Annotated in this window: 47 protein-coding genes; 19 read left to right on the plus strand and 28 right to left on the minus strand. The window is 61.2% G+C overall.

Going from position 1 to position 48,042, the window contains the following annotated elements; genetic code table 11:
- On the plus strand, nt 1-224 hold a 224-nt coding region (locus INT12_RS24500), incomplete at its 5' end, for a type VI secretion IcmF C-terminal domain-containing protein (RefSeq protein ID WP_319017449.1).
- Nucleotides 225-256: 32 nt separating this feature from the next.
- On the opposite strand, the gene INT12_RS24505 is transcribed toward INT12_RS24500, so the two are convergent.
- Nucleotides 257-1,204, minus strand: coding sequence for a DUF1853 family protein (locus INT12_RS24505; RefSeq protein WP_079443633.1), 948 nt, complete (start codon nt 1,202-1,204; stop codon nt 257-259).
- Nucleotides 1,205-1,347: 143 nt separating this feature from the next.
- Here INT12_RS24505 and INT12_RS24510 point away from each other — a divergent pair, with 143 nt between their 5' ends.
- The 10 genes from INT12_RS24510 to INT12_RS24555 all read left to right on the plus strand — a co-directional run bounded on the left by INT12_RS24510 (nt 1,348) and on the right by INT12_RS24555 (nt 10,865).
- Nucleotides 1,348-2,238, plus strand: a complete 891-nt coding sequence (locus INT12_RS24510) for an NAD(+) kinase (RefSeq protein ID WP_003217892.1) — start codon at nt 1,348-1,350, stop codon at nt 2,236-2,238.
- Nucleotides 2,238-3,209 carry a metallophosphoesterase gene (locus INT12_RS24515; protein ID WP_193059055.1) on the plus strand — a complete coding sequence of 324 codons (972 nt, stop codon included), beginning with the start codon at nt 2,238-2,240 and terminating at the stop codon, nt 3,207-3,209. Before INT12_RS24510 ends, INT12_RS24515 begins: the two co-directional genes overlap by 1 nt.
- Nucleotides 3,206-4,078 (plus strand): rhomboid family intramembrane serine protease, encoded by an 873-nt coding sequence (locus INT12_RS24520; RefSeq protein WP_193059056.1) that lies wholly within the window; start codon nt 3,206-3,208, stop codon nt 4,076-4,078. Before INT12_RS24515 ends, INT12_RS24520 begins: the two co-directional genes overlap by 4 nt.
- Before the next feature lie 12 nt (nt 4,079-4,090).
- A complete protein-coding gene (locus tag INT12_RS24525; protein ID WP_017848373.1) occupies nt 4,091-4,351 on the plus strand; it encodes a YeaC family protein in 261 nt (86 codons plus the stop codon).
- Complete coding sequence (locus tag INT12_RS24530; protein ID WP_193040914.1) at nt 4,348-5,178, plus strand: DUF2797 domain-containing protein; 831 nt, start codon at nt 4,348-4,350, stop codon at nt 5,176-5,178. The genes INT12_RS24525 and INT12_RS24530 overlap by 4 nt, the downstream gene beginning before the upstream one ends.
- A gap of 13 nt (nt 5,179-5,191) precedes the next feature.
- Entirely contained in the window at nt 5,192-7,849 is a 2,658-nt protein-coding gene (gene pepN, locus INT12_RS24535) for an aminopeptidase N (RefSeq protein WP_057005227.1), read from the plus strand.
- A gap of 133 nt (nt 7,850-7,982) precedes the next feature.
- Entirely contained in the window at nt 7,983-8,699 is a 717-nt protein-coding gene (locus INT12_RS24540; RefSeq protein WP_026140198.1) for a helix-turn-helix transcriptional regulator, read from the plus strand.
- A 51-nt stretch (nt 8,700-8,750) separates the two neighbouring features.
- On the plus strand, nt 8,751-9,086 hold the full coding sequence (locus tag INT12_RS24545; RefSeq protein ID WP_017848377.1) for a nuclear transport factor 2 family protein: 336 nt from the start codon (nt 8,751-8,753) through the stop codon (nt 9,084-9,086).
- A gap of 15 nt (nt 9,087-9,101) precedes the next feature.
- Complete coding sequence (gene zapE, locus INT12_RS24550; protein ID WP_102618182.1) at nt 9,102-10,208, plus strand: cell division protein ZapE; 1,107 nt, start codon at nt 9,102-9,104, stop codon at nt 10,206-10,208.
- A gap of 165 nt (nt 10,209-10,373) precedes the next feature.
- The gene (locus tag INT12_RS24555) at nt 10,374-10,865 is read left to right on the plus strand and encodes a GNAT family N-acetyltransferase (RefSeq protein WP_193040916.1); all 492 of its coding nucleotides are present in this window, start codon (nt 10,374-10,376) and stop codon (nt 10,863-10,865) included.
- Nucleotides 10,866-10,965: 100 nt separating this feature from the next.
- Here INT12_RS24555 and INT12_RS24560 read toward each other — a convergent pair whose 3' ends face one another.
- The 4 genes from INT12_RS24560 to INT12_RS24575 all read right to left on the minus strand — a co-directional run bounded on the left by INT12_RS24560 (nt 10,966) and on the right by INT12_RS24575 (nt 15,768).
- Nucleotides 10,966-11,187, minus strand: a complete 222-nt coding sequence (locus INT12_RS24560) for a hypothetical protein (RefSeq protein ID WP_046483715.1) — start codon at nt 11,185-11,187, stop codon at nt 10,966-10,968.
- 143 nt (nt 11,188-11,330) lie between these two features.
- Complete coding sequence (locus tag INT12_RS24565; protein WP_108526580.1) at nt 11,331-13,568, minus strand: TonB-dependent siderophore receptor; 2,238 nt, start codon at nt 13,566-13,568, stop codon at nt 11,331-11,333.
- Between the two features lie 128 nt (nt 13,569-13,696).
- Nucleotides 13,697-15,439 (minus strand): phosphoethanolamine transferase CptA, encoded by a 1,743-nt coding sequence (locus INT12_RS24570; RefSeq protein WP_017848382.1) that lies wholly within the window; start codon nt 15,437-15,439, stop codon nt 13,697-13,699.
- A gap of 152 nt (nt 15,440-15,591) precedes the next feature.
- Nucleotides 15,592-15,768 (minus strand): DUF6026 family protein, encoded by a 177-nt coding sequence (locus INT12_RS24575; RefSeq protein ID WP_155678519.1) that lies wholly within the window; start codon nt 15,766-15,768, stop codon nt 15,592-15,594.
- 268 nt (nt 15,769-16,036) lie between these two features.
- On the opposite strand from INT12_RS24575, the gene gnd reads away from it, so the two are divergent.
- From gnd to INT12_RS24590, 3 genes are read left to right on the plus strand one after another with little or no spacing between them, the layout of a single operon-like run.
- Nucleotides 16,037-17,020 carry a phosphogluconate dehydrogenase (NAD(+)-dependent, decarboxylating) gene (gnd, locus tag INT12_RS24580; RefSeq protein WP_017848384.1) on the plus strand — a complete coding sequence of 328 codons (984 nt, stop codon included), beginning with the start codon at nt 16,037-16,039 and terminating at the stop codon, nt 17,018-17,020.
- Nucleotides 17,017-18,540, plus strand: coding sequence for a glucose-6-phosphate dehydrogenase (gene zwf, locus INT12_RS24585; RefSeq protein WP_017848385.1), 1,524 nt, complete (start codon nt 17,017-17,019; stop codon nt 18,538-18,540). Before gnd ends, zwf begins: the two co-directional genes overlap by 4 nt.
- Nucleotides 18,537-19,385, plus strand: a complete 849-nt coding sequence (locus INT12_RS24590) for a Cof-type HAD-IIB family hydrolase (protein ID WP_046483709.1) — start codon at nt 18,537-18,539, stop codon at nt 19,383-19,385. The genes zwf and INT12_RS24590 overlap by 4 nt, the downstream gene beginning before the upstream one ends.
- A 73-nt stretch (nt 19,386-19,458) precedes the next feature.
- Here the strand turns inward: INT12_RS24590 and INT12_RS24595 are convergent, their stop codons facing one another.
- A complete protein-coding gene (locus INT12_RS24595) occupies nt 19,459-19,719 on the minus strand; it encodes a hypothetical protein (RefSeq protein WP_017848387.1) in 261 nt (86 codons plus the stop codon).
- A 345-nt stretch (nt 19,720-20,064) separates the two neighbouring features.
- On the opposite strand from INT12_RS24595, the gene INT12_RS24600 reads away from it, so the two are divergent.
- Nucleotides 20,065-21,390 carry a sigma-54 dependent transcriptional regulator gene (locus INT12_RS24600; RefSeq protein ID WP_017848388.1) on the plus strand — a complete coding sequence of 442 codons (1,326 nt, stop codon included), beginning with the start codon at nt 20,065-20,067 and terminating at the stop codon, nt 21,388-21,390.
- Nucleotides 21,391-21,454: 64 nt separating this feature from the next.
- On the opposite strand, the gene INT12_RS24605 is transcribed toward INT12_RS24600, so the two are convergent.
- From INT12_RS24605 to INT12_RS24635, 7 genes are all read right to left on the minus strand, one after another.
- Nucleotides 21,455-22,756, minus strand: coding sequence for a hypothetical protein (locus INT12_RS24605; protein ID WP_026140201.1), 1,302 nt, complete (start codon nt 22,754-22,756; stop codon nt 21,455-21,457).
- Between the two features lie 50 nt (nt 22,757-22,806).
- The gene (locus INT12_RS24610; RefSeq protein WP_046483706.1) at nt 22,807-23,550 is read right to left on the minus strand and encodes a hypothetical protein; all 744 of its coding nucleotides are present in this window, start codon (nt 23,548-23,550) and stop codon (nt 22,807-22,809) included.
- Nucleotides 23,551-23,588: 38 nt separating this feature from the next.
- Entirely contained in the window at nt 23,589-24,269 is a 681-nt protein-coding gene (locus INT12_RS24615; protein ID WP_017848391.1) for a C39 family peptidase, read from the minus strand.
- Nucleotides 24,270-24,330: 61 nt separating this feature from the next.
- The gene (locus INT12_RS24620; RefSeq protein WP_046483704.1) at nt 24,331-25,086 is read right to left on the minus strand and encodes a hypothetical protein; all 756 of its coding nucleotides are present in this window, start codon (nt 25,084-25,086) and stop codon (nt 24,331-24,333) included.
- Nucleotides 25,087-25,154: 68 nt separating this feature from the next.
- Nucleotides 25,155-25,706 carry an adhesin gene (locus tag INT12_RS24625; RefSeq protein ID WP_079443640.1) on the minus strand — a complete coding sequence of 184 codons (552 nt, stop codon included), beginning with the start codon at nt 25,704-25,706 and terminating at the stop codon, nt 25,155-25,157.
- Nucleotides 25,706-26,158 (minus strand): hypothetical protein, encoded by a 453-nt coding sequence (locus INT12_RS24630; RefSeq protein ID WP_026140202.1) that lies wholly within the window; start codon nt 26,156-26,158, stop codon nt 25,706-25,708. The genes INT12_RS24625 and INT12_RS24630 overlap by 1 nt, the downstream gene beginning before the upstream one ends.
- 330 nt (nt 26,159-26,488) lie before the next feature.
- Nucleotides 26,489-27,478 carry a FecR family protein gene (locus INT12_RS24635; protein WP_102618174.1) on the minus strand — a complete coding sequence of 330 codons (990 nt, stop codon included), beginning with the start codon at nt 27,476-27,478 and terminating at the stop codon, nt 26,489-26,491.
- Between the two features lie 267 nt (nt 27,479-27,745).
- Between INT12_RS24635 and INT12_RS24640 the strand changes: the two genes are divergently transcribed.
- The gene (locus tag INT12_RS24640; RefSeq protein WP_017848396.1) at nt 27,746-28,780 is read left to right on the plus strand and encodes an Ldh family oxidoreductase; all 1,035 of its coding nucleotides are present in this window, start codon (nt 27,746-27,748) and stop codon (nt 28,778-28,780) included.
- Between the two features lie 59 nt (nt 28,781-28,839).
- Here the strand turns inward: INT12_RS24640 and INT12_RS24645 are convergent, their stop codons facing one another.
- The gene (locus INT12_RS24645; RefSeq protein ID WP_017848397.1) at nt 28,840-29,160 is read right to left on the minus strand and encodes a DUF883 family protein; all 321 of its coding nucleotides are present in this window, start codon (nt 29,158-29,160) and stop codon (nt 28,840-28,842) included.
- A gap of 162 nt (nt 29,161-29,322) precedes the next feature.
- On the opposite strand from INT12_RS24645, the gene INT12_RS24650 reads away from it, so the two are divergent.
- Nucleotides 29,323-29,577, plus strand: coding sequence for a hypothetical protein (locus INT12_RS24650; RefSeq protein WP_017848398.1), 255 nt, complete (start codon nt 29,323-29,325; stop codon nt 29,575-29,577).
- Here the strand turns inward: INT12_RS24650 and INT12_RS24655 are convergent.
- A complete protein-coding gene (locus tag INT12_RS24655; RefSeq protein ID WP_079443641.1) occupies nt 29,549-30,478 on the minus strand; it encodes a LysR family transcriptional regulator in 930 nt (309 codons plus the stop codon). The genes INT12_RS24650 and INT12_RS24655 overlap by 29 nt on opposite strands.
- Nucleotides 30,479-30,561: 83 nt before the next feature.
- Between INT12_RS24655 and INT12_RS24660 the strand changes: the two genes are divergently transcribed.
- Entirely contained in the window at nt 30,562-31,488 is a 927-nt protein-coding gene (locus tag INT12_RS24660) for a carbon-nitrogen hydrolase family protein (RefSeq protein ID WP_026140204.1), read from the plus strand.
- A 46-nt stretch (nt 31,489-31,534) separates the two neighbouring features.
- On the opposite strand, the gene INT12_RS24665 is transcribed toward INT12_RS24660, so the two are convergent.
- The 3 genes from INT12_RS24665 to INT12_RS24675 are packed head-to-tail and all read right to left on the minus strand — an operon-like array spanning nt 31,535 to nt 33,994.
- Entirely contained in the window at nt 31,535-32,086 is a 552-nt protein-coding gene (locus INT12_RS24665; protein WP_193040858.1) for a GNAT family N-acetyltransferase, read from the minus strand.
- Between the two features lie 6 nt (nt 32,087-32,092).
- Nucleotides 32,093-32,554 (minus strand): LEA type 2 family protein, encoded by a 462-nt coding sequence (locus INT12_RS24670; protein ID WP_017848402.1) that lies wholly within the window; start codon nt 32,552-32,554, stop codon nt 32,093-32,095.
- A gap of 12 nt (nt 32,555-32,566) precedes the next feature.
- Nucleotides 32,567-33,994 (minus strand): nucleobase:cation symporter-2 family protein, encoded by a 1,428-nt coding sequence (locus INT12_RS24675; protein ID WP_046383168.1) that lies wholly within the window; start codon nt 33,992-33,994, stop codon nt 32,567-32,569.
- A gap of 234 nt (nt 33,995-34,228) precedes the next feature.
- Here INT12_RS24675 and INT12_RS24680 point away from each other — a divergent pair, with 234 nt between their 5' ends.
- Nucleotides 34,229-35,854, plus strand: coding sequence for a methyl-accepting chemotaxis protein (locus tag INT12_RS24680; RefSeq protein WP_193059057.1), 1,626 nt, complete (start codon nt 34,229-34,231; stop codon nt 35,852-35,854).
- Between the two features lie 136 nt (nt 35,855-35,990).
- Here the strand turns inward: INT12_RS24680 and INT12_RS24685 are convergent, their stop codons facing one another.
- The 10 genes from INT12_RS24685 to INT12_RS24730 form a co-directional block, all read right to left on the minus strand.
- Nucleotides 35,991-36,968, minus strand: coding sequence for an NAD(P)-dependent oxidoreductase (locus INT12_RS24685; protein WP_193040848.1), 978 nt, complete (start codon nt 36,966-36,968; stop codon nt 35,991-35,993).
- Nucleotides 36,968-38,263, minus strand: a complete 1,296-nt coding sequence (locus INT12_RS24690; RefSeq protein ID WP_046383171.1) for an MFS transporter — start codon at nt 38,261-38,263, stop codon at nt 36,968-36,970. The genes INT12_RS24685 and INT12_RS24690 overlap by 1 nt, the downstream gene beginning before the upstream one ends.
- Before the next feature lie 45 nt (nt 38,264-38,308).
- Nucleotides 38,309-39,250, minus strand: coding sequence for a sugar kinase (locus tag INT12_RS24695; protein ID WP_017848407.1), 942 nt, complete (start codon nt 39,248-39,250; stop codon nt 38,309-38,311).
- Nucleotides 39,243-40,025, minus strand: a complete 783-nt coding sequence (locus INT12_RS24700; RefSeq protein ID WP_017848408.1) for a sugar phosphate isomerase/epimerase family protein — start codon at nt 40,023-40,025, stop codon at nt 39,243-39,245. Before INT12_RS24700 ends, INT12_RS24695 begins: the two co-directional genes overlap by 8 nt.
- A gap of 76 nt (nt 40,026-40,101) precedes the next feature.
- Complete coding sequence (locus INT12_RS24705; protein ID WP_156176532.1) at nt 40,102-41,118, minus strand: LacI family DNA-binding transcriptional regulator; 1,017 nt, start codon at nt 41,116-41,118, stop codon at nt 40,102-40,104.
- A 109-nt stretch (nt 41,119-41,227) separates the two neighbouring features.
- Nucleotides 41,228-41,827 (minus strand): LysE family translocator, encoded by a 600-nt coding sequence (locus tag INT12_RS24710; protein ID WP_017848410.1) that lies wholly within the window; start codon nt 41,825-41,827, stop codon nt 41,228-41,230.
- 54 nt (nt 41,828-41,881) lie between these two features.
- Entirely contained in the window at nt 41,882-42,721 is an 840-nt protein-coding gene (locus tag INT12_RS24715) for an AraC family transcriptional regulator (protein WP_017848411.1), read from the minus strand.
- Between the two features lie 75 nt (nt 42,722-42,796).
- Nucleotides 42,797-43,438, minus strand: a complete 642-nt coding sequence (locus tag INT12_RS24720) for a DUF1345 domain-containing protein (RefSeq protein ID WP_017848412.1) — start codon at nt 43,436-43,438, stop codon at nt 42,797-42,799.
- Between the two features lie 52 nt (nt 43,439-43,490).
- Nucleotides 43,491-46,580 carry an efflux RND transporter permease subunit gene (locus tag INT12_RS24725; protein WP_102618169.1) on the minus strand — a complete coding sequence of 1,030 codons (3,090 nt, stop codon included), beginning with the start codon at nt 46,578-46,580 and terminating at the stop codon, nt 43,491-43,493.
- A 12-nt stretch (nt 46,581-46,592) separates the two neighbouring features.
- Complete coding sequence (locus tag INT12_RS24730; protein WP_193040849.1) at nt 46,593-47,750, minus strand: efflux RND transporter periplasmic adaptor subunit; 1,158 nt, start codon at nt 47,748-47,750, stop codon at nt 46,593-46,595.
- Nucleotides 47,751-48,042 lie beyond the last annotated feature (292 nt).

Consider the following 48,042-nt stretch of genomic DNA (forward strand, 5'->3'; position numbering starts at 1 on the left):
TGTTTGGCGACTACCCCGGCACCTGGGGCCTGATCCGCCTGCTGGAAAACGCCCAGGTCACGCCACTGGACGACGGCAACAGCCGCTACCGCCTGGCCCTCAAGGCGCCCGACGGCCTGAGCCTGACATGGCACCTGCGCACCGAACTGGATGCGGGGCCGCTGGCGTTGCTCAAGCTGCGTGACTTCAGGTTGCCGCAACAGATATTTCTCAATGAGGGCTGAGCCTTCGAGTCGGTGAGACCGCTCCTTGCAGGTCAGGGAGTGCCCGGCACATTCGGCCAAAGATCCGCCACCAGAAACAACCGCTCGGCTTCCTCCCACTCCTCGCCGTTCTGAACCAGTCGCACCAGCAACTGAGCCGGTGCCATCGGTGCCAGGTCCGCCAGCCATTCCAGCATCTGTTCTTCGCTCCACACCGCTTCTGCCTGGTAATGCGCTGGCGCCAGCCACGCATGTCGGGGCAAGGGCTGCCAGCGGCCGGGCGCGCTGGCGCTGACAAAGTCCCGCCAATCACGCTGATGCAGCCAGCGCCCACGCAAATGCTGCGGGTGAGCGCCATAGGGCGGTTCAGCCTGGCCAGGCCAGGGGTAAAGCAAATAGCCGCCGAGCCACAAGTGGGCATCGAACTGCGCGATGCCCAGCGCGGCCAACACCTCGCGGCTCTCCGGTCGTGCCGAAATCGGCAACTGATGCTGGGCCAGGTGCGCCAGCTTGCGATCCAGCCGATCATGACAGCCCGGCCCCAGCCACTGCGCGGTGTCCTGGCCATTGCCGTCCTGCGGGCCGAGGTAGAGTTTGATCGCCAGTTCCAGGTGATGCACGCCCTCGCGGTCGCGCAGCAGCATGTCCAGTTCGCCCAGGGTATGCCCGGCGCGGCGGATCGGCAGGTTGGCTGCCAGCAGTTCCACGCCCGGCGCATGCTGCACGGCGAACTGCCACAGGCGTTCGTAGTAGAGGCCCAGGCGCCGGGTGCGTGCCAGGTTCAGCCAATGCTGCAGGGGGCTGCTGTCCTGGTCCAATTGCCGCAGCCAGTGTTCGAGACGGTCGGGCGCCTGTACCCAGTCGCTGCCGGCCAGCGGATGGCGTTGCGGCCACGGCGTTTGCGCGAGCATCGGCGGGGCGAGCATCACCCACGCCAGGTCGCGCACCTCGGGATGGCGCAGTTGGCGGGGCAGGTTGTGCAAGTCGGGGAACACGGTCATGGTCCGAGCATAGCCTTTTACACAGGGGAGGGTGGCTGAGAAGCGTTGTCATCAAGGCTTCACGGCGACAAAGGATTTTGCCTGACGCGGCCTTTCGCCCATAATCGTTCTTTTTTGCCACACCCCAATCCCGCAGGAGCCCCATGGAGCAATTTCGCAATATCGGCATTATCGGTCGCCTGGGCAGTACCCAGGTGTTGGACACCGTCCGCCGGCTGAAAAAGTTTTTGCTCGAGCGCCACCTGCATGTGATCCTCGAAGACACCATCGCCGAAATCCTCCCGGGCCATGGCCTGCAAACCTCGTCGCGCAAGATGCTCGGTGAAGTCTGTGACATGGTGATTGTGGTCGGCGGCGACGGCAGCCTGCTGGGCGCCGCACGGGCGCTGGCGCGGCATAACGTGCCGGTGCTGGGGATCAACCGTGGCAGCCTGGGGTTCCTGACCGATATTCGTCCCGATGAGCTGGAAGTCGAAGTGGCCAAGGTGCTCGACGGCCATTACCTGGTGGAGAACCGCTTCCTGCTGCAAGCTGAAGTGCGCCGCCACGGCGAAGCCATCGGCCAGGGCGACGCCCTCAACGATGTCGTGCTGCACCCCGGCAAATCCACGCGGATGATCGAATTCGAGTTGTATATCGACGGCCAATTCGTATGCAGTCAAAAGGCCGATGGCCTGATCGTCGCCACGCCCACCGGCTCCACCGCTTATGCGCTGTCGGCGGGCGGCCCGATCATGCACCCCAAGCTCGACGCCATTGTGATCGTGCCGATGTACCCCCATATGTTGTCCAGCCGGCCGATTGTGGTCGATGGCAACAGTGAGCTGAAAATCGTGGTTTCCAAAGACATGCAGATTTACCCGCAAGTCTCCTGCGACGGGCAGAACCATTTCACCTGCGCCCCCGGTGACACCATCACCGTGAGTAAAAAAGCGCAGAAGCTGCGGCTGATCCACCCGCTGGACCACAACTACTATGAAGTGTGCCGCACCAAGTTGGGCTGGGGCAGCCGCTTGGGGGGTGGAGGCGACTGATGCTCGATCCCGCGCGTAGCTACGACCTGATTGGTGATGTGCATGGTTGCGCCCACACCCTTGAGCACCTGCTCGACCAGTTGGGCTACCACAAGCACGCTGGTACCTGGCGCCACCCGTCGCGCATGGCGGTGTTCCTCGGCGATATCATCGACCGTGGCCCGCGGATTCGCGAGGCGCTGCACATTGTCCACGACATGACCGAGGCCGGGCAGGCGCTGTGCATCATGGGCAACCATGAGTTCAACGCCCTGGGCTGGGCCACGCCCGCGCCACCGGGCAGCGGCAAGCAGTTCGTGCGCGAGCACACCCCGCGGCATGAGCGCTTGATCCACGAGACCCTGACCCAGTTCGAGGATCACCCGGCCGATTGGCACGACTTCCTCGGCTGGTTCTATGACATGCCGCTGTTCGTCGACGCCGGGCGTTTTCGTGTGGTGCATGCGTGCTGGGATGACGGGTTTATCCAGCCGCTGCGCGCGACTTTTCCCGATGGCTGTATCGATCAGCATTTCCTGCAGGCCGCCGCCGTGCCGGGCAGCTTCGCCTGCAATGCCTTTGACCGCCTGTTGCGCGGCACCGACATGCGTCTGCCGGACGGTTTGACCCTGACCGGCGGCGACGGCCTGACACGCTCGTTCTTCCGCACCAAGTTCTGGGAAGAGGACCCGAAAACCTACGGCGACATCGTGTTCCAGCCCGACGCGTTGCCGGAGCCCGTGGCGCGCACACCGTTGTCGTCTTCTGAAAAAAACTCCCTGCTGCGCTACGGCGTCGACGAGCCTGTGCTGTTCGTCGGGCATTACTGGCGCAGCGGCAAACCGGCGCCGATCCGTCCGAACCGGGCCTGCCTGGACTACAGCGCGGTGCTGTACGGCAAGCTGGTGGCGTATCGATTGGATCAGGAAACCCGCCTCGATCCGCATAAATTCGTATGGGTCGACGTTGAGCGCCCCGAGGTGATTACATGAGTGCCGTGCCCGTATTACGCTTGCCGCTGAGCGTCGACCTGGGCGGTTTCGTCAAACTGCTGCAACGCATGCAGGTGCCCCATCGCGTCAGTGAAGAAGCGGGCGAGCAGGTGTTGTGGGTGCCCGAGACCATCAGCGACGACGTGCGCGTCTTGTATCAACGTTTTCCGGCCGGCGATCCGGACCAGCAACTGGATATTCCGGAGCAGGCGGCGGTCACGCGCCCGGGGTTTGTTCAGCAAGTGCGCCATAGCCCGGTGACAGCGCTGGTGCTGCTGGCGAGCCTAATCGTCGGCGCGGTGACCTTGCTCGGTGAAACCCTGCAAGCGATGAGCTGGCTGACCTTCCTGCCGTTCCGGGTGATGGGTGAGTACATCCAGTTCACGCCGCTGGCCGACACCTTGGCCTCGGGCCAGTGGTGGCGGCTGGTCACGCCGATGCTGATCCACTTCGGCATCCTGCACCTGGCCATGAATGGCATGTGGTACTGGGAGCTGGGGCGGCGTATTGAAGCGCGCCAGGGCAGTATCAACCTGCTGGGGCTGACGCTGTTGTTCAGCCTGGCCTCCAATTTCGCTCAATACCTGTATGGCGGCCCCGGCCTGTTTGGTGGCTTGTCCGGCGTCTTGTATGGGCTGCTGGGGCATTGCTGGATCTATCAACTCATCTCGCCCAACCCGGCTTATCGCCTGCCCCGTGGGGTGCTGGTGATGATGCTGGTGTGGTTGGTGCTGTGCCTGTCGGGGCTGGTCTCGATGATCGGTTTCGGCGAAATCGCCAATGCCGCCCATGTCGGTGGCCTGGCCATCGGTTGCCTGACCGGCTTGTTGGGCGGTTTATACAGTCGTCGCAAATCCACTATTCGTTAAGGAAGAGCCTGAATGTCCTCTTTTGCTGAAATGATCGAAAACATCACCCCGGACATCTACCGGAGCCTCAAGCTCGCCGTGGAAATCGGCAAATGGTCTGATGGCCGCAAGCTCACCGCCGAGCAGCGGGAGCTGTCGCTGCAAGCGATGATCGCCTGGGAGATCCAGAACCTGCCGGAAGACCAGCGCACCGGCTACATGGGAACGCAGGAGTGTGAATCGAAGTCGACCACGGTGCCGAACATCCTGTTCAAGTCGGACGCGATCCATTGATTGAAATCGGTCGCGGTGCAGTCAGCAAAATGTCGGCGCAACTCGGTGAGCCGACCGTTCAATATGCGTTTCGTCTGGGCGATACCGAGGTGCCGGTCAACCCGATGATCGGTACCCATGTGCGCCTGGAATACCTGGGTGCGATCCATTGCAGCCATTGCGGCCGCAAGACCAAGACCAGCTTCAGCCAGGGTTATTGCTACCCGTGCATGACCAAGCTGGCTCAGTGCGACCTGTGCATCATGAGTCCCGAGCGTTGTCATTACGCCGCCGGCACCTGCCGTGATCCGGCGTGGGGCGAGCAGTTCTGCATGACCGACCATGTGGTCTACCTGGCCAATTCGTCGGGCATCAAGGTCGGCATCACCCGCGCCACCCAATTGCCCACGCGTTGGCTCGACCAGGGCGCCAGCCAGGCGCTGCCGATCGTGCGGGTGTCCACGCGCCAGCAGTCCGGTTTCGTCGAAGACCTGTTCCGCAGCCAGGTCGCCGACAAGACCAACTGGCGTGCCTTGCTCAAGGGCGATGCGCAATCGGTTGACCTCAAGCAGGTGCGCGATGAGTTGTTCGCGTCTTGCGCCGAGGGCCTGGCGAGTTTGCAGGAACGCTTTGGCCTACAAGCCATCCAAACGATTGCCGACATTGAACCGATCGAAATCCGTTACCCGATCGAGCAGTATCCGACCAAGATCGTCAGCTTCAACCTGGACAAGAACCCGATTGCCGAAGGCACGCTGCTGGGGATCAAGGGCCAATACCTGATCTTCGACACCGGGGTCATCAATATTCGCAAGTACACGGCCTACCAGCTCGCCGTGCATCAGTAAAAGGATGCCACCCATGCGTACCGAACAACCGAAGATGATTTACCTGAAGGACTATCAGGCGCCGGACTACCTGATCGATGAGACGCACCTGACCTTCGAGTTGTTCGAGGACCACAGCCTGGTCCACGCGCAGCTGGTGATGCGCCGTAACCCCGCACGTGGCGCCGGCTTGCCGCCGCTGGTGCTGGACGGTCAGCAGCTCGAACTGTTGAGCGTGAACCTGGCTGACCGGGAATTGACGGACGCTGACTACCAGTTGACCGACAGCCACCTGACCGTGCAGCCCACGAGTGAGACCTTCACCCTCGACACCAGCGTCAAGATCCACCCCGAAACCAACACGGCCCTCGAAGGCTTGTACAAGTCCGGCGGCATGTTCTGCACTCAGTGCGAGGCCGAAGGGTTCCGCAAGATCACTTACTACCTCGACCGTCCGGATGTGATGAGTACCTTCACCACCACCGTGATCGCCGAGCAACACAGCTACCCGGTGCTGCTGTCCAACGGCAACCCGATTGCCAGCGGTCCTGGCGAAGACGGCCGCCACTGGGCGACCTGGGAAGACCCATTCAAGAAGCCGGCGTACCTGTTCGCGCTGGTGGCCGGTGATTTGTGGTGTGTCGAAGACCGCTTCACCACCATGACCAACCGTTCCGTGGCGCTGCGTATCTATGTCGAGCCGGAAAATATCGACAAGTGCCAGCACGCCATGACCAGCCTGAAAAAATCCATGCGCTGGGATGAAGAAACCTACGGCCGCGAGTACGACCTCGACATCTTCATGATCGTCGCAGTCAACGACTTCAACATGGGTGCCATGGAGAACAAGGGCCTCAACATCTTCAACTCCAGCGCCGTGCTGGCCCGCGCCGAAACCGCCACCGACGCCGCGCATCAGCGGGTCGAGGCTATCGTCGCGCATGAATACTTCCACAACTGGTCGGGCAACCGCGTGACCTGCCGCGACTGGTTCCAACTGTCGCTCAAGGAAGGCTTCACCGTGTTCCGCGACTCGGGCTTCTCTGCGGACATGAACTCGGCCACGGTCAAGCGCATTCAGGATGTGGCGTACCTGCGCACTCACCAGTTCGCCGAAGACGCCGGCCCGATGGCCCATGCCGTGCGCCCGGAAAGTTTTATCGAGATCTCCAACTTCTACACCCTGACCGTGTACGAAAAGGGCTCGGAAGTGGTCGGTATGATCCACACCTTGCTCGGCGCCGAAGGCTTCCGCAAAGGCAGCGACCTCTATTTCGAGCGTCATGACGGTCAGGCCGTGACCTGCGACGACTTCATCAAGGCCATGGAAGACGCCAACGGTGCCGACCTCAGCCAGTTCAAGCGCTGGTACAGCCAGGCCGGTACGCCGCGCTTGGCGGTGAGTGATTCCTACGATGCTGCGGCCAAAACCTACAGCCTGACTTTCCGCCAAAGCTGCCCGGAAACCCCGGACAAGGTGGAAAAGCTGCCGTTCGTGATTCCAGTGGCATTGGGCCTGCTGGACGGCAAGGGCGCCGCTGTCGCGTTGCGCCTGGCCGGTGAGGCAAGTGCTGCCGGCACGTCCCGCGTGATTTCGGTGACCGAGGCCGAGCAGACCTTTACCTTCGTCGATATCAACGAACAGCCGCTGCCTTCGCTGCTGCGCGGTTTCTCGGCGCCGGTGAAACTGAGCTTTGCGTACACCCGTGATCAGTTGATGTTCCTGATGCAGCACGACAGCGACGGGTTCAATCGCTGGGATGCCGGCCAGCAACTGTCGGTGCAGGTGTTGCAGGAGCTGATCGGCCAGTACCAGGCGGGCCAGCCGCTGAAGCTGGATCAGCGCCTGATCGACGCTCTGCGCACGGTATTGAGCGACGAAAGCCTGGACCAGGCGATGGTCGCCGAAATGCTCTCGTTGCCGGGTGAGGCCTACCTGACGGAAATCAGCGAAGTGGCCGACGTCGACGCCATTCATGCCGCCCGTGAATTCGCCCGCAAGCAACTGGCCGACCAGTTGTTCGACGGCTTGTGGCTGCGCTACCAGGCCAACCGCGAACTGTCCAAGCAAACCCCGTATGTAGCGGCTGCCGAGCACTTTGCCCGGCGTGCCTTGCAGAATATTGCGCTGTCGTACCTGATGCTCAGCGGCAAGCCGCAAGTGCTGGCGGCGACGTTGGACCAGTTCGACACCAGCGACAACATGACTGAACGCCTGACCGCGTTGGCGGTGTTGGTGAATTCGCCGTTCGAGGCGGAAAAAGCCAAGGCCTTGGCGGTGTTTGCCGAGAACTTCAAGGACAACCCGCTGGTCATGGACCAGTGGTTCAGCGTGCAGGCCGGCAGCGTGTTGCCGGGCGGGCTGGCGCGGGTCAAGGCGTTGATGGAACATCCGGCGTTCACCATCAAGAACCCGAACAAAGTGCGTGCACTGGTGGGCGCGTTTGCCGGGCAGAACCTGATCAACTTCCACGCCGCGGACGGCTCGGGCTATCGTTTCCTGGCGGACCTGGTGATTCAGTTGAACGGCTTCAACCCGCAGATCGCCTCGCGTCAATTGGCGCCGTTGACCCGCTGGCGCAAATACGACAGCGCGCGGCAGGCGCTGATGAAGGCGGAACTGGAGCGTATTCGAGCTTCCGGTGAGCTATCGAGCGATGTGTTCGAGGTGGTCAGCAAGAGCCTTGCGTAAACCACGCAATTAAAAAAACGGCCGACAGGCCGTTTTTTTTCGTCCCGGATAATCGGCGGCCGAGCGGCTGCTGACATTTTCTGACAGGGTGCTCTGCTAAGCTGTGCCACTTTCTTTTTTTGATGGGCTCAACGTGTCGCGTACCACTCGTCTACTGACTTTGCTCCAGGCTCTGCGGGGCAAGAAGCGTCCGGTGACCGCTGCCGTACTGGCGGCGCAGTTGGAGGTGTCCGAGCGCACGCTGTATCGCGACATCGCCGAATTGACCGCGCTGGGCGCACCGATTTTTGGCGAGGCCGGAGTTGGGTATGTGTTGCGCAGCGGGCTGTTTTTACCGCCCTTGATGCTCAATGCCGAGGAAACCGAAGCCATCGTGCTTGGTCTGCGCTATGTGGATCAGCGTGGCGACGATGTCTTGAGCCATGCGGCGGCCAACGCCTTGGCAAAAATTGCCGACGTGCTGGACCCCGCCGCCCAGGAAGCGTTACGCAACCCGACGCTGCTACCTGGCCCGCCAGGGTTCGGCTACCCGGAAAACCGCGTACCGCTCAATGTGTTTCGCGAAGCCATTCGCAACCAGGCCAAGCTGCACATCGATTACGCCGACGCGAGCCAGACCCAGAGCCAGCGGCTGATCTGGCCCCTGGCGCTGGGCTTTCTCAATGAGGTGCGGGTGATCGTGGCCTGGTGCGAACTGCGAGACGCGTATCGCACCTTTCGCACCGATCGCGTGGCTGCCGCCGAGTCCCGCGGCGAGCGCTATCCGGGGCGCCGCAGTGATTGGTTGCGGGGCTGGCGCAAGTTGATGGAGCAGCAGCATTCCTCGCCGTTCACTCCTGACAAAAACTGACACAGCCCTGGTTTAGCATGGCGTCATAACTCATCACAAAGGAGCTGTGCCATGTCCCACGCTGATCTGGCCCCGGCCATCGCCGCCTACATTGCGGCAACCAATGCCTGCGACACTTCGGCCGTCGCCCATTGTTTTGCTGACGACGCCAACGTGTTCGATGAGGGCGCGCATCAGGTCGGCACCGCCGCCATCGCACGCTGGATGGAAGACACCGCGCAGCGTTATCAGCCCAGGGTCGAAGTGCTCAACGTGCAGCATCGCACCGGCAAGGTATTGGTCAGCAATGTGGTTTCCGGCAACTTCCCCGGCAGCCCGCTCGAGCTGCGCTATACCTTTCGCTTGAACGAGCAGGGCAAGATTTCACGGCTGGATATCTCCTTGTAAGTCATAATGGCGCGCATGACTTTCGACTCGCCGCTCGCCGCTTATCAATACGCCACCACTCAACTGGGCTTCGTCGCCGACGATGCCCAGCGCCGTGCGGTGGATGCCCTGCAGACCTGCCACCAAGCCTTGCACCAGGGGCGCTCGCCGATTCTCGGGGTTTACCTCTGGGGCCCGGTGGGCCGGGGTAAAACCTGGCTGATGGACCAGTTTTACCTGAGTCTGCGCGTGCCTGCGCGGCGCCAGCATTTCCATCACTTCATGGGTTGGGTACACCAGCGTTCGTTCCAGCTCACCGGCACCCATGACCCGTTGCAAGCGCTGGCCCGTGAGCTGGCCCAAGAGGTGCGTGTGCTGTGTTTTGACGAGTTGTTCGTCAGTGACATCGGTGATGCAATTATCCTTGGCCGTTTGTTCCAGGTGATGTTCGAAGAAGGCGTGGTGATGGTCTGCACCTCCAATCAACCGCCCGAACAGCTCTACGCCGGTGGCTTCAATCGCGAGCGTTTCCTGCCGGGCATTGCGGCGATCAAGCAGTACATGCAAGTGGTGGCGGTGGACGGTGGCGAAGACCATCGCTTGCACCCGGGTGTCGGCGTGCAACGTTATTGGGTCGATCAGCCGGATGCGCTGGCGGCGGTGTTCGAGCAATTGAGCGAGGGCCAAGCGGTGCGCCATGGCCCGATCAGTGTCGGTCATCGCTGCATCGTGGCGGTGCAGGCCAGCGACACGGTGTTGTGGTGCCGGTATGCCGACCTGTGCGAGCAACCTTTGGCAGCGATGGATTTCATGCTGCTGTGTGATCGTTTCAAGGCGATCCTGTTGGGTGAGGTCCCCAACCTGAGCGCACAAAAGCGACCGGGACGGATTGCCCGAGGCACCGAGGACGGTGTCCAGCGAGTAGCGGCCGGTGATCGCGAATTGCCCGAGTTGTCAGTACACGATGACAGCGTGCGGCGCTTTATCGCCCTGGTGGATGAATGCTATGACCGCAAGGTGCCGCTGTTCATCGAGGCTAAAGTGCCGTTGGAAAGCCTCTACACCGAAGGCTATCTGGAATTCCCCTTCCGACGAACCTTGAGCCGCTTGCAGGAGATGCAATTGCAGCGCTTTGGGGGGTAGGAAAAAGCCTGGTGCAAGTCCTATGGCCGCTTTTGATGCGGGTAACCTTCGCGCCTTCCGGCAGCTATTTGTAGTTAATCTCCTTCATCTAGCGCCTGCTCCACGCTTACAATCGTCCTCCTCAAAGGGAACTGATTCCCTTGTTTGTCGTTATCGAGGACGGAAATGGATACCCCTGAAATCCTGGTGCTGCAAGCCAGCTACACCAATCCTGTGCATGCCGAGGCCATTGCCCTGCTGCTCAATCATTACGCTGAAGACCCAATGGGGGGCGGCCACAGCTTGCCCGCCGACCTGTTGCAACAACTGCCGGCTGAACTGGCCAAGCGCCCGCATGCGTTCAGTGTCCTGGCATTCGTGGGCGGCGAGCCTGCGGGATTGGTCAATTGCTTTGAAGGGTTTTCCACCTTCGCCTGTCGCCCGCTGGTCAATGTCCACGATGTCGCCGTGATGAATCGGTTCCGGGGCCTGGGGCTGAGCCAGAAAATGCTGCATAAGGTCGAGGAAATCGCCCGTCAGCGTGGCTGCTGCAAGATCACCCTGGAAGTGCTCGAGGGCAATGCTGTGGCGCAGTCGGCGTACCGCAAGTTCGGTTTTGACGACTCGGTATTTGATCCGGCCCATGGGCGTATGTTGTTCTGGAACAAACCACTGTAATAAGGCACAGGCAAAAAAAGGCGCCATTGAATGGCGCCAAGTTAACCTTTGCCAACAGAGCGGATTGGCACAGGGTGATGCGAGTTAAATAAAAGTTAACTTAACTTTTAGGTTGTGCCTCGGTGCTGGATTGATCAGCTGTGTCGCGCTTTAAAGTTTTACCGTCAGCGGAGGCAGTTTGTTCATTACTGCCGTGGAGTTTCTGCTGCGTGAAGGTGAAGTTATTGTAGAACTCCTTCGAGCGCTCCGAGCCGCCTTCTGCAAAAGCCGCCGCGGAAGTCAGGGTCAGCAGGCCGGCAAGCATCAAAATCGAGGGTTTCATCAAGGTGTTCCCATTCAGTGTGGTCGGTATCCGCTCGGTCCTTGATCAGATTCATGGGGCGATTGTGCGGGCAGCTTATTAAGTGGGTATTAACGTGGAGAACTCCCAAAGTTAACAATGTTGTTAACTTCGGCGGAGGGCGGTTAGAGTTTCCAGTCGAGAGCCAAGGTTATCGAGCGCGGGTCGCCCCAGTACACGCCATTATAAAAACCGACGCGTTCATAATATTTTTCATCGAATAGATTATTGACGTTAACCGAAGCCGAAACATGCTCGTCGAACTGGTAGCGCGACATCAGGTTGACCACGGTATAGGCCTGTTGGGTGATCTTGGTGGATTCGGTGAGCAGGTAACCCTCTTGGTCCCGGCCGCCGATCGGCCGCTCGGCGAAGTCGTAGAAGTCGCTCTGCCAGTTCACCGCGCCGCCCACCGTCAACCCGCGCCATTCGCCCGGTAAACGATAGGCTGTCGACACCTTCAGCATATTCATCGGCTGGCCAGTGTTGTTGCGTTGTTTATCGCCGTTGAGCGAATGGGTGTAGGTGTAGCCCGCCGTGAGGTTCCAGTCCGGCATGACTTCGCCGGACACCTCCACTTCAAAGCCCTGCACCTTGTTGCCCTTGCCACCGGATTTGTAGAACTGCTCGCGGGTGATCGGGTCCGGCGGGGCCGCATTGTCGAGTTCGGCGACGTTATCCTGGGTGCTCCAGAAATACGCGGTGGCCAGGTTCAAGCGTTCGTTGAGCAGGCTGCCCTTGAGGCCGATTTCGTAGTTACTGCCAACCACTGGTTCGAGGTATTGCTTGCTGGCGTTGCGCTCGTCCTGCGGGTTGAAGATGTCGGTGTAGCTGGCGTACACCGTGTATTCCGGTGTCAGGTCGTAGAGCAGGCCCGCGTAAGGTGTCCACATGTCTGTGTGGGTCTGGCTGGATTTGCTTGAGGCGGTCAATTGATTGTCGAGGTTGTACGTGGGCGAGGCGCTTTCGATTTCCCAGCTGCCATAGCGGCTGCCCAGTACCGCATGCAGCGTGTCGGTCAAGCTCAAGCGTGTGGCGAGGTAGCCGGCCTTTTGTTTTTTGCTGCTGTGTTCGCCCTTGAGGCCGGTGGTGCGGTCGGGGAATTTGCCGATGCCGCCCATGTGTTTCCAGTCTTCGATGGTCTCGTAGCCTTGGGGCGTTGCAAAACGTTGGAAGGGTGACGTATCGCGCTGCTCGGATTCGCCATAACCCAGCATCAACGCATGCTCGCGCCCCAACAGCGCGTAGGTGCCGGCCAGGTTGAAGTCGACCACATCCATTTTCGAGGTGCCGACCATCTGGTTGGTCCAGGCCGTCATGCCGCTGCCATCGGCATTCGGAAAACCGGCGCCGCCGTAATACACCTTGCCGTCGGTATCGCTTTGCCGATGGGTGTAGGCGGCTTTCAGGCGCCAGTCCGTCGCCAGTGTGTGATCGATGGAGGCGAAGGTGGTCTTGTCCTTCAGGGGCCAGGAGCTCCAGTCGGCCGCGAGGTTGGCCGAGCGCGACAGGCGGGCCTTGCTGCCGTCGCTGTTCCAGTAGGGCAGGGTGCCCCAGGAGCTGCCTTGCACGTGCTTGTTCTGGTAGTCGAAGCCGACGGCTACCACGGTGTCGTCCGTCAGGTCGGCCTCCAGAATGCCGTAGCCGACTTCCCGTTGCAGCGCGTAGTTGTCGCGAAAGGATTGGCTGTCACGGTAAGCCATCACCGTGCGCCCGCGCAGCCGTCCGTCAAAGGCCAGCGGGCCGCCCACATCCAGGTAGCTGTAGTAGTTGTCATGGCTGGCGCCGCTGACGCCGGTCTTGGCTTGCCATTGCGCGGTCGGGCGCTTGCGGATCATGTTGACGGTCGCCGAGGGGTCGCCGGCACCGGTTGTCAGGCCAGTGGCGCCGCGTACTACTTCGATACGGTCGTAGATGATGGTGTCCGAGTCGGACTTCATGCGCCCGAACGTATTGAGCATGCCGTCCACCTGGAAGTTATTGATCGAATAACCCCTGGAGGAATACCCGGCCCGGTCCGAATCCAGATGCTGGACCGTCACGCCGGTGGTCTGGCGCAAAGCGTCGGTCAGGGTATTGAGATTGAAATCGTCCATCTGTTGGCGGGTGACCACCGAAATGGATTGAGGCGTTTCCTTGATCGACAGGTTCAGCCGGGTGGCGGTACTCATCGAGCCGGTGGTATAGGCCCCGGTGTGCTCGGTATTGGCGCCCAGGCCTTCGGCGCTGATGTGGGTGCTGCCCAGCTCCAGCGCGGTGGCGGGTGTCTGTTCGGGGTCGGTTTCAGCCAGCAGTTCCGGGCTCAGCGCCAGGCTGAACAGGCCGAGGGTAACGGTCATGGAACGGGTAAAGGGCGCGAACATCGCGGAAGACTCCTTGTCGTCTTTGTGGCCTTCTCAGTAAGAAAAGGCCTTGGCTCAAAGACGAAAGGAGGCGTGGAACTTTAGGTGTAAACGAGAATGATTGTTATCGTTCTGTTACAAGGCGGTATTTACTTGAGTGCCACGCCGTCGTTTTCGGCCGTCTTCGGTTTGATCAGGCTAAAGTCGATCAGCGCTTTCTGCTGGCGCTCATAGGGGTTGCCGATCAACAACGGGCGCGGTTTGAAGCTGTCGCTGACCAGGCTTTTGCTGTGGTCCAGCTCATCGAAATTCAGGCCGGCCAAGTCGGCCCAGGTGTGGATCAGCTGCGAGCTGCTGTAGGGCCGTTGCAGGTCGCCGGCAAATTTCCAGTCGTGGGTTTCGCGCCATTTCGGTGAGGCGTAGGCCATGAACGGGATGGTGTACATCGGCGCCGTCGGCTTGCCTTCGTTGCGGCCCAGGGTGGTGTGGCCGGCGGAGTCGAATACGTCTTCACCGTGGTCCGACAGGTACAGCAGGAAACCGTTGGGGTCGGTCTTGGCGTAGTCCTTGATCAGGCTCGACACCACGAAGTCGTTGTACAGCACGGCGTTGTCGTAGCTGTTGTAGATCGGCAACTGGGCATCGGTGATAGCGTCCGGAACACCCTGGCGATCGGTGAACTTCTCGAAGGTTGGCGGATAGCGGTACTGGTAGCTCATGTGCGTGCCCAGCAGGTGGACCACGATGAGCTTGCGCTCGGCGGGGTCGGTCAGGGCCTTGGCGAATGGCGCCAGCACGTCACCGTCGTATTGGCGGGCGTTCTGGTTGCGGTTGTTGTTCAGGTAGACCTGCTCGTCGGCCTGTTCGGAAAAGGTCGTGAGCATGGTGTTGCGCTTGGTCATGGTCTGCTGGTTGGTGATCCAGAAGGTCTTGTAACCGGCCTGTTTCATCACGCTGACAATCGACGGCGTCTTGAGGTACAGGTCCGGGTTCTCTTCGTCGGCGAAGGTCAGCACCTGTTGCAGCGCTTCAATGGTGTAGGGGCGCGGGGTGATGACGTTGTCGAACACGGCCAACTGGTCACGCAGCTTGTCCAGCTCCGGCGTGGTATTGCGCGGGTAGCCATAGAGGCTCATGCGTTGGCGGTTGGTGGACTCGCCGATCACCAGCACCAGGGTCGAAGGCTGGCCGGCCATGCTGTCCTTGAGGTTTTTCAACGGCGGGATCTGGCTGGCGCTGGTCAGCATGCCTTGCATGTTGTCCAGTTGCTCGGTGTAGCGGCGGTAGGCGACGATCATCTGCCACGGCACAGCCGGCTCGATGCGGGTTTCAAAGCGGTCGATGGCCAGTTCCATGGTTTCGCTCGTGGCGATCTGCTTGACCAACGGGTAGCCGACGACGGCCAGCACAATGGCTACCGCTGCCAGTATCGACTGGCCGCGAGGCAGGTAAACCGGGCGCAAGCGCGTCCACAGGAAGATGGCGAAGGCGGTGTGGGCAATGAATGCCAGCACGATCCACCAGGCGAAATATTGGGTGGCGTATTCGCCCGCTTCAGAAATGTTCGACTCGAACATGATGAAGATGACGCTCTGGGAGAATTCCTGCTGATAGATGAAGAAATAACCCAGGCTGGCCATGGAGCAAGCCCACAGCACCACTCCGATCAAGGCGGCCAGCAGGCGAGTACGGCGCGGGAATAACAACATCGGCGCCAACCACAACGCACTCATGAAGAAGGCTTGGCGAAAGCCACTGAAACCGGAAGTGCCGGTCAGTTGAATCAGCAGTTGGGTAATACCCGAGAAGTACCAGAAGAACAGGAACAGCCAACCCAGGCCGGCCCAATCAAAACCTTTCGCAGACGTAGTGCTGCGTTTGAACATCGCCATCCAGCGCTCCAACCCGATAATTTTTCAGCTGACGCGCAGGGACGCACGCAGCAGAGGCCGCCCTTGTGTAAGGCGGCCCTTCGGGCGCGAGTATCGTGAAGGAGATGTGAAAACTTTGTGAGTTTTTTGTAGGAGTTACCTTACAAAACCGCTCAGCAGAGGGCGGGCTGTGTGCTGGAAGGCTGATCCAGTTGGCCTTGCAGGTGCGAGCGCAGGCGCAAGACTTCCTGTTGCAGTTGGTCGCGTTCGGCCTTCAATTGGCGCAACTCGTCGCGACGGATGCTGACGTAGAGGGTCTGTGGCGGGCGGGTCATCTGTGCTGTGCTCATTGCTTACCTCGCAAATAGCCGGTAGATCGCGGTGCCAGAACGCATGATTGGAGGTTCTGGGCATCAGTCGGAAGCAATTCTGAATTCTTTTATGTATCAAGGGAACTTTTTTATTTTTGGCGGTCGTGTGACTTTTGCGGCGGTAATGGTGAAATGCTGGCTACTTTTTCTCATGAAACTATACCGATCCGCTCTGAACTAACCCTCATTAGCCTCATTGCGCTATAAACTATGTCACACATTTTTTAGTAGTTAGGAGCATCAGCACATGCAACTGGGGATTATTGGACTAGGCCGCATGGGCGGTAATATTGCGCGGCGCCTGATGCTCAATGGGCATACCACCGTTGTTTACGACCGTAACGAAGCATTTGTCAAAGGCCTGAGCGAAGAGGGCGCCACCGGCGTTGCCGATTTGAAGGCGCTGGTCGCCGGGCTGCAGAAGCCTCGCGCCGTGTGGGTGATGTTGCCGGCAGGCGACCCCACCGAAAACACCATCAATGAACTGAGCGACCTGCTGGACCACGGTGACGTGATCATCGACGGCGGCAACACCAACTACAAGGACGACGTGCGTCGTGCCAAGGCCCTGTCGGAAAAAGGCCTGCACTACGTCGACGTCGGCACCTCGGGCGGCGTCTGGGGCCTGGAGCGTGGCTACTGCATGATGATCGGCGGCGACGCCGCGACCGTGCAGCGCCTTGATCCGATCTTCGCCAGCCTGGCGCCGGGCCTGGGTTCCATCCCGCGTACCAAGGACCGCTCGGCCGCCGCAGACCCCCGCGCCGAGCACGGTTACATTCATGCAGGCCCTGCAGGTTCGGGGCACTTCGTGAAGATGATTCACAACGGTATCGAGTACGGGATGATGCAGGCGTTTGCCGAAGGCTTTGACATCCTCAAGACCAAAAACTCGGAAAACCTCGCAGAAGACCAACGTTTCGACCTGAATGTTGCCGATATCGCCGAAGTCTGGCGTCGTGGCAGCGTGGTGTCGTCCTGGCTGCTGGACCTGACCGCCGACGCCCTGGCCACCGACCCGAAACTCGAGGGCTACTCCGGCTCGGTTGCCGACAGCGGCGAAGGCCGTTGGACCATCGAAGCCGCCATGGAACAAGCCGTGCCGGTGCCGGTGCTGTCCACGTCGTTGTTTGCGCGTTTCCGCTCGCGCCAACAGAGCACCTACGGTGACAAGATGTTGTCTGCCATGCGCTTTGGCTTCGGTGGTCACGTGGAGACGTCCAAAAAATGACCGCCAACGGCAAGAAACCCAAGGCCGAACCCGCTCCTCCCACTACGCTGTTTCTGTTTGGTGCCCACGGCGACCTGGTCAAGCGCCTGCTTATGCCGGCGCTGTACAACCTGAGTCGTGACGGGCTGCTGGGCAATGGCTTGCGCATTGTCGGCGTTGATCACAACGCCATCAGCGATGCTGACTTTGCCAAGAAACTCGAGGACTTCATTCGCACCGAAGCCGCGAGCAAGGTCAAGGGCAATGCCGACAACGCACTGGACCCACAGCTGTGGGCGCAGTTGGCCAAAGGTATCAGCTACGTCGAGGGTGATTTCCTCGACGACAGCACCTACGCGGACATCGCCGAAAAAATCGCCGACAGCGGCACCGGCAATGCGGTGTTCTACCTGGCCACCGCGCCGCGCTTCTTCAGTGACGTGGTGCAGCGCCTGGGCAGTGCCGGTTTGTTGACGGAGAGCGACGATCACTTCCGCCGCGTGGTGATCGAAAAGCCGTTCGGTTCCGACCTGGCCACCGCCGAAGCCTTGAACGCCTGTTTGCTCAAAGTGATGAGCGAGAAGCAGATCTATCGCATCGACCATTACCTGGGCAAGGAAACGGTACAGAACATCCTGATCAGCCGTTTCTCCAACGTGCTGTTCGAGGCGTTCTGGAACAACCATTACATCGACCACGTACAGATCACCGCCGCCGAAACCGTCGGCGTGGAAACCCGGGGCAATTTCTTCGAAAAAACCGGCACCCTGCGTGACATGGTGCCTAATCACCTGTTCCAGCTGTTGGCAATGGTCGCCATGGAACCGCCGGCGGCGTTTGGTGCCGACGCTGTGAGGGGTGAAAAGGCCAAGGTGATCGGTGCCGTGCGCCCTTGGTCCGCAGAGGATGCGCGGGCCAATTCGGTGCGTGGCCAGTACAGCGCCGGAGAGATTGGTGGCAAGCCGGTTCCCGGTTATCGCGACGAGGCCAACGTCGCGCCCGACAGCAGCACCGAAACGTTTGTCGCCCTGAAAGTGATGATCGACAACTGGCGCTGGGTGGGTGTGCCGTTCTATCTGCGCACCGGCAAACGCATGAGCATTCGCGATACCGAGATCGTGATCTGCTTCAAGCCGGCGCCTTATGCGCAGTTCCGCGACACCGAAGTGAATGAGCTGCGGCCCACGTTCCTCAAGATCCAGATCCAGCCCAACGAAGGCATGTGGTTCGACCTGCTGGCGAAAAGGCCTGGGCCGACCTTGGACATGGCCAACATTGAGTTGGGGTTTGCCTACGAAGACTTCTTCGAAATGCAGCCGTCGACGGGTTACGAAACCTTGATCTACGACTGCATGACCGGCGACCAGACCCTGTTCCAGCGCGCCGACAACATCGAAAACGGCTGGCGTGCGGTGCAGCCGTTTCTCGATGCGTGGAAGGAAGACGACGGGATCCAGGCCTACAAGGCCGGTGAAGATGGTCCGGCGGCGGCCGATGCGTTGCTGGCCCGCGATGGCCGTGCCTGGCACTCGCTCGGATGAGTGATACTGCGAAGCATCCCATCCGGTTTGTGTTGAGTGATATGGACGGCACTTTGTTGCGCCCGGATCACACCGCGACCCAACGCACCCTTTCAACGGTTCGTGCCTTGCGTGAAGCCGGCGTGTTATTCAGCCTGGCCAGCGGGCGTCCGCCCAAGGCCATGATGCATATGGTCGAAGCGTTTGGCATCGACGTGCCGGTGGCGGGCTTCAATGGTGGCACACTGGTCAACCCTGACGGCAGCGTGCTGGTCGCGCACCGGCTCCCGGCGGAGGCGGCGCTGGTGGCATTGGCGCTGTTTTCCGGCGAGCCGGACGTGGAAGTCTGGCTGTTTGCCGATGGTGAATGGCTGCGGCGCGATCCGCCTGGGCCCATGGTGGCAGTTGAAACCGCTGGCCTGGGTTATGGGCCGCTGGTGGTGGAGAGTTTTGAACCGTACCTGGATCGGGTCGACAAGATCGTCGCCGCCAGTCGCAACACGCAATTATTGATGGAGCTGGAAGCGCAATTGCAGCCCAAGGTGCAGGGCTTGGCCCAGGTCTCGCGTTCGCAACCGATCTACCTGGATGTGACCGCCATGAAAGCCAACAAAGGCGAGGCCTTGAAAGCCTTGGCCGCGCACCTCGGAGTGCCGTTGGCACAGACCGCAGTGATTGGCGATGGTGGCAACGACCCGGCAATGTTTCATGTGGCCGGATTGTCGATTGCCATGGGGCAGGCTGAAGAGCCCGTCAAGCGTCAGGCGGATGTGGTCACCGGCAGCAATCTCGAAGACGGTGCGGCGCAAGCGATTGAGCGGTTTATTCTCAAGGTGCCACACAAAGTGTTCGATACGCCAAGTTAGAACGTCGGCGTTTAATACTGAACTTGCGAGCCCTGTCTTTTACAATACAGTGCTCGCAAGTTGCAGTTTCGGATTACTTCGGCATGGCCCAGGACTGCAACTGGTAGCCATCTTTATCGAGCTCGGCGCGCGCCTGCAACAACAAATCTTCCAGTTGTGCCGGGTCGGTATACGCGCTCGACGACAGTTGTTTAGTGCCGATGCGGGTATTGGTGCGGTCGATGACGCTCAGGCTGAGGGCACCGTTGCCATCGTGCCAGGCCACGCACTGGAAGGGTTGGAAAGCACGGTCTGCGATCAAAAGAGCTTCGTTGATGCGGAGCGGGGCGTTCATGTGGGTCTTCTCTCTAAATGCCCAATCAAGTGAGTGCCGTCGGCTGGGCTGACCGTGCGGCGAGTTACTTGTACTGATGCGCGATGGCGGGGTACGGGTCACATGTTAGAGCAACAATTTTCAACTTTCTGTGATTGACGTCATGTAAGCGGCTGTTTTGAAAGCTGAATACGCGATTCGGCAGGTACAACTTTTTTGCTGGGATGTGACGGTCGAGTGGCTTTTTGCCAAGACATATAGCAAAACGATACAAGGCAACTGTCAAGATTTTGATACTGTAATTGCCGGGCGTCACAAACCTTTGTTTATAAATAACTTTAGCAATTCTGGCGCCAAGGAATAGTCATGATTGTTACACCTGTGCAGCGCCGCTTGCTCGTGGTCGACCCCTGTGATGACTGCTATGAGTTGTTACCGGGTTTGCGTGCGGCGGGGTGGGAGGTGGACAGTTGTACGTTGGCGGCCGTGGGGGAGCGATCCTGCGATGTCGGCTTGCTGCGCTTGCAGCCGTATCACCTGGAGCGGCCCGAAGCCGTCAAGGAACTGATCAGCCGCAGCGGCACCGAGTGGATCGCGGTGCTCACCCAAGAGGTGTTGCGCTTGCAGAATGTCGGCGATTTTGTCTGCGAATGGTTTTTTGACTTCCATACCTTGCCGTTCGATGTGTCCAGGGTGCAGGTCACCCTCGGCCGCGCCTTTGGCATGGCACGGCTGCGGGGCAAGGGCTACACCGCGGTGGACGAGCCTGAACATGAACTGCTGGGCGACAGCCGACCGATCCGCGAGCTGCGCAAGTTATTGTCCAAATTGGCGCCCACCGAGTCCCCGGTCCTGATCCGCGGCGACAGCGGCACCGGCAAAGAGCTGGTGGCCAAAACCCTGCACCGCCAATCCCAGCGCCATGCCAAGCCGTTTGTCGCGATCAACTGCGGCGCGATCCCGGAACACCTGATCCAATCCGAACTGTTTGGCCACGAAAAGGGCGCGTTTACCGGCGCCCACCAGCGTAAGATCGGGCGGATCGAAGCGGCCAATGGCGGCACGTTGTTTCTTGATGAGATCGGCGATTTGCCGATGGAGCTGCAGGCCAACCTGCTGCGATTCCTGCAGGAAAAACAGATCGAACGCGTCGGCGGCAGCCAGCCGATCCCGGTGGATGTGCGAGTGCTGGCGGCGACCCACGTCGACCTGGAAGCGGCCGTGGCGAAGGGTACGTTTCGTGAAGACTTGTATTACCGTTTGAATGTGCTGCAAGTAGTCACGGCGCCGTTGCGCGAGCGCCACGGTGACGTCGCCATGCTGGCCAACCACTTTGCGCGCTTCTACAGCCAGGAAACCGGGCGCCGCCCCCGCAGCTTCAGCGAAGACGCCCTGGTGGCCATGGGGCACCACCCTTGGCCGGGCAATGTGCGTGAGCTGGCCAACCGCGTGCGCCGAGGCCTGGTGCTGGCCGAAGGGCGGCAAATCGAAGCCGTTGATCTGGGTTTGCAGAGTCAGCAGGCAATTTCGTCGCCGATGGCTACACTGGAAGACTATAAACACCGCGCCGAACGCCAGGCGCTGTGCGATGTGCTCAACCGGCACAGCGACAACCTGAGTGTCGCGGCCCGTGTGCTGGGGATTTCCCGGCCGACGTTTTACCGGTTGTTGCACAAACACCAGATCCGCTAGGGCGGGTAAACCGAAAAGCCCCGCAACGACCCTTATCGTTGCGGGGCTTTTCCCTGTGCGCGGTTTAGAAGTAGTACGGGAATTTCAGGCTGAAGGTGAAGTCCGGCGCATCATCCGTCATGCCAATGGCCAGGTTCGGCACGATCGTCAGGTTATCCGACGCCGCGATGGTCATGCCCACGTTGAAGTAACCGGCGTTGGCGTCGCTGGAGACCACCGATTGCCAATCCCCGCCGTCTGGCTTGAGCTTGCTCTTGCGTTGGACCAGGTCGGAAACCGAGAACGACATACTCATCTTCTCGTTGAGGGCGAAGGCGACACCGACGCCGAACTGGAAGCTGTCACCCAGGCGGACTTTGCCGCCGACCTTCTGATTCACGTCACTGCTGATATCGTCAAATGAGTCCTCGAAGTTATGGGTATAGGAGAGCGAGCCAAACAACACCGCCGGGTCGAACGTCTTGACCAGGGAAATGCCCGGCGTGACCGACCAGACGCCATTGCCGGTGGGCAGGCTTTCCGGCACGTAGAGGTTGTCGTTGGTGGTTTGCTTGACCAGTTTGATGCCAAACGGCTCTTTACCCGTTGGCGCCTTGACCCGCACCGACACGACTGCATCCGGCAAGTTGGCGGTTTCGTCGAGGAACTTGTAAGCGACACCGAAGTTGACATCGCCGATGGTCGGGTCGCGGGTCACTGACGCTTCCGACGTGGCCTGGGCATTGTTGCCGGCACCGCCGGATTGGTAGGTGGACTCGCGGTAGACCACTGGCACGTTGACGTCGAATTGCCAGCGGTTATCGACGTTGTAGCGTCCGGTCAGGTCCAGCGTCCAGTTATCCGCCTTGATTCGGTCAAGGTTGATATTACCCAGGAAAATCGAGTCCAGAGCGAGGAAACCGTTGACGGTCAACTGACGGGCGTCGTAGCGCGCATAAGTTATGCCGGTTTCGAAGCTGAATTTGCCGTTGCCGAAGAAGCCGCTGGCTTCGTTGTAAAGGTTGCTGACGCTTTGCGCAGGCGCCGAGTCGTCCTTAAGCGACTGCCCATAGGAACTGCCGCCGCCACCCGCTCCCCCGGAGGCAGCTGCCGCGCCTGTACCTGCGACGGTGGTCCCACCTTTTTTGAAGTCCGACGGGGATTTTGCCAGACGTTTGGGCGCTGGAGTCGCCGGCTGGTCTTCGACCTGGCGCACCCGTTGTTCCAGCACCGCCAGGGCCTTTTGCTGCACGTCGTAACGCTGTTTGAGTTCCAAGAGTTCTTGTTTGAGCGTCTCGATATCGGCGTCCGGCGCGGCATACAACATGGACGCAGGTAAGAGCGTACTTAAACAAACAACCGCACGTAATGATAGCGATCGATGCATGAAATAAGCCGTCCTTTTTTAATGCGTAAAGTGTCGAGGCTCAGCGTAGTTCAATATCCGAGAGTGCGTAGGCCTTTGAGTTGGTCAAGATTGCAGTTCAGCGCGCCATTGTTCAGGCTGTTGCCCATGACAATGTTGAGCTGGGTCATATTGTTGACAAAATTCGTGTTGCCGGTAAGCACCGTACCTTGCAGTACATTGCCAGCACCGATCTGTTGAAGGCTGTTGCCCTGGTTGTTATTGGCCTGAATGGCCATTTGCAAGCCACCGTTCCTGGCCGAAACGGCAACATCGCCTGCCGCACTGCTGCCGGTGACCACGCCTCCGGCGACCAGCACCTGGCCTGATTGCACCAGGTTGCCCGGTGCGAGGCCGTTTTCGGTGACGTTGATGCCGACATTGTTGTAAGCGGTGTTGCCATCGCCGGCCGCACGCACGCTTTGGGTCACGCCTTGGCCGCTGCCCAGGCCCGCGCCGCCGACTACCGAACCGGTGCCTGTGGTCTGGTTGGTGCCCGTGCCTTTGACGCCGACGGTCTGTACGTAAAACTGCGGGGTGATGGTCGCCTTGTCGATCTGCATGCTGGCTTTGCCGGTGATCGAGTCACCCACCGAGTTGGTCCAGGTGCTGCTCATGACGATGCCGAAGCTGATGATCCGCCCCGGCATCACATAACGACCACGCAACTCGGCCATTTCCGAGTCTTTCAGTTCGATAGGCTTGAACCCCGATGAAGCATAAGCGGGCATTGAGGCTGCCAGACACAAGACCGTCAGCCAACGGGAAGTGTTCATCTCTCGCTCCTGGAGCTTCCTGCCCCTAATGGCGCTTCTTAGAAGAAGTCGCTTTGGATAAAACCGAAGTCCATCAGCTCGGCATCGCCCACGGGTCTGAATTCATTCAGTTTGTTCTTGGCACTGAGAGGGGTAGGCGGGTCAAGCAGGACATTGGCCTTGTCATAACCTTCGCCCAACACCGCAAATACGATGCCATTCCAACCCTTGACGAAATCGTCGCGCGAATAGCGTTTGTGGCCCAGCACCGGGTCGCCGATGTATACCCAGTCCTTGTCTGCGCGTTGCATCACCACGAAGTGCTTGTAGCCCCGGATTTCCAGCAGCACCACCACAGGGATCTTCACGGTCACCAGAGTGTCTGGTGCGATCTTGTAGCCCCGGGCACGCATGCCGATGCTTTCGAGATAGCGCTTCATGTCCAGCATGGAAAAACCCTGGGTGCGTACCAGGTTCTGGTCGGCGTTGACCAGCATGCCTTTGATGATGTGTTCTTCGTCGACGTCCAGCCAGTAGGCTTGGCGCAGGATGGTGGCAAGTGCCGCAGCACCGCAGCTGAAATCGGTTTTCTGTTCCACCAGGTTGGCGAACCGACGCTCACGGATACTCTCGACCTTTTTATAGATGACTGCACCGCCGGGCATGGCGGAGATCGCCATCGTGCCTGCCCATGTTGGGCCGGTGAGCAACATCAGGAGGGTGAGGGTCGCGAGGCGCATGATCGAATGACCTGTTGGACACTGGAATAAAAAAGGGCCTTGTTGCCAAGGCCCCGTTGGATCAGAAGCGAACGCCGCTGGCGCAGCTGCTGCAACCCTGACCGATGGACAGGCTGTTGCTGCTTTGGTTGCCCAAGCCCGACTGCAGGTTTACGCCTACGTTGCCGGAGTTGCTGTTAACCGAGCTGTCGAGGCTCGAGTTGTTGGACACATACTGAGGTTTGCCGCCATAGCCATAGCCATAACCGTGGCTGGTAGCAGCAGCGTTCAGGTAGCTGTTGCCGAGCGAGTTTTGCTCGGTGTTGGCCGCTGCCGCGATGTTATTGCCGTCAGCGGTAGTGATTGCCATGTTGTTTTTACCCTGGTTGCCTTGACCGGCCTGGCCGTTGTAACCCAGGTTGCCAGAGTTGCTGTTAAGCGATTTGTCCAGGGAGGCGTTGTTTTGCGTGCCTTTGTTGGAGTAGGTGTTCAGCAAGCTGTTTTGATTGACATCGACCACGGCGAATACCGACGCGAAGTCGCCTTTGGCGCTGGAGATGGCAGCAGAGTTGTCTGCTTGGTTGCCACTGCCAGCCTGGACGTTGACCCCAGTGTTACCACTGTTGCTGTTTACCGAGCCATCGGCCGAAGCGTTGTTTTCGGTTTTGGTGTCGTCGAACTTGTTGCCAGCGCTATTTTGTACGTCTGTCACAACAGCGGCCACAACCCCGGTGGGTTGAGGGGCCGGATGCCAGCCACCACCATTTGCTTGTGCAGCAGCAGCCATCAGCGCGGCCAGAGCGAAAACCATTGGTTTCAGAGCCATTTGAGGTTTCATGGTGTTTCTCCTTGCTTCTAATTTAGTTGGTTAAGTGTTGGTACGGTCTAGCGAGTACTACCAAGCATTTACTTGATAGTGATGCCCAGGGTGTTAGCCACTCGGTTCCCCACCCCTGCACTCTGGTTCACCTGAATCACTCCTCGGCTGCCTGTGAAGGCCTGGTCGCTTGTGACGACCTGGCGACTGCCAGTGGTAGGGGTGAACCCTGAGTCGGTTGCCAGCGTCGTCGTGTTCTGCTGCAACAGGACGCTGTCGTCGATGCTTTGCGGGCCAGGGTTGATGCTGACCCGCACGGCATTGATTGATTGGTTATTCGCCCCGGCTGTCTGGTTGATGCCCAGCATGCCGTTGCCATTGGTAAAAGAGGTTCCTGCGATCGCGGCCTTGGCGTTCAGCGACGGATCGACCTTGCCGTTCAGGTTTTGGATATTGACGGTGGTGGCTTGTCCACCCAGTGTGATGGCACGGTTGTTGGCCGTTTGCTGTTGGATGCCGGCCGACTGGTTGATCGAGAAGTTGCCGTTGTAGTTTTTTCCGCTGTTGTTGATCACCGCGGAGTCGTCTGCCCATGCAGTGGCGCTGCTCAGCAGGGCGAGGATCAGAAGAGTGCGATTCATTACTTGCCCCCCATCATGTTGCCAATGTTGTTCAGGGGGGCCATGCCGCGCTGGATCGAGTTGCTGATCTGGCCGCCCATGCTGCTGCCCGCGCCGTGGCCGGCCGTTGCACCGGTACCCAGTGTCGACATGCTGCTTTGCGTGGAGGTCACGCCAGACAAGTTCCCCGCAGTCTGTATGGAACGGGCGATGCTCGAGCCACTGCTGATGCCGCCGATATCCAAATCACTGAGTTCACTTGAGGTGGCACTGTTGATTTCTCTGCTGGGATTGGCGTTGGCAGTGGTGGGGTAGGGGTCTGGACCGAACGATGCGCGACCGTACATATGACCTTGCACTTCACGCCCGGTCACGATGACACCGTCGGCAGCAAAGCTCGGAACGCTGACGCCGATGCTGAGTACACAGCTGACCAGCAGTACATTCATCGAACCTTGAGTGAGTGTGATCACGGCGGCATTCCTTTTTCGTTGCGCTGACCCTAAACAGCGCTGTAAGGAATAGAGCAGAAGGCGTGCCGCTTTTGTTTTGTTGTTGTTAATCAGATAGATATGAAACATAGCAGGCTAAGTGATGGCCATGCTGTTTCAGCGCTGATACACCGCGCCGATGCCAGCCCGATGGCCGGCCCGCAGGTCATGCTTTCGGGAGGTTGTATCAGTGATGTAACACTGCGTATGACAAAACGATGAAGCCGCGCTGTCAGGGCCGCTCAGAGGAGGAGGGTGTTTCAGAAATGGACACTGCGGGCGCAATCAGGCTCGCAGGGACAGGCAGAAGCCTCAGCCCTTGGGCGCTTTACGTGGGATGGAGTTGAGGACGGGATTGCCATCCTGGTTCTGGGTCAGGTAGACCGGCAAAACCTTGGGCAGGGAGGGGACGAGGTTGTTGACCTCGCTGATGTTATAGATGCCGCCGATGCGGATCGTTCCGGTGCCGATATCGGCCAGCATCACGGGTTTGTTCAGGTAGCGGTTGATCAACGGTAACGCGTCGGCCAGGGCCAGGTTGTCCAGGACCAATTTGCCCTGGCGCCAGGCGAGGGCGCTGTCGTTGGGGTTGATCGGGCGCACGCGCGGGGTGGCATCGCCTGGTTGATAGCTGGCTTGCATGCCAGGGGTCAGCGGCACGCTGCCGTGCGCCGGGTCGCTGGAAATCTGCACCGAGCCTTCGAGCAGCATCACCCGCACCTGATTTTCGTATTTCCACACGTTGAATTGGGTGCCGGTCACGCGCACCTGTCCTTCACCGGCCTTGACGACAAACGGATGGGTGCTGTCATGGCTGACCTTGAAAAACGCCTCGCCCTTGCTCAGTGTGACCCGGCGCTGGTCCTTGTAATCGGCGTAGACCAGTTCGGTGCCCAGGTTGAGCTCAACCTGGCTGCCATCGGCCAGGGTGACCTGGCGCAGGCCATTGCTGGCCTCGAACCGTTCATAGGCAGTCGGCAACCAGCCCGCTTCCCAGCCGGTGAACGCCGCCAGGGGCAGCGCGGCCAAGCACACTGCGGCAGCCACCGCGTAATCGCGCAGCCGGCGACGCGGTCTGAACGGCGCTATGGGCGGCGCATTGCGTGGCAAGTGATCGGCCACGTCCCAGATTTCCAGCATCGCCGCGTATTCGAAGGCATGCAGCGGATGAGCATCGTGCCATTGTTGAAAGGCCTGTCGTTCGTCCGCCGTGCAATCACTTGCATGCAAGCGCATGCACCAATGCGCGGCGGCGTCGGTGATGGCGTCATATTCGGCTTCTAAAGCAGACTTTTCGGTCATTAATTCATCCTGATTTCCCACATTCTAACCTCCCGAGACCGGGGGCGAGAACAGCCTTCATGGCAATTGCGCATCAATTGAACTTTTATTCTCGTTGGGGCACGCCCAAACAGGCTGGTGATGGAGTCGCGACACACCGTAATGGACGGCGAAGCGCGTCAGGCAGTAGATAACTCAAGCGCCCGTTGACAGCAGGCACGGGAGGCGTTGTTTAATCGTCGGTCTGGATTCTTGTTGTCTCTTCCAATTACAAAATCGGAGCTACCGATGTCTGCCCAGTCCCCGAGAGTTGACAATTCTTCAGCGTTCATCGGTTTCAACGACCTGGTGGGGTTGCTGCACGCGGTGTTTGTGAAGCACGGCACGTCGCCGCAAGTGGCGCAGATCCTCGCGCACAATTGCGCCAGCGCCGAGCGCGACGGCGCCCACAGCCATGGCATCTTTCGGATGCCCGGATATATCAGCACGCTGGAGAGCGGCTGGGTCGATGGCAAGGCCACGCCGGTGGTCACGGATGTCGCTTCCGGCTTCGTGCGGGTCGACGCCGCGAATGGCTTCGCCCAACCGGCGTTGGCGGCGGCCCGTGCGTTGCTGGTGGACAAGGCCCGCAGCGCCGGTATCGCGTTGCTGGCGATACACAACTCCCATCACTTCGCCGCGCTGTGGCCGGATGTCGAACCTTTCGCCGAGCAAGGCCTGGTGGCGCTGAGCGTGGTCAACAGCATGACCTGCGTGGTGCCCCATGGCGCCGATCGCCCGCTGTTCGGCACCAACCCGATCGCGTTTGCCGCGCCACGGGCGGACGGCGCGCCGATTGTGTTCGACCTAGCCACCAGCGCCATCGCCCATGGTGACGTGCAGATTGCTGCGCGCAACGGCGAGCGCCTGCCGCCGGGCATGGGCGTCGACAGCCTGGGCCAGCCGACCCAGGACCCCAAGGCCATCCTCGAAGGCGGTGCGTTGTTGCCGTTCGGCGGGCACAAGGGCTCGGCGCTGTCGATGATGGTCGAGTTACTGGCCGCGGCCCTGACCGGCGGCAACTTCTCGTTTGAGTTCAACTGGGCCGATCACCCTGGCGCCCGCACGCCGTGGACCGGCCAGTTGTTGATCCTGATCGACCCGAGCAAAACCGCCGGGCAAAACTTCGCCGAGCGCAGCCAGGAACTGGTGCGGCAGATGCACGCGGTGGGGTTGCGGCGGTTGCCGGGGGATCGACGTCATCGCACGCGGGCGAAGTCGTTGGCGGCAGGCATTGAAGTGGACGCGCAGGCGTTGAATCAACTACGTGAGTGGGCCGTCTGAAAACCCGCGTAGCCGCTACCTCGCCAGGGTTCGGCAGTGGCTACGCAATGCCTACAGTATTAGTTGCGACGACCGAGCAGCAGGCCGACCACCAGGCCAAAGCCTGCCGAGATCGCCACGGTCTGCCACGGGTGACCGCCGATGTAGGTTTCGGTGGCATCCACCACCGGCTTGCTGCGCTCGCGCACATTGGACACCGAGTCGAGCGCTTGCTTGAGCTTGATAGCGACCTGCTCGCGCAGCGTTTCACCTTCTTCGCCGACCAGGGAAGCACTGTTTTTGAGCAGTTTGTCCGACTCTTCGATCAGTGCAGTCAGTTCGCTGAACGCTTGATCCTTGATTTGATCTTCGACGACTTGGGCGGCAGATTTACGGGCCATTGTGTGACTCCTTGCAGGTAAATGTGACAGTGAACAATGGAGTGTCGGGCGGCGGCAAAAGTTGCAGTTTTTTGCCGGCCGGCGTGGGTATGCGAAATCCGAATCAGGAAACTTAGACCTACAGTGTAAGATGTCACCTATTTGTGCAGCAGGAAATTCAACATGAGCTTCAATCTCGCCAACAAGACCCTCGCCGAACGCGCCGAGCTGGAAGATGAAAAGTCCCGTCTCTACGACCTGTGGCAAAGCAACCTGGGCAAGGCCAAGGGCGAAGCCGCGCGCCTGTTCGGCGAGCGCGCCAAACGCAAGGGCAAGTGGGCCGAATGGGTTCGCGCGGAACTCGACGGCATGTCGCCGCCGGAGTTCTCCAACATGGTGCGCAGCGAAGTCAACAAGCTGATGGCGGCGGCGAAGTAAAGCTGGCGACAATCGCCTCGCGCACTTTCAGCAACATCGGATCAAGCTGAGCCTGAGTGCGCCAGCCCAGTTCCACCGGGTAGCGCGGCAGCGCCAGCGGGCACGGCAGAACCTGCAAGCCGGTCATGCCGGCGATGGCTTCGGCGGCGTGCCCGGGAATGGTCGCCACCGCCTGGCTGCCCTTGAGCAGAAACGGCAACGCGGCGAAGTGGCTGGTGGAGGCACACACCTGGCGGCTCAGCCCTTGTGCCGCCAGCCCTTCATCGGTGATCCCGATAAACCCGCCGGATGACACCAGCACATGCTCGCGGCTAACGAACGCGTGCAGGTCGATGCATTGCTGGCCTGGCGCCAGGCTGTGCGGGTCGACCAGGCAGCGGTAATCACCTTCTCCCAGCACCTGCCGGCTTAGGCGGCGTTCGGCAAAGCCGCCGGCGGTAATCGCCAGGTCGAGGCTGCGGTCGAGCAGGGCGGCGGCGACGATCTGGCTGTGGGTCTGACGGAAAATCACACGCAATTTCGGCAACCGCTGGGCAATTTCCGCCATCAGGCGGCGGCCGTAGGCAATCTCGAAGTCGTCGGATAAACCCAGCACCACGGAGCGTCCCTGATACTGCTGGGTGTCCGGGTGGGTCATTGCCAGGCTCTGTCGGCAGCGGTCCAACGCCTCACTGATCACCGGCTTCAACTGGTTGGCCCGCAAGGTCGGCGCCAGGCCACGGCCGGTTCGCACGAACAGTTGGTCGCCATACACCTCGCGCAAACGCCGCAGGCCCGCGCTGATCGCCGATTGGGTGACGCCCAGGCGCAACGCTGCGCGGCTGGCGCTGGATTCGTCGTGCAGGGCTTCGAAGGTTTTCAGCAGGTTGAGGTCGACTTGGGTGATATTTATCTGGCTCATATCATTCAGCACTGAGGTGGGCTTTATTCATGATCCTGGCTGGCTGGAGAATGGGCAACCCCTCATTGTTCGGAGTGATCCTGATGCCTGTTTCTATTGTGGCCGCCTTGCAAATCGGTTCCTTGCCCGGCGGCAAGGCCGACACCCTGGCGCAAATCCTGGCGTATGAAGAGCCGATCCTGCGCAGTGGCGCGCAATTGGTGGTGATGCCCGAGGCGCTGCTGGGCGGTTATCCCAAAGGCGAAGGCTTCGGCACGCAACTCGGTTATCGCCTGCCCGAAGGTCGCGAAGCCTTTGCGCGATATTTTGCCAACGCCATCGACGTGCCCGGCGCCGAAACCGAAGCGTTGGCCGGTTTGTCGGCGCGCACCGGTGCCAGCCTGGTCCTGGGCGTGATCGAGCGCAGCGCCAGCACCTTGTATTGCACCATGCTGTACTTCGAGCCGGCGCACGGCCTGGTGGCCAAGCACCGCAAGCTGATGCCCACCGGCACCGAGCGGCTGATCTGGGGCAAGGGCGATGGTTCCACACTGCCGGTGATCGACGCGGCGGTCGGGCGCATCGGCGGCGCGGTGTGCTGGGAAAACATGATGCCCCTGCTGCGAACGGCGATGTACGCCAAGGGTGTGCAGGTATGGTGTGCGCCCACGGTGGATGAGCGCGAGATGTGGCAGGTGAGCATGCGCCACATTGCCCACGAGAGCCGCTGTTTTGTGGTCAGTGCGTGCCAGGTGCAGGCATCGCCCGCGGCGCTGGGCGTTGAGGTGGCCAACTGGCCTTCAGATCGTCCGTTGATTGCAGGCGGCAGTGTGATTGTCGGCCCCATGGGCGACATCCTGGCTGGGCCGCTGCTGGGTGAGGCCGGGCTCTTGAGCGCGCAGATCAATACCGACGATCTGGTGCGCGCACGGTATGACTATGACGTGGTGGGGCATTACGCCCGGCCGGATGTTTTCGAGCTGGTGGTCGATGAGCGGGCAAAGCCGGGCGTGCGCTATATCACGGACTGAGCGCGGTAAAACCGGTGGGAGTCAGCCCACTCCCACCGGTTGATGTCTATCGCTTGAAAGAGCGGCGATCCAGCCACTCTTCACGGGTCATTTCCCAGATGTCCCGTGGAAAAATACCCTCGACAAACTCACCTTCGTCTGTCCTGATCAGACGCATGCCCGTGCGTTCTGAAATTCGCCGCGACTTCAGGTTGGGCGCAGCTTTCGGCACGCGCAGCACGGGCCGCTCAAGCACCTCGAACCAATAGGCGGTCACCGCCTCGCTCGCTTCGGACATCAACCCCTGGCCCTGCCATCGCGGCCCCAACCAGAACCCACGGTTATTATCGGGTTCGTCCATCAGGCTGATATTGCCGATAAATTGCTCCGGCGCGCTTTTCAGGCGGATCGCCCAATGCCATTCCTCGCCCCGGGCCATGGTGGGCAACGCGATGTGTTCCAGGTAGTGACGCGCGCCGTCAGCCGGGTAGGGCCACGGCACCAGCGCATTGAGATAACGCACCACTTCCCAATGGGGGAACTGTTGCTGGATGCCCTCGGCATCGTCGAGTGTCAGCGGGCGCAGAATCAGGCGTTGGGTGACCAAGGTCGGTTGCATGGGGGGTTACCAAGTGGCGGTATTCGGCAGGTCCAGTGTTCCACGATCGACAAACCGCATGGTGCCGAACAGCCCGCCGGCCAATTTGCCGCGCAATACGTAGGGCAGGTTGTTCAAACTCTGGGTCTGGCTCAGGCCGAGGGTTTGCCGTAACACGGAAAATGCTGAAACGCTGACCGGCACCATCAGAACCGTCTCGGAAAAACGTGGGATGCTTCCGCGCTGATCACTCACCCCCGATGCCAGCGGCCGGCCATTGACCTCCAGGTCCAGGGCCACGCCGTTGTAGTCGATCGCCGTTTCATTGGGGTTCTGCACCCGCAGTTTCACGGCGAAGCGCACTTCCAGGTCCTGGCTTTGCAGCGGCTCGATGCCCACCACGTTGATAGTGACCGGGTCGCGATTGGGGAACAGGGCGCAAGCGCTCAAGGTCAGCAGCAGTATCGATAGAACCATGAGCTTGCGCATACGAAGGTGCTCCTAGTGCGTGACGTCCGGGTCTTGCATCACTTTGAGGGTTGAGGACTCCGGATCAAATTCATCTTCTTCCAGCTCTAAGAACTCTTCTGGCAGGAAAATGTTCAGCAGGATTGCACAGAACGCGCCTACGGTGATCGGCGATTCGAAGATGTTGTGCAGCGCCTTGGGCAGGTCGCGCAACACTTCCGGCACGGCGGCGACACCCAGGCCCATGCCCAGGGAGATCGCCACGATCAGCATATTGCGGCGGTGCAGGCCGGCTTCGGCGAGGATCTTGATCCCCGCCACGGCGACGGTGCCGAACATGATCAGCGTCGCGCCGCCCAATACCGGCTTGGGCATCAGTTGCAGCACCGCGCCGATCATCGGGAACAGCCCCAGCAGCACCAGCAGGCCGGCAATGAAGTACGCCACATAACGGCTGGCTACGCCGGTGAGTTGGATCACGCCGTTGTTCTGGGCGAACGTCACCATCGGCAGGCTGTTGAAGGTCGCGGCCATCGCCGAGTTGAGGCCGTCCGCCAGCAGGCCGGACTTGATGCGCTTGATGTACAGCGGGCCCTTGACCGGCTGTTGGGAAATCATCGAGTTGGCCGTCAGATCACCGGCGGCCTCCAGGGGCGAAATCAGGAAGATCACCGCCACCGGGATAAACGCCACCCAGTCGAACGAGAAGCCGTACTTGAACGGCACCGGCACGCTGATCAACGGCACCTGGGGCAAGGCCGCCATATCCACACGGCCCAGCCACCAGGCCACGATGAAGCCCAGGGTCAGGCCGATCACGATCGAACCCAGGCGCAGGAACGGGTTGTTGAAGCGGTTGAGTACCACGATGGTGAGCAGCACCAGCGCGGCCAGCCCCATATTGCTCGCGGCGCCGAGGTTGTCGGCGCCGAAGCCACCGGCCATGTCGGTGACCGCCACCTTGATCAGCGACAGGCCCATCAGGGTGATGATGGTGCCGGTCACCACCGGGGTGATCAGCTTGCGCAACTTGCCGATGAACTGGCTGAGCACGACTTCGATAAACGCCGCGAAAAAACAGATGCCGAAGATCGTCGAGAGAATCTCATCGGTGCCGCCACCCCGGGCCTTGACCATGAACCCGGCACTGAGAATCACGCTGATAAACGAAAAACTGGTGCCCTGCAGGCACAACAACCCCGAACCGATCGGGCCGAACGTGCGCGCCTGCACAAAAGTGCCGAGCCCCGACACGAACAAGGCCATGCTCACCAGGTACGGCACCTCGCTTTCCAGGCCCAGCACGCCGCCGACGATCAGCGTAGGGGTGATGATGCCGACAAAGCTCGCCAACACATGCTGCAAGGCGGCAAACATTGCGGCAGAGAAGTGCGGACGGTCTTCCAGGCCATAGATCAGGTCGGATTTATAGCGCGGGCGCGGGGCTTGAGCGTCAGACAAAATGCGGGCTCTGGACAGAAAATGGAGGCGCAGGATGCCAGAAACCGCTGATCGTCAGAAGTGTAAAAAAATATTTATGGAGGCCCTGCGAAAACCGCTGGGCCTGCCGATATCTTTCATAGGCCCACCCAACAATGACAACAAGTGGTGACCAAGGTCAGAGCAGCGTGTTGACGCCAGCTGATCATTCCGCTGCAGGGATGCGCGCAGACACTCCTTCTTGAGAATACCTCTATGTCTCTTCGTCATCTGAATATTGCCCCTCGAGCGTCTCTCGGTTTCGCATTCATTGCGTTGTTGGTGGTTGTATTGGGAGTGTTTGCAGTCAACCGCATGACGCTGATCCGTCAGGCGTCGGTGGATATGAGCAGCAACCAACTGCCCAGCGTGGCCTACTTGGGCAGCCTCACGGAAAACGTGTTGCGCATGCGTATCTTGTCGTTCCGCGTATTGGTCAACCGTGAACCGGCCGCGTTGCAAGAGGCGCAAACGCGCATCGCCGTACTGATCGACAAGGTCAGAGCCGCCCAGGCCGGTTACTCAGCGTTACCTTCCGTGCCTGAGGAAGCGGCCCTGTACAAGACGTTTGTCGGCACCTTGGACAACTACCTGACGGCCCAGGCCGAGATGCTGGCGCTGTCCCAGCAAAACAAGGTCGATGAGATGCGCGCCTTGATCAATACCCGGATCAAGAACGGCACCGATCAGATGGGCGAGCAGTTGAACAAGCTGATCGCCCTCAACTCCGCTGGCGCCAAGCAGGCCAACGAGCAGGCCGGACGCAGCTATGACAGCGCGATCAGCGGGATCGTCGTGGTGGCAGTGGCCGCCGCCTTGCTCACGGTGTTGCTGGCCTGGTTGCTGACCCGCAGCATCGTCACACCGCTGCGCAAAGCCGTGGAAGTGGCGCAAACCATTGCCGGCGGCGACTTGAGCAAAGTCATTGAAGACGATGGCAAGGATGAACCGGCGCGTTTGATCAGTGCGTTGTCGGCCATGCAAACCAACTGGCGCCAGACCATCCAGCACATCGCCGGTTCGGCCACGCAATTGGCCTCGGCGGCGGAAGAGTTGAGCGCCGTCACCGAAGAAGCCTCCAAAGGCTTGCAGCAACAAAACAACGAAATCGACCAGGCCGCCACGGCCGTCAATGAGATGACCGCTGCCGTGGAAGAGGTGGCGCGGAACGCCGTGTCCACCTCCGAAGCCTCCACGCAGTCCAACCAGGCGGCACGGGAAGGCCGCGACCGGGTGGTTGAGACCGTCGGCGCGATCCAGACCATGACCCAGGATGTGCAAAACACCTCGCTGCTGATCGAAGGTCTGGCCACTCAGGGGCGCGACATCGGCAAGGTCCTCGACGTGATCCGGGCGATTGCCGAGCAGACCAACCTGCTGGCGCTCAACGCGGCGATCGAAGCCGCCCGCGCCGGTGAAGCCGGACGCGGCTTCGCGGTGGTGGCCGACGAGGTGCGGGCCCTGGCCCATCGCACCGCGCAGTCGACCCAGGAAATCGAGAAAATGGTCGCCGGTATCCAGAACGGCACCGGTGAAGCCGTGCAATCCATGCAACAGAGCAACCAGCGCACCCATAACACCCTGGAAATGGCCCGCGCGGCCGGCGTGGCACTGGAGCAGATCACCCAGTCGATCAGCCTGATCAACGAGCGCAACCTGGTGATCGCCAGCGCCTCGGAAGAACAGGCCCAGGTGTCCCGTGAAGTAGACCGCAACCTGGTCAACATCCGCGACCTGGCGACCCAGTCGGCGGCGGGCGCCAACCAGACCAGCGCGGCCAGCCATGAGCTGTCGCGCCTGGCGGTGGATTTGAATGCGATGGTGGCCAGGTTCGTTATCTGAGCCACTTTGCAATGCAATCCCAATGTGGGAGGGGGCTTGCCCCCGATAGCAATGGGTCAGTCAACTCATCTACTGACTGATCCAGCGCCATCGGGAGCAAGCTCCCTCCCACATTTGCTCTATGTGGTGTCAGAAGCTATTGCATCCAGGCGCTTGGATTCACCAGGTTTTTCGGCTTCTGACCGGCGAGCGCCGCGAGCAGATTATCCACCGCGCACTCGGCCATCGCTTCCCGCGTCTCATGGGTCGCCGAGCCGATATGCGGCGTGGCCACCACATTGTTCAAGCGCAGCAACGGCGAGTCGTGGGGCAGCGGCTCGCGCTCGAACACATCCAGCCCCGCCGCGCGAATCGTGCACTGCTGCAAGGCCTCGACCAGCGCGGCTTCATCCACCACCTTGCCGCGGGAGATATTGATAAAGATCGTCTCCGGGCCCATCAGGGCGAATTCTTGCGCGCCGATCAACCGCTCGGTTTCGGCGGTGAGCGGCAGTGTCAGGCAGACGAAGTCTGCTTGTTGCAGCAAGTCGTTCAGGCGACGGTACTGCGCGCCGAACCGTTCTTCCACCTGTGGCTTGGGCGAGTGACTGTGGTAGAGCACCGGCATGCCGAAGCCGAAATGCCCGCGCTGGGCCAGCGCTTCACCAATGCGGCCCATGCCGATGATGCCCAGGGTCTTGCCATGCACGTCGCTGCCGAAATGCGCCGGGCCGATGTTCTTGTGCCACTGGCCGGCACGCACCATATCGGCCAGTTCGACCACCCGGCGTGCGGTGGCGAGGATCAGCGCGAAGCCGGTGTCGGCGGTGGTTTCGGTCAGCACATCGGGCGTGTTGCTGAGCAGGATGCCGCGCCGGGTCAGGTACTCGATGTCGTAGTTGTCGACGCCGACGGACACGCTGGCCACCGCCTCCAGTTGCGGTGCCAGGTCCAGCAACGCGGCGTCCAGGCGCAGGCTCGCGCCCAGCAACCCATGGGCGCCGGGGAGGGCGTCGCGCAGTTTGGTCAGGCCGGGCGGGTCGAGCGCGTCGATCAGCGTGACCTCGGCGTGCTCATGCAGCCGGGCCATCAGCGGCGCGGAGAGTTTTTTGTACAGAACGACAGACTTTTTCATCAGGTCTTCACCTTTAATTCGAGGGACTGCAACGGCGCGCGCTCGCGGTCGCTGGCGCCGGGCTTGAGGAAAATCGTCAGCACCACCGAGACCATCAACGCGCCGCTCATCAGCAGGTAAGAGGCGCCGGGGGAACCGGTGCTGCTATTGAGGTAACCCACCAGGTACGAACCGCCGAACGAACCGAGCGCGCCCATGCTGTTGATCAACGCCATGGCGCCGCCGGCGACGTTGGCCGGCAGGATCTCCGGGACAATCGCGAAAAACGGTCCATAGGGCGCGTACATGCACGCGCCGGCAATCACCAGCAGGGTGTAAGACCACCAGAAATGTTCGGCGCCGAGCACGTAGGACGCATAGAAAGCGATAGAGGCGATCAACAACGGCGGCCACACAAACCGCTTACGTTTTTGCAGCTTGTCCGAACCCCACGACACCACCAGCATGCCGATCACCGCCGCCAGGTACGGCAGCGCCGACAACCAGCCGGCCTCGACCATGTCCATCTGCAAGCCGGCCTTGAGGATCGACGGCAGCCACAGCACAAAGCCGTACACGCCGATGCTCCAGCAGAAGAACTGCAGCGCGAGGATGATCACCTTGGGCGAGCGAAACGCTTCGGCGTAGTTCTTCACCGCTTTGATCCCCACCTGTTCGGCGGCGAGGGCGGTTTCCAACTGGTGCTTTTCGCTGTCGCTCAACCACCGGGCATCCTTGGGCCGCTCATCGGCCAGGCGCCACCAGATAAACGCCCACAGCACCGCCGGCAGGCCTTCGACGATGAACATCCAACGCCAGCTGAAATGCTGCACCAGGTAGCCGGACACCACCGACATCCACAGCATGGTCACCGGGTTGCCGAGGATCAGGAACGTATTGGCCCGCGAGCGTTCGGCACGGGTGAACCAGTGGCACAGGTACACCAGCATCGCCGGCATCACCGCCGCTTCGACCACGCCGAGCATGAAGCGAATGGCGATCAGCATGTAGGCGTTGGACACCACGCCGGTCAGGGTGGCCAGGCCGCCCCAGAGGATCAGGCTGACGAAAATCAACTTCTTCACGCTGCGCTTTTGCGCGTAGATCGCGCCCGGCACTTGGAAGAAAAAGTAACCGAGGAAGAACAGTGCGCCGAGCAGGGACGACATGCCGGGTGTGATCATCAGGTCTTCAGCCATGCCGCTGGCGGCGGCGAAACCGTAGTTGGCGCGGTCCAGGTACGCCAGGCTGTAGGTGATAAAGACGATGGGCATGATGTACCACCAACGGCGGGTGGCGAGTTTCAAGGTATCCATGGGGTTGCTCCTGAGCTTGTTGTAGTTGTGGCAACAGGGAGTGGGTCAAGCAACGGATCGGGTCGGCAGCTCCGTGCGTGTGGGTAAGCCTTCCATATCGCCGCGGCTCTGCACGGCACGGCTGCCGATCCAGTTGCCGCGGTGTACCGCCTCGGGGAAGCTGAGGTTTTCCAGCAGGGCGCTGATCATGCCGACGGCAAAGCCATCACCGGCGCCGACGGTGTCGACCACTTTGTCCACGCTCACGGCGGCGACAAAGCCTTGGTCCAGTTGGGTGCGGTAATACGCGCCGTCCGGGCCGAGCTTGATGGCCACGGCTTCGGCGCCCTGGTCCAGGTAAAACGCGGCGATGTCCGCCGGGTCGTCGAAACCGGTAAGCAAGCGACCTTCGCTCAAGCCCGGCAAGACCCAATCTGCCAAGCCTGCGAGGGCGTTGATCTCGCGGATCATCTGCTGCTGGCTGGGCCACAGCGCCGGGCGCAGGTTCGGGTCGAACGACACGCTGCGCCCGGCCTTGCGCATTTGCGTCATCAGCTCGCGGGACAACTCGCCGGTGGCCTCGGACAAGGCCGGCGGGATGCCGGTGGCGTGCAGGTGGCGCGCCTGCAGCAGCGCCGGGCTGATGGCCGCGATGGATAAGTGGCTGGCCGCCGAGCCCTTGCGGAAGTACTCGACTTGGGGATCATCGCCGGCTTCTTCGCGGGACTTGAGCTGAAAACCGGTGGGGTGCAGCGGGTCGACCGCCACGTGCCGGCAATCCAGGCCTTGTTGCTTGAGTGTGTCGAGCACAAAGCGGCCCAGGGAGTCGTTGCCCACCCGGCTCAGCCAGGCGACGTTGAAGCCCAGGCGCGACAGGCCGATGGCGACATTGCTGTCGGCCCCGGCGATGCGTTTGTGGAAGTGGCCCACCTGGGCCAGGTCGCCGCTCTGTTCGGCGACAAACATCGCCATGGTTTCACCGAACGACAGGATATCGATCTCAGACATGGGCGTACTCCGCACGGGGTTGGCCAAGCAGGGCGAGGGTGGCGACCTGCCGGGCGGTGACTTCGACCAGGTCATCGCCTTGCAGCGGGAATTCCACCGCCCGGGTAATACCTTGAGTCATGTGGCCCAGCAGTTGTTCCCACAGATGCAGGTCGGTGGCGCCGGGCGGCAGCGCCACCAGCTTGCCGTCCGCACGACGCGCCACGGCCTTGCAGTGCAGGTAGTCGACATGCCGGCCGAGCAGGCGCGCGGCGGTGAGCGCGGACTGGTCCTGCCAGTGCCAGTTACCGATATCGAACGTCATCTTCACCGGCAGGCCAAGGCGCTCGACTTCGCTGAAGAAACGTTGCAGCGGTTCGATGCGGCCGCCATGCAGGGTCTGGTCGTTTTCCACCAGCAACTTGACCGGGTGGCGGTTGAGCAGGGCGTGCAGGCTGTGCAGGTCGTTGGTGTCGGTGAAGTAGCCGAGGGAGACTTTCAGCCAGCGCGCACCAAAGGCCTGGGCGCGATCAAGGGTCGCGGCGAGCTCGGCATTCGGCTGGGCGCGGCCGGCGACCCACAGTTCCAGCGGCGAAGAGAACACGCACTCCAGGCCTTGTTCGGCCGCCGCCCGTGCCAGTTGTGCGGGTTGTTCAATGGTCAGCAGCTCTTCGCGCCACTCGATGCGCCGGGCACCGGCCGCCGCCAGCAGGGCGACAAAACTCAATTGGCCCTGCTGGCGGACGAGGTCGGCGCCGTAGCTGGAAAGGCTGATGGAGACGGGGTATTCATGCATGATTGTGTACCTCTGAAACCGGTTTCATTTTTATGCGCAACCTATTGAATTGACGCCCGCGAGGGCTCGACAGCGGCTACGAGGTGGGTTGGGTGGAACCGCGAACGATCAGTTCGGGCAGGAAATCCAGGGTGCGGGCCGGCGCCGTATCGCCGCGCAGGCGCTTGAGCAGGCAGTCGAAGGCACTCGCGCCAATCGCCTGCGTCGGTTGGGCGAGGGCGGTGATGCCGGTGCCCACCAGCGGGTACCAGTCCAGGTCATCCAGGGCGATCAAGCCGACGTCCGCGAACAGGTCGCACTCCAGCGCCTTGAGCGCGCGGGTGCAGGCGAGGGCGGCGATGCCGTTGGCGCAGAACACGGCTTTGGCGCCGGGCTTGGCCAGGAAGCTGCGCAGGCGCTTTTCCAGCGCGCCGTCCAGTTCCAGCACCGTGCCACTCAACGCCGGGCGGCGGGCAATCTCGGCGGTGAAACTGTCAAGGCGCTCCAGGCGCGAACTGGTGCCATCGGTGGCCTCGCTGACCAGCACTATCTCGCGGTAGCCCTGTTGCTCAAGGTGTTCCAGCGCCATGCGTACCGCGGCCGGGTTATCCAAACCCACCAGGTCGCTGTGCAACGGTGCGACCTTGCGGTCCACCAGCACCAGGGGCATTTCCCGTTGCAGTTCCAGCAGTTGTTCGAGGTGGTGGCCGAGGGTGTTCACGATCAGCCCTTCGATGTTGTACGAACGCAGCGCCGCCAGGTGCTGGCGTTCCTGCTCGTCATCGCGGTCGGTGTTGCACACCACCAGGCTGTAGCCGTGCTGGCGGCAGGCGGTTTCGACACCGTGCATCACGGCAATGGAATAGGGGTTGCGGATATCGGCCACCAGCATACCGATCAGGCGCGTGCGCCCGCGTTTCAAGCCACGGGCCATCTGGTTGGGGCGGTAGCCGAGTTCGGCGATGGCGTGCTCGATGCGCAGGGCGATGGCGTCGGAGAGCAGGGCGCGGTCGTCGCCGATGAAGCGCGACACGCTGGCTTTGGACACGCCGGCGCGCTGGGCGACGTCGAGCATGGTCACGCGGCTGCGCTGGGCGGCAGAGAAACTGTTCACGGTCATCGACCTTCTATTTTTATTGGAATGACTGAAACCGGTTTCAGGAAACCACTAAAGTACGAAAGCCGTCAAGAAGTTGTAGGACAAAGCCAGATAGCCGGTGTGTTCAGGCCAGCACACTTAACCAAGCCGCCGCCAACAGCAGCACGGCCATACCGCGGTTGAAACGCTGCATGGCGCTGGTCGAACGCAACACCCGTGCGGACCCGGCACCCAACAGCGCCCAGGTGCCCAGGCAGGGGATCGATATCAGGAAAAACGCCAGGGAGAGGTACACCACCTGGCTTTGGCGCTCCGCACCATTGCCGGTAAAAACGCTGACTACCGCCAGTGCCATCATCCAGCTTTTCGGGTTGATCAATTGCAGGCTGGCGGCGCCGATCAGGCTCAGGGGTTTTTGGCGTGTATCCGCTTCGATGGCCCGGGTGGGGGCGCTGAAAATCTGCCAGGCCAGGTAATTCAGCCAGGCAATGCCGATCCATTGCATGGCGGTTTGCAGCTTGGGTAGCTGCACCAAGGACTGGCCAAACCCCGAGCCCACCACCAGCACGAGCAGCGCCGCGCCGGCGCAGGCGCCCAGGATGATTGGCAGCGTGGCCCTGAAACCGAAACGGGCGCTGTTGCTCAGTACCAGGATATTGGTCGGGCCGGGGGTAATTGAGGCGACGAAGGCAAACAGCATGAAAGGCAGCAGTGTGGACAGCATGGTGGACGACTCCGATAGACCCATTGATGGCGTCGATCTTCACAAGCCCGCGTATCACCTGTCTGGAAGGTTTGAGCAGCGCTTGCGGTAGGCCGCCGGCGTCAGGCCATAAGCGCGCACGAACCAGCGGCCCAGGTGGCTCTGATCGGCAAAACCCAGGGCGATCGCCACATCGGCCGGTTGTTCACCCTTGGCCAGCAAGTGCCGCGCGCGGGCCAGGCGCAGTTGCACCAGATAAGCATGGGGCGGCAGGCCAAACGCGCTCCTGAACGCACGGGTCAGGCGGAAGCGGTCGACGCCGCAGGCCAGCGCCAGGGCGTCCATGCCCACATCGTGATGCAGGTGGGCATGCAGGTATTCCCGGGCTTTGTGGGCGACCAGCGGCAGGCGTGGGTCGTCACGGTAACGGCTGCGCCAGTGGAGCTGGCCGGTGAGGCGTTCGAGCAACTGGTCCATGGCCCGTTGTCGCACGATGCGCAATTCGCCACTGTGCAGGGTGCGAAAGGCTTGGCTGGTGGCAAGGGCCAGGCGCGGGTCGTTGGTCAAGGTCGCGGCAAAACTCAGCTGGCTGTTGACGGGAGCCTCTTCGAAGACCGCGCTCACTTCCCGCGTCAACCACTGCGGGTCGAGGTAGAGCATGTGGTAGGTAAAGCCGTCGGCCGTGGGCGCATCGCCGTCATGCAACTCGCCGGGTTCCACCAGGAACACCTGGCCGGGCACGCTGTTGTGGCGCGTGCGGCGGCAGTTAAATTGCTGCACGCCTTGTTCGGTCACGCCGATCAGGTAGCTGTCGTGCCAATGGGGATCATAGGCGTGCCCCTCGAAATGCGCGCGCAGGGTCTCGATGCCGGTGTCGGCGTCCTGGGACAGATCGATCCAATTGTGCGCGGCCATCACAACACCGAGGCGGAATAGACGATGTTATCTAGCGCCCATCGAGCCGTGGGCGTCTAGAAGGTTTGTGCAGCGTCAATTGAACAGTCCCGCGGCAATATTGATCGAAAAGCCGAGGATCGCCGTGTTGAACAGAAACCCGATCAGCGATTGTCCCAGTACCACCTTGCGCATGCTGCGGGTGGCAACGCCCACGTCCGACGTTTGCACGGCGACGCCGATGGTGAAGGAAAAGTACAGGAAGTCCCAATAGTTGGGGGTCAACAACCCCTCGGCAAAGCGCAGCGCCGGCTCTTTGCCGGCCCAGGTGTAATAGAGCCGGGCGTAGTGAACGCTGAAGATCACCCCAATCAACAACCATGAGCCGATGACCGTCAGGCCGGTAAAACCGTAGTGCAACAGCCGCTCGGCGGTGCTCAGGTCCTTGCTGCCGACCAGTTCGAAGGTGATGGTGGCCAGGCTGGCGATGGCCGCGATGCACACCGTGAACAGCACCAGGCCGGCGTTCTCATCCTCGATCTCGGCGATGCGTTTGACGTCTTCGGCCTTGGCGCGGATGGTCAGCCACAGCATCAGCACCAGGTAGATCCAGACGCCGGCATTCCAGCCGATCAGGATTTTGCTCACGAGTGTATCGGCGGGTACCAGGATGCCAACGGCAAGGCCCAGGACGGCGGCGCAAGAGAGGCGAGGGTGGGTGCGGGCGAGGAAGGGCATGGGTGCTCACAACAAGGGCGGTTGTGAGCACCATAGCGCATTTTTGCGCGGGTTATGGACGCTTGCGCACCAGCTTCATGACGACCACAAAGAACACCGGCACAAACACCACCGCCAGCGTCGCAGTGATCATCCCGCCGATCACCCCCGTACCGATCGCTTGCTGGCTCGCCGAACTGGCGCCGGTGGCAATCGCCAGGGGCACCACGCCGAGGATGAACGCCAGCGAGGTCATGATGATCGGCCGCAAGCGCAGCCGCGCGGCCTTCAAGGTCGCGTCGAGCAAGTCTTCGCCCTGCTCGTACAGGTCCTTGGCGAACTCGATGATCAGGATCGCGTTCTTCGCCGACAGGCCGATGATGGTGATCAGCCCGACCTTGAAGAACACATCGTTGGGCATGCCGCGCAAGGTCACGGCCAACACCGCGCCGAGCACGCCCAGCGGCACCACCAGCAGCACCGACGTCGGGATCGACCAGCTTTCATACAGGGCGGCCAGGCACAGGAACACGATCAGCAGCGACAGGCCCAGCAACAGCGGTGCTTGGGAGCCGGACAGGCGTTCCTGCAACGACAGGCCGGTCCATTCCTGGCCCAGGCCCGCCGGCAGTTGGTTGACCAGGCGCTGGATTTCTTCCATCGCCTCGCCCGTGCTGTGCCCCGGTGCCGCTTCACCGGAAATGGCGATGGCCGGGTAGCCGTTGTAACGGGTCAACTGCGTCGGCCCCTGGGTCCACTTGGCTACGACGAACGCGGACAGCGGCACCATCTCGCCGGCCTTGTTGCGCACGTTGATCTTCAACAGATCCGCGACCTGGCTGCGTTGGTCGCCTTCGGCCTGCACCACCACGCGCTGCATGCGCCCCTGGTTGGGGAAGTCATTGACGTAGGTCGAACCGATGGCCGACGACAGTACATTGCCCACATCGGCGAAGGACACGCCCAGCGCGTTGGCCTGCTTGCGGTCGACCTGCAGCTGCACTTGCGGCGCTTCGGCCAGGGCGCTTTCACGCACGTTGGCCAGGATCGGGCTTTTTCCCGCAGCGTCCAGCAGTTCGGTACGCGCCGCCATCAACGCCGCGTGGCCGACGCCGCCACGGTCCTGCAGGCGGAACTCGAAACCGCTGCTGGTGCCGAGGCCGTCCACCGGTGGAGGCAGGATCGCATAGGCAATCGCGTCCTTCAGTTCGGTGAACGCCATGTTGGCGCGGTCGGCAATCGCGGCGGCCGAGTCGTCGCTGCTGCGTTGCGACCAATCCTTGAGCGTGGTGAACGCCAGCGCCGCGTTCTGCCCGGAGCCGGAGAAACTGAAGCCCATGATCATGGTGGTGTCACCAACCCCGGGCTCTTTGGCGTTGTGCGCTTCGATCTGTTCGGCCACCTGCACCGTGCGGTTCTTGCTCGCGCCCGGCGGCAACTGGATATCGGTGATGGTGTAACCCTGGTCCTCCACCGGCAGGAACGAGGAGGGCAGGCGACTGAACATCAGCCCCAGGCCCACCAGCAGCACCAGGTAGATCAGCAGGTAACGGCCGCTGCGCTTGAGGGCATACGCCACCCAGCCTTCGTAGCGGTCGGTGAGCCGTTCGAAACGCCGGTTGAACCAGCCGAAGAACCCGCCCTTGGTGTGGTGCTCATCCTTGGCGATCGGCTTGAGCAGGGTCGCGCAAAGTGCCGGGGTCAAGGTCAGGGCGAGGAACGCCGAGAACAGGATCGAGGTGGCCATCGACAGCGAAAACTGCTGGTAGATCACCCCCACCGAGCCTGGCATGAATGCCATCGGCAGAAACACCGCCACCAGCACCAACGTAATGCCGATGATGGCCCCGGTGATCTGGCCCATGGCCTTGCGCGTGGCCTCTTTGGGCGACAGGCCCTCGCTGACCATGATCCGCTCGACGTTCTCCACCACCACGATCGCATCGTCCACCAGGATACCGATGGCCAGCACCATACCGAACATGGTCAGCACGTTGATCGAGAACCCGAGCAACAGCATGGTGGCGAAGGTGCCCATCAACGCAATCGGCACCACCAGGGTCGGGATCAGCGTGTAGCGCACGTTCTGCAGGAACAGGAACATCACCGCGAACACCAGCGCCATCGCTTCGAGCAGGGTGTAGACCACCTTGGTGATCGAGACTTTGACGAACGGCGAGGTGTCATACGGGATCTTGTATTCGACATTGGCCGGGAAGTAGCGCGACAGCTCATCCATCTTCGCCCGCACCATGTTCGCGGTGCTCAGCGCATTGGCGCCCGGCGACAGTTGCACACTGACGGCGGTGGACGGCTTGCCGTTCAGGCGTGTGGAGAACTGGTATTCCTGGCTGCCGACTTCCACTCGCGCCACATCGCCGATACGCACGGTGGAACCGTCAGGGTTGGCCTTGAGCACGATGTCGGCGAACTCGGCCGGCGTGGACAACTGGCCCTTGACCAGGATTGCCGCGGTGATTTCCTGGGTCTTGGTGCCCGGCAAGTCGCCGATGCTGCCGGCGGAAACCTGGGCGTTCTGCGCGCTGATCGCGGCATTCACGTCGGCCGGGGTCAGGTTGAAAGCGATCAGCTTCTGCGGGTCGATCCACACCCGCATGGCCCGCTCGGCGCCATACAGCTGGGCCTTGCCCACCCCGTCGAGGCGCTTGAGCTCGTTCATCACGTTGCGCGCCAGGTAGTCGCTGAGCGCCACGTCATCGAGCTTGCCGTCGCTGGAGGTCAGGGTCACCAGCAGCAGGAAGCCGGCGGAGACTTTCTCCACCTGCAAACCCTGCTGGGTCACCGCCTGGGGCAAGCGCGATTCCACGGCCTTGAGGCGGTTCTGCACATCGACCTGGGCCATCTCCGGGTTGGTGCCCGGCTGGAAAGTCGCAGTGATGGTGGCCGAGCCGAGGCTGCTCTGGGATTCGAAATACAGCAGGTGATCGGCGCCATTGAGCTCTTGCTCGATCAGGCTGACCACGCTTTCATCCAGGGTCTGCGCCGAAGCGCCGGGGTACACCGCGTAGATCTCGACTTTCGGCGGTGCGACGTTGGGGTACTGGGCCACCGGCAACTGCGGGATGGCGAGCGCGCCGGCCAGTAGGATAAACAGGGCGACCACCCAGGCGAAGATCGGGCGGTCAATAAAGAACTGCGGCATGGTCAAAGATCCTTATTGGCCGGAAGCCTGGGCGGGCGGCGGCGTGCTGTCATCCACTTGAACTTTTTCACCGGGACGCACGTGTTGCACACCCTCGACGACGATGCGGTCACCGGCCTTGAGGCCGGCGCTGACGATCCAGCGGTCATCGATCACCGCGCCCAATTCCACCGGTTGCAGGGTCACGGTTTGTTCGGCGTCCAACAACAGCACCATCGGGATGCCGGCGCTATCACGGGTGATCGCACGTTGCGGCACGCTGATGCCTTGGCGGTCGACCGCCTGCTCCAGGCGCACGCGCACAAAACTGCCGGGCAGCAGGTCGAGGTCCGGGTTGGGGAACTCGCTGCGCACGATGATCTGCCCGGTGCCGGGGTCGACGCTGATCTCGGCGAAGAGCAATTTGCCCGGCAGCGGATACAGGCTGCCGTCGTCCTGGATCAGCGTGGCCTTGGCCTGGTCCTGGCCGACCTGTTTCAGGCTGCCGGCGCGGAAGGCGCGGCGCAGCTCGTTCAACTCACGGGTGGACTGGGTCAGGTCGGCGTGGATCGGGTCCAATTGCTGGATGATCGCCAGCGGCGTGGCCTCGTTCTGGCCGACCAGCGCGCCTTCGGTCACCAGCGCACGCCCGATGCGCCCGGAAATCGGCGCGGTGACGGTGGCGTAGCCCAGGTTCAGTTTGGCCCGTTCGACGGCGGCCTTGTTCGCGGCGACCTCGGCGTTGGTCTGGCGCAGGGCGGCGCGGGCGTTGTCGTAGTCCTGGCCGCTGATGGCGTTGCCTTCGACCAACTGGCTGTAGCGCTGTTCTTGCAGGCGCGCCTGGAACGCATTGGCCTCGGCCTTGCTCAGGTTGGCCTGAGCGCTGTCCAGATCGGCCTTGAACGGGGCTGGGTCGATGCGAAACAGCACGTCGCCCTGTTTCACGTCATGGCCTTCCTTGAACACCCGCTGCATCACCACCCCGGCGACCCGCGCGCGCACTTCGGCAATGCGCGGCGCGGCAATGCGCCCGCTCAGTTCACTGCTGATGGACAGGGGTTTGGCCTCGAGGGTTTCGATGCGGACTGTGGCCAGGGGCGTTGCCGGTGCTTCGGCGGACGACTTGTCACACGCACTCAGGGCGAGTGTCAGGGCCAGCAAGCAAAACGGCGCAAACAGATTCTTCGACATGCTCTTATCCCAATATTGACTGGCGCATCCTAATGCCGTCCGCGCCGCAGTGCTGTGAAGCTGTGTAGGTCGTCTGTGAAGAAATGTAAGGTGCAGCCCACGTTCGGCCGCGGGCGTATATCCTTGCACAACCTTGCAAACACTGAAGATCAAATGTGGCAGGGCTGTACAGACGGAGACATCCTTTACAAACGAGACCGGGGACATCCTTTACGTTTCTGGGTGCTGGACAGCCGGCTTGCACCGCTGTCTAGCCTACCCAGTGGATAGTTACATAGGTACATGTCCCACA

The sequence above is a fragment of the Pseudomonas sp. K8 genome (assembly GCF_014889455.1).
Classification (GTDB): domain Bacteria; phylum Pseudomonadota; class Gammaproteobacteria; order Pseudomonadales; family Pseudomonadaceae; genus Aquipseudomonas; species Aquipseudomonas veronii.

What these genes read in the sequence shown, in the direction of transcription:
- INT12_RS24505 (WP_079443633.1), bottom strand. Translation starts at nt 1,204, where the DNA reads ATGACCGTGTTCCCCGACTTGCACAACCTGCCCCGCCAACTGCGCCAT.
- INT12_RS24510 (WP_003217892.1), top strand. Translation starts at nt 1,348, where the DNA reads ATGGAGCAATTTCGCAATATCGGCATTATCGGTCGCCTGGGCAGTACC.
- INT12_RS24515 (WP_193059055.1), top strand. Translation starts at nt 2,238, where the DNA reads ATGCTCGATCCCGCGCGTAGCTACGACCTGATTGGTGATGTGCATGGT.
- INT12_RS24520 (WP_193059056.1), top strand. Translation starts at nt 3,206, where the DNA reads ATGAGTGCCGTGCCCGTATTACGCTTGCCGCTGAGCGTCGACCTGGGC.
- INT12_RS24525 (WP_017848373.1), top strand. Translation starts at nt 4,091, where the DNA reads ATGTCCTCTTTTGCTGAAATGATCGAAAACATCACCCCGGACATCTAC.
- pepN (WP_057005227.1), top strand. Translation starts at nt 5,192, where the DNA reads ATGCGTACCGAACAACCGAAGATGATTTACCTGAAGGACTATCAGGCG.
- INT12_RS24545 (WP_017848377.1), top strand. Translation starts at nt 8,751, where the DNA reads ATGTCCCACGCTGATCTGGCCCCGGCCATCGCCGCCTACATTGCGGCA.
- zapE (WP_102618182.1), top strand. Translation starts at nt 9,102, where the DNA reads ATGACTTTCGACTCGCCGCTCGCCGCTTATCAATACGCCACCACTCAA.
- INT12_RS24555 (WP_193040916.1), top strand. Translation starts at nt 10,374, where the DNA reads ATGGATACCCCTGAAATCCTGGTGCTGCAAGCCAGCTACACCAATCCT.
- INT12_RS24560 (WP_046483715.1), bottom strand. Translation starts at nt 11,187, where the DNA reads ATGAAACCCTCGATTTTGATGCTTGCCGGCCTGCTGACCCTGACTTCC.
- INT12_RS24565 (WP_108526580.1), bottom strand. Translation starts at nt 13,568, where the DNA reads ATGTTCGCGCCCTTTACCCGTTCCATGACCGTTACCCTCGGCCTGTTC.
- INT12_RS24570 (WP_017848382.1), bottom strand. Translation starts at nt 15,439, where the DNA reads ATGGCGATGTTCAAACGCAGCACTACGTCTGCGAAAGGTTTTGATTGG.
- INT12_RS24575 (WP_155678519.1), bottom strand. Translation starts at nt 15,768, where the DNA reads ATGAGCACAGCACAGATGACCCGCCCGCCACAGACCCTCTACGTCAGC.
- gnd (WP_017848384.1), top strand. Translation starts at nt 16,037, where the DNA reads ATGCAACTGGGGATTATTGGACTAGGCCGCATGGGCGGTAATATTGCG.
- zwf (WP_017848385.1), top strand. Translation starts at nt 17,017, where the DNA reads ATGACCGCCAACGGCAAGAAACCCAAGGCCGAACCCGCTCCTCCCACT.
- INT12_RS24590 (WP_046483709.1), top strand. Translation starts at nt 18,537, where the DNA reads ATGAGTGATACTGCGAAGCATCCCATCCGGTTTGTGTTGAGTGATATG.
- INT12_RS24595 (WP_017848387.1), bottom strand. Translation starts at nt 19,719, where the DNA reads ATGAACGCCCCGCTCCGCATCAACGAAGCTCTTTTGATCGCAGACCGT.
- INT12_RS24600 (WP_017848388.1), top strand. Translation starts at nt 20,065, where the DNA reads ATGATTGTTACACCTGTGCAGCGCCGCTTGCTCGTGGTCGACCCCTGT.
- INT12_RS24605 (WP_026140201.1), bottom strand. Translation starts at nt 22,756, where the DNA reads ATGCATCGATCGCTATCATTACGTGCGGTTGTTTGTTTAAGTACGCTC.
- INT12_RS24610 (WP_046483706.1), bottom strand. Translation starts at nt 23,550, where the DNA reads ATGAACACTTCCCGTTGGCTGACGGTCTTGTGTCTGGCAGCCTCAATG.
- INT12_RS24615 (WP_017848391.1), bottom strand. Translation starts at nt 24,269, where the DNA reads ATGCGCCTCGCGACCCTCACCCTCCTGATGTTGCTCACCGGCCCAACA.
- INT12_RS24620 (WP_046483704.1), bottom strand. Translation starts at nt 25,086, where the DNA reads ATGAAACCTCAAATGGCTCTGAAACCAATGGTTTTCGCTCTGGCCGCG.
- INT12_RS24625 (WP_079443640.1), bottom strand. Translation starts at nt 25,706, where the DNA reads ATGAATCGCACTCTTCTGATCCTCGCCCTGCTGAGCAGCGCCACTGCA.
- INT12_RS24635 (WP_102618174.1), bottom strand. Translation starts at nt 27,478, where the DNA reads ATGACCGAAAAGTCTGCTTTAGAAGCCGAATATGACGCCATCACCGAC.
- INT12_RS24640 (WP_017848396.1), top strand. Translation starts at nt 27,746, where the DNA reads ATGTCTGCCCAGTCCCCGAGAGTTGACAATTCTTCAGCGTTCATCGGT.
- INT12_RS24645 (WP_017848397.1), bottom strand. Translation starts at nt 29,160, where the DNA reads ATGGCCCGTAAATCTGCCGCCCAAGTCGTCGAAGATCAAATCAAGGAT.
- INT12_RS24650 (WP_017848398.1), top strand. Translation starts at nt 29,323, where the DNA reads ATGAGCTTCAATCTCGCCAACAAGACCCTCGCCGAACGCGCCGAGCTG.
- INT12_RS24655 (WP_079443641.1), bottom strand. Translation starts at nt 30,478, where the DNA reads ATGAGCCAGATAAATATCACCCAAGTCGACCTCAACCTGCTGAAAACC.
- INT12_RS24660 (WP_026140204.1), top strand. Translation starts at nt 30,562, where the DNA reads ATGCCTGTTTCTATTGTGGCCGCCTTGCAAATCGGTTCCTTGCCCGGC.
- INT12_RS24665 (WP_193040858.1), bottom strand. Translation starts at nt 32,086, where the DNA reads ATGCAACCGACCTTGGTCACCCAACGCCTGATTCTGCGCCCGCTGACA.
- INT12_RS24670 (WP_017848402.1), bottom strand. Translation starts at nt 32,554, where the DNA reads ATGCGCAAGCTCATGGTTCTATCGATACTGCTGCTGACCTTGAGCGCT.
- INT12_RS24680 (WP_193059057.1), top strand. Translation starts at nt 34,229, where the DNA reads ATGTCTCTTCGTCATCTGAATATTGCCCCTCGAGCGTCTCTCGGTTTC.
- INT12_RS24685 (WP_193040848.1), bottom strand. Translation starts at nt 36,968, where the DNA reads ATGAAAAAGTCTGTCGTTCTGTACAAAAAACTCTCCGCGCCGCTGATG.
- INT12_RS24690 (WP_046383171.1), bottom strand. Translation starts at nt 38,263, where the DNA reads ATGGATACCTTGAAACTCGCCACCCGCCGTTGGTGGTACATCATGCCC.
- INT12_RS24695 (WP_017848407.1), bottom strand. Translation starts at nt 39,250, where the DNA reads ATGTCTGAGATCGATATCCTGTCGTTCGGTGAAACCATGGCGATGTTT.
- INT12_RS24700 (WP_017848408.1), bottom strand. Translation starts at nt 40,025, where the DNA reads ATGCATGAATACCCCGTCTCCATCAGCCTTTCCAGCTACGGCGCCGAC.
- INT12_RS24710 (WP_017848410.1), bottom strand. Translation starts at nt 41,827, where the DNA reads ATGCTGTCCACACTGCTGCCTTTCATGCTGTTTGCCTTCGTCGCCTCA.
- INT12_RS24715 (WP_017848411.1), bottom strand. Translation starts at nt 42,721, where the DNA reads ATGGCCGCGCACAATTGGATCGATCTGTCCCAGGACGCCGACACCGGC.
- INT12_RS24720 (WP_017848412.1), bottom strand. Translation starts at nt 43,438, where the DNA reads ATGCCCTTCCTCGCCCGCACCCACCCTCGCCTCTCTTGCGCCGCCGTC.
- INT12_RS24725 (WP_102618169.1), bottom strand. Translation starts at nt 46,580, where the DNA reads ATGCCGCAGTTCTTTATTGACCGCCCGATCTTCGCCTGGGTGGTCGCC.
- INT12_RS24730 (WP_193040849.1), bottom strand. Translation starts at nt 47,750, where the DNA reads ATGTCGAAGAATCTGTTTGCGCCGTTTTGCTTGCTGGCCCTGACACTC.